42 protein-coding genes (1 of these 42 running past the window's edge) are annotated in these 47,006 nt (G+C 57.3%); 19 read left to right on the top strand and 23 right to left on the bottom strand.

The genetic code is table 11. From position 1 onward, the window contains the following. From CWM57_RS24040 to CWM57_RS24015, 5 genes are all read right to left on the bottom strand, one after another. Nucleotides 1–1,404 (bottom strand): ATP-binding cassette domain-containing protein (locus tag CWM57_RS24040; protein ID WP_227520645.1); only part of this gene is annotated, 1,404 nt, incomplete at its 3' end. 301 nt (nucleotides 1,405–1,705) lie between these two features. Next, a complete protein-coding gene (gene hokA / locus CWM57_RS24035; RefSeq protein ID WP_012967075.1) occupies nucleotides 1,706–1,858 on the bottom strand; it encodes a type I toxin-antitoxin system toxin HokA in 153 nt (50 codons plus the stop codon). A gap of 326 nt (nucleotides 1,859–2,184) precedes the next feature. Continuing rightward, entirely contained in the window at nucleotides 2,185–4,254 is a 2,070-nt protein-coding gene (gene glyS, locus CWM57_RS24030; protein ID WP_074386978.1) for a glycine--tRNA ligase subunit beta, read from the bottom strand. Nucleotides 4,255–4,263: 9 nt separating this feature from the next. Next, nucleotides 4,264–5,175: a glycine--tRNA ligase subunit alpha gene (glyQ, locus tag CWM57_RS24025; RefSeq protein ID WP_004205014.1), complete on the bottom strand. Its 912-nt coding sequence runs from the start codon at nucleotides 5,173–5,175 to the stop codon at nucleotides 4,264–4,266. 127 nt (nucleotides 5,176–5,302) lie between these two features. Beyond that, complete coding sequence (locus CWM57_RS24015) at nucleotides 5,303–5,602, bottom strand: YsaB family lipoprotein (RefSeq protein WP_165784251.1); 300 nt, start codon at nucleotides 5,600–5,602, stop codon at nucleotides 5,303–5,305. Between the two features lie 179 nt (nucleotides 5,603–5,781). Here CWM57_RS24015 and CWM57_RS24010 point away from each other — a divergent pair, with 179 nt between their 5' ends. Continuing rightward, complete coding sequence (locus CWM57_RS24010) at nucleotides 5,782–6,777, top strand: acyltransferase (protein WP_100630987.1); 996 nt, start codon at nucleotides 5,782–5,784, stop codon at nucleotides 6,775–6,777. Nucleotides 6,778–6,803: 26 nt separating this feature from the next. Here the strand turns inward: CWM57_RS24010 and yiaA are convergent, their stop codons facing one another. The 4 genes from yiaA to xylA all read right to left on the bottom strand — a co-directional run bounded on the left by yiaA (nucleotide 6,804) and on the right by xylA (nucleotide 10,691). Continuing rightward, nucleotides 6,804–7,247: an inner membrane protein YiaA gene (gene yiaA / locus CWM57_RS24005; protein WP_012540331.1), complete on the bottom strand. Its 444-nt coding sequence runs from the start codon at nucleotides 7,245–7,247 to the stop codon at nucleotides 6,804–6,806. A gap of 34 nt (nucleotides 7,248–7,281) precedes the next feature. Further along, a complete protein-coding gene (gene yiaB, locus CWM57_RS24000; RefSeq protein WP_008806878.1) occupies nucleotides 7,282–7,653 on the bottom strand; it encodes an inner membrane protein YiaB in 372 nt (123 codons plus the stop codon). Nucleotides 7,654–7,821: 168 nt separating this feature from the next. After that, nucleotides 7,822–9,276, bottom strand: coding sequence for a xylulokinase (gene xylB, locus CWM57_RS23995; RefSeq protein ID WP_100676493.1), 1,455 nt, complete (start codon nucleotides 9,274–9,276; stop codon nucleotides 7,822–7,824). Between the two features lie 92 nt (nucleotides 9,277–9,368). Beyond that, nucleotides 9,369–10,691, bottom strand: a complete 1,323-nt coding sequence (gene xylA / locus CWM57_RS23990; RefSeq protein ID WP_100676492.1) for a xylose isomerase — start codon at nucleotides 10,689–10,691, stop codon at nucleotides 9,369–9,371. A gap of 506 nt (nucleotides 10,692–11,197) precedes the next feature. On the opposite strand from xylA, the gene xylF reads away from it, so the two are divergent. The 4 genes from xylF (at nucleotide 11,198) to xylR (ending at nucleotide 16,358) form a co-directional block, all read left to right on the top strand. After that, nucleotides 11,198–12,193, top strand: a complete 996-nt coding sequence (xylF, locus tag CWM57_RS23980) for a D-xylose ABC transporter substrate-binding protein (protein ID WP_004210164.1) — start codon at nucleotides 11,198–11,200, stop codon at nucleotides 12,191–12,193. A 64-nt stretch (nucleotides 12,194–12,257) separates the two neighbouring features. Then, complete coding sequence (locus CWM57_RS23975; protein WP_100676491.1) at nucleotides 12,258–13,799, top strand: xylose ABC transporter ATP-binding protein; 1,542 nt, start codon at nucleotides 12,258–12,260, stop codon at nucleotides 13,797–13,799. After that, nucleotides 13,777–14,958 (top strand): xylose ABC transporter permease XylH, encoded by a 1,182-nt coding sequence (xylH, locus tag CWM57_RS23970; RefSeq protein WP_008806873.1) that lies wholly within the window; start codon nucleotides 13,777–13,779, stop codon nucleotides 14,956–14,958. Before CWM57_RS23975 ends, xylH begins: the two co-directional genes overlap by 23 nt. A gap of 221 nt (nucleotides 14,959–15,179) precedes the next feature. Continuing rightward, nucleotides 15,180–16,358, top strand: a complete 1,179-nt coding sequence (gene xylR, locus CWM57_RS23965) for a D-xylose utilization transcriptional activator XylR (protein ID WP_100630986.1) — start codon at nucleotides 15,180–15,182, stop codon at nucleotides 16,356–16,358. A gap of 38 nt (nucleotides 16,359–16,396) precedes the next feature. Here xylR and CWM57_RS23960 read toward each other — a convergent pair whose 3' ends face one another. Next, complete coding sequence (locus tag CWM57_RS23960; RefSeq protein ID WP_008806871.1) at nucleotides 16,397–17,215, bottom strand: protein bax; 819 nt, start codon at nucleotides 17,213–17,215, stop codon at nucleotides 16,397–16,399. 314 nt (nucleotides 17,216–17,529) lie between these two features. On the opposite strand from CWM57_RS23960, the gene CWM57_RS23950 reads away from it, so the two are divergent. Together CWM57_RS23950 and avtA are read left to right on the top strand one after the other, a co-directional pair. Beyond that, nucleotides 17,530–19,563 (top strand): alpha-amylase, encoded by a 2,034-nt coding sequence (locus tag CWM57_RS23950; protein ID WP_100676490.1) that lies wholly within the window; start codon nucleotides 17,530–17,532, stop codon nucleotides 19,561–19,563. A gap of 168 nt (nucleotides 19,564–19,731) precedes the next feature. After that, nucleotides 19,732–20,988, top strand: coding sequence for a valine--pyruvate transaminase (avtA, locus tag CWM57_RS23945; protein WP_008806869.1), 1,257 nt, complete (start codon nucleotides 19,732–19,734; stop codon nucleotides 20,986–20,988). A gap of 42 nt (nucleotides 20,989–21,030) precedes the next feature. Here the strand turns inward: avtA and CWM57_RS23940 are convergent, their stop codons facing one another. Continuing rightward, nucleotides 21,031–21,516, bottom strand: coding sequence for a 4Fe-4S dicluster domain-containing protein (locus CWM57_RS23940; RefSeq protein WP_100676489.1), 486 nt, complete (start codon nucleotides 21,514–21,516; stop codon nucleotides 21,031–21,033). A 110-nt stretch (nucleotides 21,517–21,626) separates the two neighbouring features. After that, nucleotides 21,627–22,442, bottom strand: coding sequence for a helix-turn-helix domain-containing protein (locus CWM57_RS23935; protein WP_100676488.1), 816 nt, complete (start codon nucleotides 22,440–22,442; stop codon nucleotides 21,627–21,629). 251 nt (nucleotides 22,443–22,693) lie between these two features. On the opposite strand from CWM57_RS23935, the gene CWM57_RS23930 reads away from it, so the two are divergent. Both CWM57_RS23930 and CWM57_RS23925 read left to right on the top strand, forming a co-directional pair. Next, nucleotides 22,694–24,094, top strand: a complete 1,401-nt coding sequence (locus CWM57_RS23930; RefSeq protein ID WP_100676487.1) for an MFS transporter — start codon at nucleotides 22,694–22,696, stop codon at nucleotides 24,092–24,094. Between the two features lie 9 nt (nucleotides 24,095–24,103). Further along, nucleotides 24,104–26,053 carry a glycoside hydrolase family 127 protein gene (locus CWM57_RS23925; protein ID WP_100676486.1) on the top strand — a complete coding sequence of 650 codons (1,950 nt, stop codon included), beginning with the start codon at nucleotides 24,104–24,106 and terminating at the stop codon, nucleotides 26,051–26,053. A 74-nt stretch (nucleotides 26,054–26,127) separates the two neighbouring features. Here CWM57_RS23925 and selB read toward each other — a convergent pair whose 3' ends face one another. From selB to CWM57_RS23900, 5 genes are all read right to left on the bottom strand, one after another. Further along, nucleotides 26,128–27,969 (bottom strand): selenocysteine-specific translation elongation factor, encoded by a 1,842-nt coding sequence (gene selB / locus CWM57_RS23920; RefSeq protein WP_074386965.1) that lies wholly within the window; start codon nucleotides 27,967–27,969, stop codon nucleotides 26,128–26,130. After that, complete coding sequence (gene selA, locus CWM57_RS23915; protein WP_100676485.1) at nucleotides 27,966–29,354, bottom strand: L-seryl-tRNA(Sec) selenium transferase; 1,389 nt, start codon at nucleotides 29,352–29,354, stop codon at nucleotides 27,966–27,968. The genes selB and selA overlap by 4 nt, the downstream gene beginning before the upstream one ends. A 105-nt stretch (nucleotides 29,355–29,459) precedes the next feature. Continuing rightward, nucleotides 29,460–30,068 (bottom strand): glutathione S-transferase, encoded by a 609-nt coding sequence (locus CWM57_RS23910; protein ID WP_004145238.1) that lies wholly within the window; start codon nucleotides 30,066–30,068, stop codon nucleotides 29,460–29,462. A gap of 134 nt (nucleotides 30,069–30,202) precedes the next feature. Next, the gene (locus tag CWM57_RS23905) at nucleotides 30,203–31,339 is read right to left on the bottom strand and encodes an HlyD family secretion protein (protein ID WP_100676484.1); all 1,137 of its coding nucleotides are present in this window, start codon (nucleotides 31,337–31,339) and stop codon (nucleotides 30,203–30,205) included. Nucleotides 31,340–31,342: 3 nt separating this feature from the next. Continuing rightward, nucleotides 31,343–31,711 (bottom strand): DUF3302 domain-containing protein, encoded by a 369-nt coding sequence (locus CWM57_RS23900; RefSeq protein WP_100630976.1) that lies wholly within the window; start codon nucleotides 31,709–31,711, stop codon nucleotides 31,343–31,345. Nucleotides 31,712–32,249: 538 nt separating this feature from the next. On the opposite strand from CWM57_RS23900, the gene mtlA reads away from it, so the two are divergent. The 3 genes from mtlA to mtlR all read left to right on the top strand — a co-directional run bounded on the left by mtlA (nucleotide 32,250) and on the right by mtlR (nucleotide 36,004). Beyond that, nucleotides 32,250–34,157 carry a PTS mannitol transporter subunit IICBA gene (mtlA, locus tag CWM57_RS23895; protein WP_061152975.1) on the top strand — a complete coding sequence of 636 codons (1,908 nt, stop codon included), beginning with the start codon at nucleotides 32,250–32,252 and terminating at the stop codon, nucleotides 34,155–34,157. Nucleotides 34,158–34,259: 102 nt separating this feature from the next. Then, complete coding sequence (mtlD, locus tag CWM57_RS23890) at nucleotides 34,260–35,408, top strand: mannitol-1-phosphate 5-dehydrogenase (RefSeq protein WP_074386962.1); 1,149 nt, start codon at nucleotides 34,260–34,262, stop codon at nucleotides 35,406–35,408. Further along, on the top strand, nucleotides 35,408–36,004 hold the full coding sequence (gene mtlR / locus CWM57_RS23885; RefSeq protein WP_002922401.1) for a mannitol operon repressor MtlR: 597 nt from the start codon (nucleotides 35,408–35,410) through the stop codon (nucleotides 36,002–36,004). The genes mtlD and mtlR overlap by 1 nt, the downstream gene beginning before the upstream one ends. On the opposite strand, the gene CWM57_RS23880 is transcribed toward mtlR, so the two are convergent. Beyond that, nucleotides 35,993–36,217, bottom strand: coding sequence for a hypothetical protein (locus CWM57_RS23880; protein ID WP_012540317.1), 225 nt, complete (start codon nucleotides 36,215–36,217; stop codon nucleotides 35,993–35,995). The two genes, mtlR and CWM57_RS23880, sit on opposite strands and share 12 nt — an antisense overlap. A gap of 272 nt (nucleotides 36,218–36,489) precedes the next feature. Here CWM57_RS23880 and CWM57_RS23875 point away from each other — a divergent pair, with 272 nt between their 5' ends. From CWM57_RS23875 to trmL, 5 genes are all read left to right on the top strand, one after another. After that, a complete protein-coding gene (locus tag CWM57_RS23875) occupies nucleotides 36,490–36,852 on the top strand; it encodes a YibL family ribosome-associated protein (RefSeq protein ID WP_061152973.1) in 363 nt (120 codons plus the stop codon). A 284-nt stretch (nucleotides 36,853–37,136) separates the two neighbouring features. After that, nucleotides 37,137–38,792, top strand: coding sequence for an L-lactate permease (gene lldP, locus CWM57_RS23870; RefSeq protein ID WP_100630973.1), 1,656 nt, complete (start codon nucleotides 37,137–37,139; stop codon nucleotides 38,790–38,792). After that, the gene (gene lldR, locus CWM57_RS23865) at nucleotides 38,789–39,562 is read left to right on the top strand and encodes a transcriptional regulator LldR (RefSeq protein ID WP_008806859.1); all 774 of its coding nucleotides are present in this window, start codon (nucleotides 38,789–38,791) and stop codon (nucleotides 39,560–39,562) included. Before lldP ends, lldR begins: the two co-directional genes overlap by 4 nt. Then, nucleotides 39,562–40,746: an FMN-dependent L-lactate dehydrogenase LldD gene (gene lldD, locus CWM57_RS23860; RefSeq protein ID WP_008806858.1), complete on the top strand. Its 1,185-nt coding sequence runs from the start codon at nucleotides 39,562–39,564 to the stop codon at nucleotides 40,744–40,746. The genes lldR and lldD overlap by 1 nt, the downstream gene beginning before the upstream one ends. 92 nt (nucleotides 40,747–40,838) lie before the next feature. Next, a complete protein-coding gene (gene trmL, locus CWM57_RS23855) occupies nucleotides 40,839–41,312 on the top strand; it encodes a tRNA (uridine(34)/cytosine(34)/5-carboxymethylaminomethyluridine(34)-2'-O)-methyltransferase TrmL (RefSeq protein ID WP_074386960.1) in 474 nt (157 codons plus the stop codon). Nucleotides 41,313–41,393: 81 nt separating this feature from the next. On the opposite strand, the gene cysE is transcribed toward trmL, so the two are convergent. The 5 genes from cysE to CWM57_RS23830 form a co-directional block, all read right to left on the bottom strand. Continuing rightward, complete coding sequence (gene cysE, locus CWM57_RS23850) at nucleotides 41,394–42,215, bottom strand: serine O-acetyltransferase (RefSeq protein ID WP_061152969.1); 822 nt, start codon at nucleotides 42,213–42,215, stop codon at nucleotides 41,394–41,396. A gap of 73 nt (nucleotides 42,216–42,288) precedes the next feature. Continuing rightward, a complete protein-coding gene (gene gpsA / locus CWM57_RS23845) occupies nucleotides 42,289–43,308 on the bottom strand; it encodes an NAD(P)H-dependent glycerol-3-phosphate dehydrogenase (protein WP_008806857.1) in 1,020 nt (339 codons plus the stop codon). Next, nucleotides 43,308–43,775 carry a protein-export chaperone SecB gene (gene secB, locus CWM57_RS23840; RefSeq protein ID WP_002922428.1) on the bottom strand — a complete coding sequence of 156 codons (468 nt, stop codon included), beginning with the start codon at nucleotides 43,773–43,775 and terminating at the stop codon, nucleotides 43,308–43,310. Before secB ends, gpsA begins: the two co-directional genes overlap by 1 nt. Nucleotides 43,776–43,835: 60 nt before the next feature. Next, entirely contained in the window at nucleotides 43,836–44,087 is a 252-nt protein-coding gene (gene grxC, locus CWM57_RS23835; protein WP_008806856.1) for a glutaredoxin 3, read from the bottom strand. 104 nt (nucleotides 44,088–44,191) lie between these two features. Then, the gene (locus tag CWM57_RS23830) at nucleotides 44,192–44,623 is read right to left on the bottom strand and encodes a rhodanese-like domain-containing protein (RefSeq protein WP_008806855.1); all 432 of its coding nucleotides are present in this window, start codon (nucleotides 44,621–44,623) and stop codon (nucleotides 44,192–44,194) included. Nucleotides 44,624–44,867: 244 nt separating this feature from the next. Between CWM57_RS23830 and gpmM the strand changes: the two genes are divergently transcribed. Together gpmM and envC are read left to right on the top strand one after the other, a co-directional pair. Further along, complete coding sequence (gene gpmM, locus CWM57_RS23825) at nucleotides 44,868–46,412, top strand: 2,3-bisphosphoglycerate-independent phosphoglycerate mutase (RefSeq protein WP_074386959.1); 1,545 nt, start codon at nucleotides 44,868–44,870, stop codon at nucleotides 46,410–46,412. 9 nt (nucleotides 46,413–46,421) lie between these two features. Then, on the top strand, nucleotides 46,422–47,006 hold the 5' end (the start) of the coding sequence (gene envC / locus CWM57_RS23820; RefSeq protein ID WP_061152967.1) for a murein hydrolase activator EnvC. It continues 687 nt past the right edge of the window; 585 of the gene's 1,272 nt are visible here — the first part of the coding sequence; the start codon lies at nucleotides 46,422–46,424; its stop codon lies off the right edge, out of view.

Raw genomic sequence — 47,006 nt, 5'->3', positions numbered from 1 at the left:
TTCTTTGCCAGGTCGATACCAAGAGTTGATACTTTCATGTGGACGCTCCTCATTTTTTAGGACGTATTGCAACGATCCAGTCTGGTACTTTGATACCGTAAAATCTGGAGCGTCCATCTCATTATCCAGGCTCAGGTGCGCCATGACCGATAACGACAGATCCAGCTGCGTCAGATGTTGATCCAGATAAGCCGCGCTCACCGACAACCGGACATCGCCGGAGAAGGCCTGCTCCAGCCCCAGCAGCGTTTTTAGCAAGGTGGTTTTACCACAGCCGTTCGGCCCCTTTAGCGCGACGCGCATGGGACCATCCATGCGCCAGTTCAGCGGCGCAGCCGGTGAATGGGCGAGCTGTAATGACTCCACCACCAGAACCTGCTTGCCGGCGGCCACTTCGCTACCCGGCAGCGTGAACATCACCGGATTGTCGTCTTCTACCCGCTCCCGTGCCTGCTGCACGGCGGCATTCAGAGTGCTGTTCTGTTCACGATGCTGACGGCGCAGCGTTCCCGGGCGCTCTTTTGCCGCGCCTTTGTACTTCACGCGTTCGAAAGAGGCGATATTCAGTGTATCAACGGTCCGCAGCGTCTGAGCCGATCGCCGCTGGGCGGCGTCATGCTCCTTTTGCATCCGTGCACGGGTCCGCCGTCGCTCGGTCGCCGCATGTTCCAGCGCCGCGCGCGCAGCCTGCTGCGCCGCCTCGCGCTGTTGCTCATATTCATCATAGTTGCCGCCGTAGATGCGCAGCGCCGTCGGTGTCAGCTCAATAATCTCAGGCATCAGGGTCAGCAACTCGCGATCGTGGCTGGCGATCAGGGCTCCGCCTTGCCAGCTTTCCAGCTGGTGATAGAGCCACTCCCGCCCCTGGCGGTCCAGATGGTTAGTGGGCTCATCCAGCAGCAGGTAATCGGCACCCGAGACAAAGGCGCCGCACAGCAGGGCCTTCATCCGCTCGCCGCCGCTGAGTGAAAAAGCGGGGCGATCGGCAGAGAACGGCGGGAGATGGGCTTCACGGAAAGCTAAACTCAGGCGATCGGATAGATCCCAGTGGCCATCCAACAGCTCGAAATCATCCGCCAGTCCGTTACCTCGCTCAAGGCGAGACAAGGCATCAAATATTGGCGCATAGCCCAGCAGCGCCGCGAGGGTCATCTCTGGCGTGACGTTCGGCTGCTGCGCCACCCAGGCAATAGAAACCGCGCGCTCGATATAGCCGTCGGCGGGGGAATCCAGACCGGCCAACAGACGTAGCAGACGCGTCTTACCAACGCCGTTACGGCCGACCAGGCCGCAAAGCGACGATTCCAGCGATAAATTCAGCGGACCAAAAAGCGTATCTCCCGTCGCAAACTGACAGGTGACCTGATGTAAAACAAAAGCGGGGATGTGGGCGCAATGAGCCATAAGCACTCCTGAATGAAATCAATACTCCCCTACCCGCAACGTCTGCGAGGTAAGGCGTGAAATTCATCAGTCGTGTTTGTTCATTTGTGGGGCGCGCTCCAGTGAGACGAGGAATTCGTCGGGGCATAGGATAGCCACACTCCGGTATGCGTTGCAAGCCTGTTTTATTCAACGATCGTGTAAAAATAAAAAGGCCTCCTGATATCAGGAGGCAAATGATTTATTTGGTGAACAATGAAAGGGTGCATTGAGAATGCCAGACACCGCAAGCATGGTGGGGATAGTTCCCCACCAGATGCTCTTACTGTTTAATATCACAGGCTAAGAATGCCACCAGCTCAATATTTCCCTGCCTGAGCTGTAATTCACATAGCGAATCACGAACCATCCAGGTCAATAATAAAATAGTGAAGCAAATCACTACTAAGCCAAACAACAGATACTTTTGCGGCATTCCTCGCCTCCAGTGTTGATTTTCAACAAGTAAGAGGCTACTCTTATGGTGTTGATGCATAGGGGAGCCTCACTTTGATTACTATCAGGTGGGGCTTTTCTCTGTCTGTCTCCCGCTGAATACCTGAGACACACAGTCTCAAGCACCCGCCGCCATTCTAGCGTAAATACCTCTCGGAATTATGTTTATATATTCCTAAAACATTTCTTCTCGATGAATGCAAATAATGAAGATATCAATGGCAGAATTATTAACGGTTCGCCTATTTATATTTCACGTATAAAAAAACCTGCCCTGAGACAGGTCTTTTATTATTTCCGATACGCTTACTGCAGCAGAGAAATATCCGCTACCTGCAGGAACAGTTCACGTAGTTTGGACAGCAGCGTCAGACGGTTGATGCGAACATCTTTGTCTTCAGCGTTAACCATCACGTTCTCGAAGAACTCATCCACCGGCTCGCGCAGCGCAGCCAGCTCGATCAGCGCATCCTGATAACGGCCTGCGGCGAAGTACGGCTGCAGCTTATCGCGCAGCACCACCAGATTGCCGGCCAGCTTGATTTCCGCGGCTTCTTTCAGCACCGAGGCATGAACGATGTCGTTCAGCGTCTCGTCGGATTTCGCCAGGATGTTGGAGACACGTTTGTTCGCCGCCGCCAGCGCGGAGGACTCTTCCAGGGTACGGAAGTGCGATACGGCTTTCATGCGCGCATCGAAATCCGCCGGGCGGGTTGGACGACGCGCCAGTACGGCCTGGATGGTGTCCACGCTATAGCCTTCATCCTGATACCAGGCGCGGAAGCGGCCCAGCATGAAGTCAATCACCTCATCAACCACGTTGGCGTTGGTCAGCTTCTCACCGTACAGACGCACCGCTTCTTCGGTCAGCGTTTGCAGATCGAGATTCAGGTTCTTCTCAACGATGATACGCAGCACGCCCAGCGCGGCACGACGCAGCGCAAACGGGTCTTTATCGCCTTTCGGATGCTGCCCGATACCAAAGATACCCGCCAGGGTGTCCATCTTATCGGCAATCGCCACCGCGCAGGCCACCGGGTTAGACGGCAGCGCGTCGCCGGCAAAGCGCGGCTGATACTGCTCGTTCAGCGCCACGGCCACATCTTCCGCTTCGCCGTCATGGCGCGCGTAGTGCATCCCCATCACGCCCTGGGTGTCGGTGAACTCGAAGACCATGTTGGTCATCAGGTCGCACTTGGACAGCAGGCCCGCGCGGGTCGCGTGGTTTACGTCAGCGCCAATCTGCTCGGCAATCCAACCCGCCAGGGCCTGGATGCGATCGGTCTTGTCGCGCAGGGTCCCAAGTTGCTGTTGGAACAGCACGGTTTCCAGACGCGGCAGGTTATCTTCCAGACGTTTTTTACGGTCGGTGTTGAAGAAGAATTCAGCATCGGCCAGACGCGGACGAACCACCTTCTCGTTACCGGAGATGATCTGCTGCGGATCTTTGGACTCGATGTTGGCTACGAAGATAAAGTTCGGCAGCAGTTTGCCGGCGTTGTCGTAGACCGGGAAGTACTTCTGGTCGCCCTTCATGGTGTAAACCAGCGCTTCGGACGGCACCGCGAGGAATTTTTCTTCGAACTTCGCCGTCAGCACCACCGGCCATTCCACCAGCGAGGTGACTTCTTCCAGCAGGCTTTCGCTCAGATCGGCTTGACCGCCAATCTTACGTGCCGCCTCTTCCGCATCGGCTTTGATTTTGGCTTTACGCTGTTCGTAATCGGCAATGACTTTACCGCGTTCCAGCAGGATCTGCGGATACTGGTCGGCATGGTCGATAGTGAACTCCGGCTCACCCATAAAGCGATGGCCGCGGATAATACGGTCAGAAGCGATACCCAAAATGGTCGCCGGAATAACCCGATCGCCCAACAGCAGGGTGACGGTGTGAACCGGACGCACGAAGTGGACGTCAGACGCGCCCCAGCGCATCAGTTTCGGGATCGGCAGCTTCGCCAGCGAGCTGGCAATCATGTTCGGCAGCAGCGCTTCAGTGCTTTCGCCCTTCACATGGGCGCGATACAGCAGCCACTCGCCTTTATCGGTGGTCAGACGTTCGGCCTGATCAACGGTGATGCCGCAGCCGCGCGCCCAGCCTTCGGCCGCTTTGCTTGGCTTGCCTTCGGCATCGAACGCCTGGGCAATAGCCGGGCCGCGTTTTTCTACTTCGCGATCGGCTTGCGCCGCCGCCAGGTTGGCTACCTTCAACGCCAGACGACGCGGGGCGGCAAACCATTCCACTTTACCGTGCGCGAGGCCGGCGTTATCCAGCTCCGCGGTCACGTTCGCAGCAAAAGATTCCGCCAGGCTGCGCAGCGCTTTTGGTGGCAGCTCTTCAGTGCCGATTTCCACCAGAAAAGTATTCTCAGACATGGCCGCCTCTTATTTATTCTTGTTGCACATCGGGAAGCCGAGCGCTTCACGGGAAGCGTAGTACGCTTCCGCCACTGCTTTAGTCAGGGTGCGAATGCGCAGAATATAGCGCTGACGCTCGGTGACGGAGATGGCTTTACGCGCATCCAGCAGGTTAAAGCTGTGAGCCGCTTTCAGAATACGTTCATAGGCCGGCAGCGGCAGCGGGGTCTCCAGCGCCAGCAGCTGCTGGGCCTCTTTCTCATACTGCTCGAAGCAGGAGAACAGGAAGTCGACGTCGGCGTATTCGAAGTTGTAGGTGGACTGCTCCACTTCATTCTGGTGGAACACGTCGCCGTAAGTGGTTTTACCCAGCGGGCCATCACTCCAGACCAGGTCATAAACGCTGTCCACGCCCTGGATATACATCGCCAGACGCTCCAGACCGTAGGTGATCTCGCCAGTCACCGGCTTACACTCAAGGCCGCCCACCTGCTGGAAGTAGGTGAACTGCGTCACTTCCATGCCGTTGAGCCACACTTCCCAGCCCAGACCCCAGGCACCCAGCGTCGGGTTTTCCCAGTTGTCTTCGACAAAACGAATATCGTGAATGGTCGGGTCCATACCCAGCTCTTTCAGCGATCCGAGGTACAGCTCCTGAATGTTATCCGGAGAGGGCTTAATCACCACCTGGAACTGATAGTAGTGCTGTAAACGGTTCGGGTTTTCGCCATAGCGGCCATCGGTTGGACGACGGGAAGGCTGCACGTAGGCGGTCGCCATTGGCTCCGGCCCTAACGCGCGCAGGCAGGTCATCGGGTGAGAGGTGCCGGCGCCGACTTCCATGTCCAGTGGTTGAACAATGGTGCAGCCCTGACGAGCCCAGTAATCCTGTAAGGTCAGGATCAGGCCCTGGAAGGTCCTGGTATCAAACTTTTGCATATGATTTCGTGCTGGATACGTGTGGATTTAAAGGAAGGAGTCAGTATACCCGCTGGCTGCGAGATATACAGTACGAAACGGCGTTGTTTCAGGAAAACGGACGAAATTTACGCCAGCCGGGGTCGATTCAGCGCATCGAAAGATGCATAAACTGGCCGTCCGGGTCAAAGGAACAGATGAAACGCTCATTCTTGCCGGTCCGGCCCGAAAGCTCGTAGCTCGCCTGGAATTGTTCAAAATGGTTCACGTCAACGAGCTGCGTTTGCGTGTTGTAGCGGATAGCGGCCTGATCCTTGCAAAGCTGCGCCATATTGAGCGTGGTTTGCGGCGTAATGCGCGCACGCTGCGCTTTTTGCGCCGGCGGAGATATGGTCTCGCTACAACCCGCGAGGAGTAGCGCCAGCATAACGGAAACAACACCTTTCACCACGTACTCCTCCACCGCCTTGTTAGCAAGTTGTTATCGTAAAGATTCAGTATTACAGGTATTTTGCGAATATCATGAAACCACGACAAGTCTGTGATCGAAAACTCAGACTAATCTATTGCGACACCGGGGCATAAGGCGGGTCAGACCTTATTTCGCCAGCAGACTTTGAGGGACTGATGCAAGAAAAGATACACTGGATCACCAACCTGCGCGGTATCGCCTGCATGATGGTGGTGATGATCCACAGTACCAGCTGGTATATCACTCATCCGCATGCAATTACCCTTATGGAATGGGACATCGCCAATCTGCTCAATTCCGCCTCCCGCGTCAGCGTGCCGCTGTTTTTTATGATCTCGGGATACCTGTTTTTCGGGGAACGTAGCGCCCAGCCGCGCCATTTCTGGCGGATTGGCCTGTGCATTGCGTTCTATAGCGCGCTGTCTCTGCTGTATATCGCGCTGTTTACCCATATCAACGTCGAGCTATCGTTAAAGAATTTGCTGCAGAAGCCCGTCTTCTACCACCTGTGGTTTTTCTTTGCTATCACCGTCATCTACCTGCTCTCGCCGCTGATTCAGGTTAAGTCCGTCAGCGGTAAAATGCTGCTGGCGCTGATGGCAATCCTCGGTATTCTGGCCAACCCCAATATGGTCAGCGTCAAAGCCGCCGGGATTGAGTGGCTGCCAGTCAATCTCTATATCAACGGCGACACCTTCTACTACGTGCTCTATGGCGTGCTGGGCAGAGCCATTGGCACCCTGGACACCGATAAAAAATGGCTGACCCCGCTCTGCGCCGCGCTGTTCATCGCCGCCGTGTGGGCCATTTCACGCGGAACGTTGCATGAGCTGCGCTGGCGTGGAGACTTCGGCGACACCTGGTATCTCTACTGCGGACCGGCGGTGTTCGTTTGCGCGGTCACCCTGCTGACGCTCGCTAAAAACTGGCTTAACGCGCGTCCCCTGCCCGGTATCGCCTGCATTGCGCGACATTCGCTGGGGATCTACGGGTTCCATGCCCTGATAGTGCATGCGCTGCGCGCCAGCCATCTGGAACTGACCCGCTGGCCGCTGCTGGACATTGTGTGGATTTTTAGCGCCGCTCTGCTTGGCAGCCTGATGCTGTCAGGCCTGGTGCAGCGGGTTGATAGCCGCCGGCTGGTCAGCTAACGGTCCGCCACCCGGAGGGGCCCGACTTACGACTCAGGCCCCTCTTCCGTCACGCTGAGAGGTTCCCGTAAGCGCGTCGGGTCCCAGGCATCACGCACGTTTTTCTGCACCGCAACAGCGCCAAACAGGCTCAAAAAGTACGCCAGCCCATAGAACCCTTTCTCGCTGAGCAGCAGAGTGGCATTCCACAGTCCGATAACCAGCAGACCTACAGCGATAACGAAGACCACCAGGCAGGTGGTGTAGTACAGCGCGGTGGTCGGAATGGCTTCATACTTATCGCGCACCGTCTTTTGATAAGATGCCGCGGCAAACAGCCCCAGAACCAGGACGGCAAAATAATAGCCTTTCTCATTCAACTGCATATCGGCATTCCACAGTCCCACCAGATAGGTGACGATGCCGCCGATCAGGGCAATCCAGGAGATCAAATGAAACGCAGGAGAATACGTCGCGTGCTTGTTTTCCATTACTTTTTACCTTTTACGCGCCTCGGGGCGGCGCTTATTCCGTTTTTTGCATCGCGCGGGCGACGCGGGTCCGTTCGGGGGTTGCCGATGCGCCATATAAGCAGACAAACCACGCCGCGATATAGACGGCTTTTTCATGCCAGTCTGCCGGTACATACCAGGCGCCGACCAGCAGCAGGCCGACCGATAGCAGCAGCACCAGCCGACATAAGGCAATAAAGCCGTCGTCCTGTTCCTGCCACTGGCTGGCGCGCTGATGGGCGAGCACGGCAAACATCCCCATCACCAGTACGCCGAGAAAATAACCTTTACCGCTAAACAACGGGCAGGTTCGCCAGATACCGAGCAGATAAACCAGCGATCCTGCGGCCATCATCACTCTGGCAATGTTGCGTTTTGTGTTCATCTCACCTCCCTGGTCGACACGGGCTGATTATGACCGAGTCACCCGACGATGCCGCAGGTTATGCACGGCAAAGCGGAGATTTCGGAATAAACAAATACGCTTTTTGGGATGGATGTAGTCGAGACATTCAGGGAGGGAATCCGTCCGGCGCTGCCGGACGGACTGAGGCTAAGACATCAGCGGTTTCAGTTGCTGATAAATCTGACGGAAGGTTTCCCGCTGTGGCGCATAGTGGGCCACACGGCGATCGTCCGGGCGATGGGCTTGTTCAAGCGGTAGCGGCTTCAGCAGCCCGGCGCGGTCGGCCTCGCCGTGCACCGCCAGCTGCGCCAGCCTGGCCGCCCCCAGCGCCGGGCCGACATCGCCCCCGGTACGGTAATCGAGCTGCAGGCCGCTAATATCCGCCAGCATTTGCCGCCAGTAAGCGCTGCGCGCCCCGCCGCCGATAAGCGTGATGCTCTGCGGCTTGATGCCGCAGGCGTGTACCACGTCCATGCCATCCGCCAGCGCATAGCCCACCCCTTCCAGCACCGCCCGCGCCAGCTCTGCCGGCCCATGCTGATGCGTCAGGCCAAAAAAGACGCCCTTGGCCTGCGGGTTGTTGTGCGGCGTGCGTTCGCCCGACAGATAGGGCAGGAACCACACCGGACCGGCGCTTTCATCCGCCGTCTGCGCCGCCGCGATCAGCGCCGGCACGCTGGCCAGGCCGGTTAATTTCGCCGCCCAGTCCAGGCAGGAGGCCGCGCTGAGCATCACCGACATCAGATGCCAGCGGCCCGGCAGCGCATGGCAGAAGCTGTGCACCGCGCTTTCGGGTTTGCTGAGGAACCCTTCGCTGACGGCGAAGTAGACGCCTGAGGTGCCCAGCGACAGCATTGCCTGCCCGGCGTCGGCCATTCCGACCCCGACCGCGCCTGCGGCGTTGTCGCCGCCGCCGCCCACCACCAGCGCCTGCGGCATATTCCACGCCTGCGCCACCTCAGGTCGCAGTTGTCCGGTGACGTCGCTGCCTTCAAACAGCGCCGGCATCGCATCCCGACTGAGATCGCAGGCGGCGAGCATCTCATCGCTCCAGTCACGCCGGGCGACGTCCAGCCACATCGTACCGGCGGCGTCAGACATGTCGCTGGCAAGCTCGCCGGTCATGCGCAGGCGCAGATAGTCCTTCGGCAGCAGCACTTTATCGACCTGGTTGAACACCGCCGCCTCGTGGCGCTGCACCCAGAGTAACTTCGGCGCCGTAAAGCCCGGCATCATCAGGTTGCCGGTGATCTGCCGGGAAGCACTGACTTTTTCCTCCAGCAGCTGGCACTCTTCGGCGCAGCGGCCGTCATTCCATAAAATGACCGGACGCAGCACCTGTAACGATTTATCCAGCAACGTGGCGCCGTGCATCTGCCCGGCGATCCCCAGCACCTTCACGTCGCGCAGGCTATGCTGCGCGCCCAGGGCTTTCATCGCCGTGTCTGTCGCCAGCCACCACTGTTCGGGATCTTGCTCCGACCACAGCGGATGCGGACGCGAGACGGTGAGTTTTTCGGTATGCGATGCCACTACCTCACCCTGCTCATTGAGCAGAATGGCTTTGACGCCCGATGTTCCCAGATCGATGCCGATATACATACTACCTCTCCTTAAACGCGCGCCACGGCTGAGCGTGGCGCGAACAGAGCATCCTGGTTGCGACGCCGGTCACGCCGGGCGCCGCCGCATGATTACTTATCAAACAGATAATGGTTGACCAGGTTTTCCAGTTGTTCCTGCTGGCCGCTGCGATGCCGCGGCGCCAGCTGATGCTGAGTGGCATACTGGGCAATGTCGCTGAGGGTCATCTGCCCGTTAAGGATCTGCTGCCCCAGCTCACCGTTCCAGCCGGCGTAGCGTCTGGCCACGCGTTTATCTAGCTCACCGTCCTCAATCATCCGCGCCGCAACTTTCAGCGACAGCGCCATGGTATCCATCGCGCCGATATGGCCATAGAACAGGTCGTATTTGTCGGTGCTCTGCCGGCGCACTTTCGCATCAAAGTTGAGGCCGCCGGTAGTGAAGCCGCCCGCTTTAAGAATTTCATACATCACCAGCGCATTCTCTTCGACGCTGTTCGGGAACTGGTCGGTATCCCAGCCCAGCTGCGGATCGCCGCGGTTGGCGTCGACGGAGCCGAACAGCCCCAGCGCAATGGCCGTCGCGATTTCATGATGGAACGAATGGCCGGCGAGCGTGGCATGGTTAGCTTCAATATTCAGTTTAATCTCTTTTTCCAGACCAAACTGTTTGAGGAAGCCGTAAACGGTAGAGGCATCATAGTCATACTGATGCTTGGTCGGTTCCTGCGGTTTGGGCTCAATCAGCAGCGTGCCTTTAAAACCAATTTTATGCTTATGCTCCACCACCAGTTGCATGAAGCGGCCAATCTGTTCACGCTCCTGACGCAGGTCGGTATTCAGCAGGGTTTCATAGCCCTCGCGACCGCCCCACAGCACATAGTTTTCGCCTCCCAGCTGATGAGTGGCATTCATGGCGGTGACCACCTGGGTGGCCGCCCAGCTAAACACTTCCGGATCCGGGTTGGTGGCCGCGCCGGCGCCGTAGCGCGGGTTGGTAAAGCAGTTTGCGGTCCCCCACAGAAGCTTCACGCCGCTCTGCTGCTGTTTCTCTGCCAGCACCTCGACCATGCGGGCGAAGTTATTGCTGTACTCCTGCAGCGAGGCGCCTTCCGGCGAGACATCGACATCGTGGAAGCAGTAGTAAGGCACATTGAGTTTGTGGAAGAATTCAAACGCCACATCGGCTTTACGTTTGGCCATCTCCAGGGCGTCGCCAGGCTGCTGCCATGGACGGTCAAAGGAGCCCACGCCAAACATATCGGCGCCATTCCAGCAGAAGGTATGCCAGTAACAGGCCGCAAAACGCAGATGATCTTCCATCCGTTTGCCCAGCACCAGTTCATCCGGGTTGTAGTGACGGAAAGCCAACGGGTTAGTGGATTTCGGGCCTTCGTAACGAACGCGATCGAGTTGATCGAAATAGGTCTGCATAGAGAACTCCATATTCAGAGATGCGGCGAATAACCAATCAGATACCCTAAATAATTCGAGTTGCAGGAAGGCGGCAAGAGCGTGAACCTCCAGGCGCTGGCACCAGCAAGAGGTCGGAGCAACGAATGTCACCAACCCACCTACAACTTGAAGTATGACGGGTTTAAGCCAATATAGAATTTCACTTTCCATCTCCTCAATTACGTTATTTCACACCGCCATTGAGAGAATCCACAAACGTGCGCCAGCTCGCAAAAAATAATATACTTCCGCCTTCTCCGCGCCTTATCGGACAAGTCCAGTGCAATAATAAGAGTGTGCATGAATAAAATACGATCGCCGTCATAATTTGCACATTAAACGAAATTTCATAACGGCAAAATAAGAACCGGTAATTGCCAGCCCTGCTTTCCGCGTTAAGAATCTGTAACGTATCCGCAACCTCATGTATCAAACATTATTTTTCCGTTCGTCTTACCTACCCTTACAAAAAAGGTATCGTTATTATGAAGATAAAGAACCTTTGCCTTACACTTTGCGCCAGCTCCCTCCTCCTCGCCAGCATGGCGGGGATGGCGAAAGAAGTGAAGATTGGCATGGCCATCGACGATCTGCGTCTGGAGCGCTGGCAGAAAGACCGTGATATTTTCGTCAATAAAGCAGAATCCTTAGGCGCCAAAGTTTTTGTCCAGTCCGCCAATGGCAATGAAGAAACGCAGATGTCGCAAATTGAAAATATGATCAACCGCGGCGTCGATGTGTTAGTCATTATTCCTTATAACGGTCAGGTGCTCAGCAACGTCATTAAAGAAGCCAAGCAGGAAGGTATTAAAGTCCTGGCCTATGACCGTATGATTAATAATGCTGACATTGATTTTTATATTTCTTTCGACAATGAAAAAGTTGGTGAAATGCAGGCGCAAAGTCTGGTCGACAAAGTGCCGCAGGGTAATTATTTCCTGATGGGCGGCTCGCCGGTGGATAATAACGCCAAACTTTTCCGCGCCGGGCAAATGAAAGTCCTCAAGCCGTATGTGGATGAAGGAAAAATTAAGATTGTCGGCGATCAGTGGGTTGACGGCTGGCTGCCGGAGAACGCGCTGAAAATAATGGAAAACGCGCTGACGGCGAATAATAACAAGATCGATGCCGTGGTCGCCTCCAATGACGCTACGGCCGGCGGCGCTATCCAGGCCTTAACCGCCCAGGGGCTGGCCGGCAAAGTGGCGATCTCCGGTCAGGATGCTGATCTGGCGGGCGTGAAGCGCATTATTTCCGGTACCCAGACAATGACCGTCTATAAACCGATTACCACCCTGGCCACCAACGCCGCCGAAATCGCCGTTGAGCTGGGCAATGATAAGCAGCCGAAGGCCGATACCACGCTGAATAACGGCTTAAAAGATGTCCCTTCGCGCCTGTTAACGCCCATTGAGGTGAATAAAGAGAATATCGACGCCACGGTTATTAAAGACGGTTTCCATAAAAAGAGTGAACTGTAATGGCTGACGCCCCGCTGCGGGGCGTCATTTTCATCCCGCCGGATATCACTTTTGCGGAGTCTTTATGGCCTGGCTACTCGAAATGAAGAACATAACCAAAACCTTCGGCGCCGTTAAAGCCGTGGATAACGTCAGCCTGCGTCTTAACGCTGGCGAAGTGGTCTCGTTATGCGGTGAAAATGGGTCGGGGAAATCGACGCTGATGAAGGTGCTGTGCGGTATCTATCCGCACGGAAGCTATGAGGGCGAGATTATTTTTGCCGGCGAAACGCTGCAGGCAAACCATATTCGCGATACCGAACGCAAAGGCATCGCCATTATTCACCAAGAGCTGGCGCTGGTGAAACATCTCACCGTGCTGGAGAATATTTTCCTCGGCGCCGAGATCTCCCGCCACGGTCTGCTGGATTATGAAACCATGACGCTGCGCTGTCAGAAGCTGTTGGCGCAGGTCAATCTGCCCATTTCGCCCGACACCCGCGTCGGCGACCTCGGCCTTGGTCAGCAGCAGCTGGTGGAGATCGCCAAGGCGCTGAACAAACAGGTTCGTCTGCTGATCCTCGACGAACCGACCGCTTCCTTAACCGAACAAGAGACCGCGACGCTGCTGACGATCATTCGCGATCTGCAAAACCACGGTATCGCCTGCATTTATATTTCTCACAAGCTCAATGAGGTCAAAGCGATCTCCGACACGATCTGCGTGATCCGCGATGGCCAGCACATCGGCACCCGCGACGCCAGCGGCATGAGCGAAGACGATATCATCACCATGATGGTCGGCCGCGAGCTTACCGCACTCTATCCCAGCGAGCCGCACGCCCACGGCGAGGAGATCCTGCGGGTCGAACATTTAACCGCCTGGCACCCGGTTAACCGTCATATTAAACGCGTCAATGACGTCTCGTTTTCCCTGCGTCGCGGGGAAATCCTCGGCATCGCCGGGCTGGTCGGCGCCGGACGTACCGAGGCGGTACAGTGCCTGTTCGGCGTCTGGCCGGGGCGCTGGCAAGGGGAGATCTTTATTGATGGCCAGCCGGTGAGCATCACTCACTGCCAGCAGGCCATTGCCCACGGCATCGCCATGGTGCCGGAAGACCGCAAAAAAGACGGCATCGTGCCGGTGATGGCGGTGGGCAAAAATATTACCCTGGCGGCGCTCAACCAGTTCACCGGCGCGATGAGCAGCCTGGACGACGCCGCCGAGCAACACTGCATTCAGCAGTCCATTCAGCGTTTGAAAATTAAAACCTCCTCGCCGGAGCTGGCGATTGGCCGCCTGAGCGGCGGCAACCAGCAAAAGGCGATTCTGGCGCGCTGTCTGCTGCTCAATCCGCGCATTCTGATCCTCGACGAACCCACCCGTGGTATCGATATCGGGGCGAAGTATGAAATTTATAAACTGATTAACCAGCTGGTGCAGCAGGGCATCGCGGTCATTGTCATTTCATCAGAACTGCCCGAGGTGCTCGGTCTCAGCGATCGGGTGCTGGTCATGCACGAAGGCAGACTAAAAGCCAATTTGGTTAATCAACATCTGACCCAGGAACAGGTGATGGAAGCCGCGCTGAGGAGCGAACGCCATGTCGAAGAACACGTCGTCTGAAATCAAACTCACCCCAACTGCCCCCGCCGCCTTGCCGGCGCTGAAGGGGCTGAATCTCCAGGTCTTTGTGATGATCGCCGCCATCGTCGTCATTATGCTGTTTTTCACCTGGGTTACCGATGGCGCCTACCTGAGCGCACGCAATATCTCCAACCTGCTGCGCCAGACGGCCATCACCGGCATCCTCGCCGTTGGCATGGTGTTTGTGATTATTTCGGCAGAAATCGACCTGTCCGTCGGCTCGATGATGGGGCTGCTGGGCGGCGCCGCGGCAATCTTTGACGTCTGGCTCGGCTGGCCGCTGCCGCTCACCATCCTGGTAACGCTGGTGATGGGCCTGCTGCTCGGTGCGTGGAACGGATGGTGGGTGGCCTATCGCAAGGTTCCCTCGTTTATCGTCACCCTCGCCGGGATGCTGGCGTTTCGCGGCATTCTGATCGGCATCACCAACGGAACCACCGTCTCGCCCACCAGCCCGGCGATGGCGCAGATCGGCCAAAGCTATCTGCCAGACGGTATTGGATTTGGCATCGGCGTGGTCGGCATGGCGGCGTTTATCGTCTGGCAGTGGCGCGGGCGGATGCGCCGTCAGGCGTTAGGTCTGGCGACCTCGTCCTCCACCGCCGCTGTTGGCCGTCAGGCCATTACCGCGGTGATTGTGCTGGGCGCAATCTGGCTGCTCAATGACTATCGTGGCGTGCCGACCCCGGTGCTGATCCTCGCAGCCCTGCTGCTGGCAGGCCTGTTTATGGCCACCCGCACCGCCTTTGGTCGTCGCATCTATGCCATCGGCGGCAACCTGGAGGCGGCCCGCCTCTCAGGGATCAACGTCGAGCGTACCAAGCTGGCGGTGTTTGCCATTAACGGCCTGATGGTCGCCATTGCCGGGCTGATCCTCAGCTCGCGCCTCGGCGCCGGGTCGCCCTCGGCGGGTAACATCGCCGAACTGGACGCCATCGCCGCCTGCGTCATCGGCGGCACCAGCCTGGCGGGCGGCATCGGCAGCGTCGCCGGAGCGGTAATGGGGGCGTTTATTATGTCAGCCCTGGATAACGGCATGAGCATGATGGACGTCGCCACTTTCTGGCAATATATCGTCAAAGGCGCCATTTTACTGCTGGCGGTGTGGATGGATTCCGCCACCAAGCGGCGCGCGTAAGGAGAGACTCTTTTAAGAATGTCTGAATTCTTTGCGCTACCGCCAAACTTCGCCACAAGGCGCTTGAAATATCTCGGGCATTAGCCGGTAGTGTATACCCAACATCATTCTGGTTGCAGACGGCGCATCCGGGCCGCGTACCGGCGTACGTGGCCGGGGTGAGTGCGCAGCAACATCAAGAATGAAGGGGTATGACCGGGGTTAGAGCAGGAACATTATCTATGTTTGAAAAGCGTCACCGTATTACGCTGTTATTCAATGCCAACAAAGCTTATGACCGCCAGGTGGTTGAGGGCGTCGGCGAGTATCTGCAGGCCTCCCAGCTGGAGTGGGATATCTTTATTGAAGAGGATTTTCGGGCACGAATCGAAAACATCAAAGAGTGGTTGGGCGATGGCGTTATCGCCGACTATGACGATCCCGAAATTGAAAAGCTGCTGGCCGATGTCCACGTGCCCATCGTCGGCGTCGGCGGCTCTTATCATCAGCCAGAGCAGTACCCGCCGGTCCACTATATTGCCACGGACAACGCTGCGCTGGTGGAAAGCGCCTTTCTCCATTTGAAGGAAAAAGGGGTGCACCGCTTCGCGTTTTACGGACTCCCCACCTCCAGCGGTAAACGCTGGGCGGTAGAGCGCGAGTATGCCTTCTGCCAGCTGGTCGCGAAGGAGAAGTATCGCGGCGTGGTCTACCAGGGGCTGGAGACGGCGCCGGAAAACTGGCAGCACGCGCAAAACCGGCTCGCCGACTGGCTGCAAACCCTGCCGCCGCAAACCGGCATTATCGCCGTCACCGACGCCCGCGCCCGCCACGTCCTGCAGGCCTGCGAGCTGCTGCATATCCCGGTGCCAGAAAAACTGTGCGTTATTGGCATCGATAACGAGGAGCTGACCCGCTACCTCTCTCGCGTCGCCCTCTCCTCCGTCGCCCAGGGCACCCGCCAGATGGGTTATCAGGCGGCAAAATTACTCCACCGGCTGCTGAATAACGAGGCGCTCCCGCTGCAGCGCCAGCTGATCCCGCCGATGCGCGTCGTTGAGCGACGCTCTACCGACTACCGGTCCTTAAACGATCCTTCCGTGATTCAGGCGATGCATTACATTCGCAACAACGCCTGCAAAGGCATTAAAGTGGAACAGGTGCTCGACGCCGTGGGCATCTCTCGCTCCAATCTGGAGAAACGCTTCAAAGATGAGGTCGGAGAGACCATCCACACGGTGATCCACAGCGAGAAACTGGAAAAGGCGCGCAGCCTGCTGGTGTCCACCAGCCTGTCGATCAATGAGATTTCACAAATGTGCGGCTACCCATCGCTGCAATATTTTTATTCGGTGTTTAAGAAGGAGTACGACGTGACGCCGAAGGAGTACCGTGACCGGCACAGCGAGGTCATGCTGTAGGGCAAAAAAATGCCCGGCGACAAGGCCGGGCATCCGGATTACAGATGGGCGGCGATGAGCCGCTGATTGTCCTGATACATCGCGAAGAGATAGTTGTTGTAGCTCGACCCTTTGGTCGAATAACCCTTCAGCTTATGAATCATGGTGCTGGCCGTCACTTCCTGATCCGCCTTGCGCAGCTGCAGGCGCGATTTGCGGAATGAAGAATAGGCCGGGTGGGTGTTCAGGTTTGTGACGTAAGCCTGCACCGACTGCTCCACCGATTCGAACTGCGAGTAGCCTTTCATCGCTCCGCGGCAGCGACCGGCGCCGCATTTCATGCCAAACAGGTTGTTGTTCTCACGCGCCAGCTTGGAGGTACCCCAGCCACTTTCCGCCGCCGCCATGGTTGCCACCATGCTGTTCGGAATAATGTCGACACGCTCAAGCAGCGCGTTCCAGGGCACATGACGCGTATTGCCTGACCACTTCACCTTATAACGGGCAGCGATATCTTTCAGGCGCGCCTTTTCAGTCGGCGACCAGCGAGCATCGTACTGCTTGGAAACAAGCCAGTTACGATCCGCAGTAATCGCCTGATTCTGCTTGGTAATATAAGGCATGACCGTCCGGAGAAACGCTTTTTTCCTTGGTGTTCCGGAAGGGTATTTTCGCAAGTCAGGAAGTGAACTGCTCTTTACACTATTGCGAGAATACTCTTGTTTACTGCTTACCTTAGTACTACTGATCTTCTTAACCGTTGGGGCTTTATGACTCTTTGTTGCTGTGTGCGTTGTTGCCAACACACTACCTGAAAATACACAGGTTAGTAACATAAGTATGGCGGCCCCATATCGTCGTATGGGATTCGATATCATCAGGTCTCCTGGTCGGATATATGCATTCCAACACCTTGTTTTTCACAAAAAAACGATAGCTGAATCGCTAATAGTATCAAAAATACGCAATGAGAGCATCAACAGAAATAGTCCAATTCCGAATTGGTGTCATCTGAAATCGGTTTCTGCGCCGCATCGCCAGTGCGAAAATGCTAGCTTCGTCTCATTTTTAGCCTATTTTTTGAGCGGTGTCACTCACCCCTTTTCATCCTCCTGGTAAAACGCCCGCCAGGAGGAGTTCACCCGTGCGGCAACAAGGCACACTAGATAAAAACCGCTCACAGGATCCCGCAATGAAACTCGCTGCGCTTGCCACGTTATTCGTGCCTGGGATGGCCTTTGCCGCCTGGACTACCACCGACTTCCCTGCCTTTACCGAAGAAGGGACGGGCCGATTCATCAGCCAGAAAGTGGTTGAGAAGGGTACACGTCCTCTGCAGCTAAATTTTGACCAGCAGTGCTGGCAGCCTTCCGGCGGCATTAAGCTCAACCAGATGCTGTCCATGGAGCCCTGCCGTGGCACCCCGCCGCAATGGCGCATCTTCCGCCAGGGGTTGTATACCCTGGAGGTGGATACCCGCTCCGGCACACCGACAATGATGATTTCGCTGGAGGAAAAAGAGGCCAGCGCCGCGGCGCCGCAGATCCGTCAGTGTCCGAAGTGGGATGGAAAACCGCTGTCCATCGACGTCAGCAAAACCTTCGCCGAGGGCAGCAAGGTCCGCGATTTCTACAGCGGCAATGTCGCGACCGTCAGCGGCGGCAAAATCACCCTGCAGCCCGCCTTCGGCAGCAATGGCCTGCTGCTGCTCGAGCGTGCCGAGACCGCCGCCCCGGCGCCGTTTGACTGGCACAACGCCACTGTCTACTTCGTCCTGACCGATCGCTTTGTAAACGGTAACCCGGCCAACGACAACAGCTATGGCCGTCATAAAGATGGCATGCAGGAGATCGGCACCTTCCACGGCGGCGACCTGCAGGGATTAACCAGCAAGCTGGATTATCTGCAGCAGATGGGGGTTAACGCCCTGTGGATCAGCTCCCCGCTTGAGCAAATCCACGGCTGGGTCGGCGGCGGCACGAAGGGCGATTTCCCTCACTACGCCTACCACGGCTATTACACCCAGGACTGGTCGAAACTGGACGCCAACATGGGGACCGAAGCGGATCTCCGCCGGCTGGTGGATGAAGCGCATAAGCGCGGCATTCGCATCCTGTTTGACGTGGTGATGAACCATACCGGTTACGCCACCCTGGCCGACATGCAGGAGTTCCAGTTCGGCGCCCTGTATCTGCAAGGCGATGAGCTGAAAAAAACCCTCGGCGAGCGCTGGACGGACTGGAAACCGGGCGCGGGCCAGACCTGGCACAGCTTTAACGACTACATCAACTTCAGCGACAAAGCCGGCTGGGAGAAATGGTGGGGCAAGAAGTGGATCCGCACCGATATCGGCGATTATGACAACCCAGGCTATGACGATCTCACCATGTCGCTGGCCTTCCTGCCGGACCTGAAAACCGAATCGAAGGAAGCCTCAGGTCTGCCGAACTTCTATAGCCATAAACCAGACACCGCAGCGAAAGCGATCCCGGGCTATACGCCGCGCGACTACCTGACGCACTGGCTGAGCCAGTGGGTACGCGACTACGGCATCGATGGCTTCCGCGTCGATACCGCCAAACATGTGGAGATGGACGCCTGGCAGCAGTTAAAAACCCAGGCCACCGCCGCGCTGGCGGAGTGGAAGAAAGCCAATCCGGATAAAGCTCTGGATGCTTCGCCGTTCTGGATGACCGGCGAAGCCTGGGGACATGGAGTGATGCAGAGCGATTATTATCGCCACGGTTTTGATGCGATGATCAATTTCGACTACCAGGACCAGGCGGCGAAAGCGGCTACCTGTATGGCCAATATTGACCTCACCTGGCAGCAAATGGCCGACAAACTGCAGAGCTTTAACGTCCTGAGTTACCTCTCCTCGCACGATACGCGCCTGTTCCGCGAAGGCGGCACCACTGCGGCGGAGCTGTTGCTACTGGCCCCTGGCGCCGTGCAGATTTTCTATGGTGACGAATCATCACGTCCGTTCGGCCCCACCGGCTCGGACCCGCTGCAGGGCACCCGTTCGGAGATGAACTGGCAGGATGTTAATGGCAAGGCGGCCCGCAGCGTCACTCACTGGCAGAAGATCGGTCAGTTCCGCGCTCGCCATCCGGCAATCGGCATGGGCAAACAGACAACGCTGTCGATGCCACGTGGTTACGGGTTCGTGCGTGAGAGCGGTGAAGACAAAGTGATGGTCATCTGGGCCGGACAGCAGCAGTAATCCACAGGTGGCTCTCCGCCCTGGCGGGGAGCCACTCAGAACAAAACGCTAACAAAATAGCAATTCACAGGATAAAGATAAAAAGCCGCCTCCTCCCGCCGATTTGCACCACGCTAGCGCTGGCGTTATGGTTAGCCACTTTCCAGAACCACCGATAGACTATTCGCGATGACATTTTCCCTTTTCGGCGACAAATTCACCCGTCATTCAGGCATCACCCGCTTGATGGAAGACCTTAATGACGGTCTGCGCACGCCGGGCGCTATTATGCTGGGCGGCGGCAACCCCGCTCAGATACCGGAAATGAATGACTACTTCCAGCAGCTGCTGTCCGACATGCTGGATAATGGCAAAGCCCTTGATGCGCTTTGTAATTATGATGGGCCGCAGGGCAAAAGCGAGCTGCTGAGCCTGCTGGCGAACATGCTGCGCGACGAGCTGGGCTGGGAGATCGAACCACAGAATATTGCGCTAACAAACGGCAGCCAGAGCGCATTTTTCTACTTATTTAATCTGTTTGCAGGCCGTCGGGCAGATGGCACCACGCGTAAGGTACTGTTCCCACTGACGCCGGAATATATCGGTTACGCCGATGCCGGTCTGGAAGAGGATCTGTTCGTTGCCACCCGGCCGAACATCGAACTGCTGCCGGAAGGCCAGTTTAAGTACCATGTTGATTTTGAACATCTGCAGGTGACGGAAGAGACCGGGATGATTTGCGTCTCGCGCCCCACCAACCCGACTGGCAACGTCATCACTGATGAAGAGCTGATCAAACTGGATGCGCTGGCGAATCAGCACGGGGTCCCGCTGGTGATTGATAACGCCTACGGCGTGCCGTTCCCGGGCATTATCTTTAGCGACGCCCGACCGCTGTGGAATCCAAACATCGTGCTGTGTATGAGCCTGTCCAAACTGGGCCTGCCGGGCAGCCGCTGCGGGATTATCATCGCCAACGAGAAAATCATCACCGCCATCAGCAACATGAACGGCATTATCAGCCTCGCCCCTGGCGGCATCGGGCCGGCAATGATGTGCGAAATGATTAAACGACAGGATCTGCTGCGCCTGTCAGAGACGGTGATCAAGCCGTTCTATTACCAGCGGGTGCAGGAAACCATCGCCATTATTCGCCGATATCTGCCGGAGGAGCGCTGCCTGATCCACAAACCGGAGGGGGCCATTTTCCTCTGGCTGTGGTTTAAGGACCTGCCGGTCTCCACCGAGCTGCTGTATCAGCGGCTGAAAAAGCGCGGCGTGCTGATGGTTCCAGGGGATTACTTCTTCCCGGGTCTGGATAAGCCGTGGCCGCACACCCACCAGTGCATGCGCATGAACTATGTGCCAGACCCGCAAAAAATTGAGGCCGGGGTGAAAATTCTCGCCGAAGAGATTGAATTCGCCTGGCGCGAACAGGAAGCATAGCCTCTGACGCCGCGGGCGGGTAACGCCCGTCAGCGCCCCCACTCACGCCAGCGCCAGCCGCTGGCGTTTTTGCGCGCATAGCGCTTCCAGCTCCGCGGGAGCCATCACCCGCAGCGCCTGCGTCGGGCAGGCGGCCACGCAGGCCGGTCCTTCGGCGCGATGATGGCATAAATCGCATTTCAGCGCCTGCGCTTGCTGATTTACAACCGTAACGGTCATCGCGCCGTACGGGCAGGCCACCATGCAACTTTTGCAGCCGATGCAGCGCCGCTGGTCGACCCACCAGACGTCATTGTCGCGCTGAATCGCCCCTTGCGGGCAAACGCTGGCGCAGGGCGCATCCTCGCATTGCCGGCAGGCCGTCGCCGTCGATATGTCACCGCTTTTCACCACCTGGATACGCGGCGCGAAATGGTTCGTCGACAGGGCGGCGACATCCTGCGCCTGCTGGTGCGTCACCGCACAAGCCACTTCACAGGTACGACAGCCAATACACCGCTGGGCATTGGCAATAAGAAACTGGTTCATCCTCTGCTCCCTGGGGATAAAACCGCAGGGTGCCAGAATAGTCCCTGCCCGCGCTTTGATCCTGAATGGAATCAGCGCTGTTTTTAGTCACTAGCACAACTGATTTTTCATTACGCTGAATTAATGTGCTCCTTACAGTAGCGGCGCTTCCAGGCTGCAGGCGTAAGGCTGGTGTGCTTACGAAATATCTTGCGAAAATAACCGACGTCATTAAAGCCGCACTGGCTCGCGACTTCGGTCAACGACAGTGAATCACTGATCAATAGCTTTTCCGCCGCTCTGACCCGCTGACGATGCAGCGCTTCGGTCAACGTCACGCGAAAAACGTGACGATACACACGTCCTAAATAGTCCGCATTACAGTGCAGCTCTTTCGCCAGCGTCGATGCTGAAACAGGCAAGTGGTAACGGGTATGGATGATCTGCTGCGCTTTCCAGGCCAGCGCAGCGCCGGGACTGTCGTCCGATTTTTCGCTAGCCGCCGCGGCAATCTGCTGCAGTATCAGCAATAACAGGAGCTCCAGCGCCAGGCTGCGGTGAATATTCTCCTGTTCACGAAGAAACTGGCGAAACAGCGAAATAATGTATTGTGGATCGCTGACGCGGGTATGTTGCGGAACGTTAAGCAGCGCTGGCGGCAGAGACCGGACTCTGTCCGTCAGTACTTCAAAATGCAGCCAATAAAATTTCAGGTCGGCGGGAAATTCCCCCACCCCAACATGAGAACGTTCTGGCCACAGCAGTAAACTATCCCCTGCATTAACGTTAAATATTTTACCCTCCTCGCAAATCGTTAACGTCCCCTTTTCGACAAAAATAATTTCCCAGGATTGCAGTTTACGAGCCGGATGGCTGCCGACGCCACGGGAAATAAATAAGCCGCCATTTTGTACGCAAATCGGAAGAGACATGGATAATTCAAGCATATATATTTAATTTTCCGCTAACGAAACGATAAAACTTCTCTTTCCAACTGATTATTAATCATAAATTAACGTCATTCCGGATCGGAATCACACTTTTATGACTAAGTCGGAATCGTTCTCTTTTTATACCTTTCCCTTCCCTTGTTGCCTCGTTTATTCGGTGCAAAATAATTAATGTATTTGCAAAACACCAAAAATGTCCGCCGGTCAGACAGCGGAATAATTCTGAACATCATCTTCGGGAGTTATTTATGACTACGGCTCCGATTACGACAAGCGACCTCACGAAGCACGTGCAGGACGACAAATTATCTCTCCGTGAAAAAATAGGCTATGGTCTGGGCGACGCCGGTGGAACGGTCATCACCTGCCTGATCATGAACTTTCTCACTTTTTTCTATACTGACGTCTTTGGGCTCACCCCGGCGCTGGTCGGTACTCTGTTCCTTGCGCTACGCGTGTTTGATGCTATTTCCGATCCAATCATGGGCGTTCTCGCCGATCGGACCCAAAGCCGATGGGGGCGTTTTCGCCCCTGGCAGCTATGGATTGCGGTTCCTATAGCAGCGATCGGGGTGCTGACTTTTACCGTGCCTGATGCCGGCATGGGGGTAAAAATCGCCTGGGCCTTCGGCACTTACCTGCTGCTTTCCGTCAGCTATACCGCGATTAACGTCCCTTACTGCGCACTCATTAATACGATGACCTCTCGCCATAGCGAGGTGATATCCTGCCAGGCATGGCGCTTTGTACTGTGCGGCGTGGCAGGATTCCTGGTCTCCGTGGGCCTGCCGTGGCTGGTAAAAGCGCTCGGTCAGGGCAATACCGCCCAAGGTTATCAGTATGGTGTCGGCGTACTGTGCGCCATCGCGGCGGTGATGTTTTTGTGCTGCTTTTTCTGGGTACGTGAGCGTGTTTCCCTGGAGATGCTCGGCAAATTCACCCTGCGCGAACATATCGCCGGTCTGCGTAAAAACGATCAGCTGTTACTCATGCTGGCGATGTCATTCCTGTTGATCAACGTGTTTAACATTCGCGGTGGCGGCTACATGTACTTCATTACCTATGTACTGGGCGGCTCTACTGGCTATACATCACTGTTTTTCACCATGGTCACCTTTTCCTCGATTCTGGGCGCCGCGATCGTCAATTGGCTGTCGCGCCACGTTGATACCGTCAAGCTCTATTACTACACCAATGTGGTATTGGCCTTACTGGCGGTCGGGATGTGGTTCCTGCCAACCGGTCCGTCCTGGCAAACGCTGTGGCTGGCGATCATTCTCGGCAATGGCATCATCCTGGGCTTTACCCTGCCGCTGCATTTTTCGTTGATGGCCTTCTCTGATGATTATGGCGAATGGAAGACGGGTGTCCGTTCGTCGGGGATGAACTTTGCTTTCAACCTGTTCTTTATCAAGCTGGCATGGGCCTCCAGTGCGGGCATTATCAGCCTGGTATTTATCTATGTCGCTTATCAACCCGGCGCCAGCAACCAAACTCCATCCTCACTATTGGGGATCACGGCGATGGAAACCCTGCTGCCCGCGCTGTTCCATCTGTTGCTGGCCTTCGCTATCCGCGCCTGCAAGCTCAACAATCCCATGATGTCGCGCATTGCAGCCGATCTGCGCGCACGTCACGTTCAGTCTTAAGGAGAAATCATGGAAGTCGATCTGCACAAACTGAAAGTTAACGATCCGTTTCTGGGTCAGTATCAGCAACTGGTGCGTGATGTCGTTATTCCCTACCAGTGGGATGCCCTCAATGACCGGATCGCCGAGGCTGAGCCCAGCCATGCGATAGAAAACTTCCGTATCGCCGCAGGTCAGCAGGCAGGGGAATTCTACGGAATGGTGTTCCAGGATAGCGATGTGGCGAAATGGCTGGAGGCAGTCGCCTGGTCATTGTGCCAGAAGCCAGATGCGGAACTGGAAAAAACCGCCGACGAGGTGATTGAGCTGATTGCCGCCGCGCAATGTGAAGATGGTTATCTGAATACCTATTTTACGGTGAAAGCGCCCGGGGAACGCTGGACCAATCTCGCCGAATGCCATGAATTGTACTGTGCCGGTCACCTGATTGAGGCTGGGGTGGCATTCTTCCAGGCAACCAGTAAACGCCGCCTGCTGGAGGTGGTATGTCGCCTCGCCGATCATATCGACAGCGTGTTTGGTCCCGACGACAATCAGCTGCACGGCTACCCGGGACACCCTGAAATAGAGCTGGCGTTAATGCGTTTGTACGATGTGACTCAGGAACCACGCTATATGGCGCTGGCTAGTTACTTCGTTGAACAGCGTGGGACACAGCCGCATTTCTATGACATCGAGTATGAAAAACGCGGTGAAACCTCCTTCTGGAATACCTATGGGCCAGCGTGGATGGTGATGGATAAACCCTACAGCCAGGCGCATTTGCCGCTTGCCGAACAGACCACCGCTGTGGGTCACGCGGTTCGCTTTGTTTATTTAATGGCCGGCGTAGCGCACCTTGCGCGCCTGAGCAAGAATGAAGGCAAACGCCAGGATTGCCTGCGGTTATGGAAAAACATGGTCCAGCGTCAGTTGTATATTACGGGCGGCATTGGCTCACAGAGCAGCGGGGAAGCCTTCAGCAGCGATTACGACCTGCCGAATGATACCGTTTATGCGGAAAGCTGCGCCTCTATCGGATTGATGATGTTCGCGCGCCGCATGCTGGAACTGGAAGCCGACAGCCAATATGCTGATGTGATGGAGCGCGCACTTTACAATACCGTTCTGGGCGGTATGGCGCTGGACGGTAAACATTTCTTTTACGTCAACCCATTGGAAGTGCAGCCTAAGGCTTTAAAATTCAATCATATTTATGACCATGTTAAGCCTGTTCGTCAGCGTTGGTTCGGCTGTGCCTGTTGCCCACCGAATATCGCTCGTCTCCTGACCTCGTTGGGGCATTATATCTACACGCCACGCGAGGAGGCGTTGTATATCAATCTCTATGTCGGCAATCAGGTCGAGATCCCGGTTGGGGAAAAGACCTTACGCCTGCGTATCAGCGGTGACTATCCCTGGCAGGAACAGGTCAAAATTGTCATCGAATCACCGTCAACAGTGAACCATACGCTGGCGCTGCGTCTACCTGACTGGTGCGAGGGTCCGCACATCACCCTGAACGGCGCGCCGGTCACGCAGGATATTCGCCAGGGCTATCTGCATATCCATCATCTCTGGCAGGAAGGCGACACCCTGATGCTTACCTTGCCGATGCCGGTTCGCCGGGTATATGGCAATCCGCTTGTTCGTCACCAGGCAGGCCAGGTCGCGCTGCAGCGCGGTCCACTGGTCTATTGTCTCGAACAAGCTGATAACGGCGAAGCGCTGCATAACCTGCTGCTGCCACGCGATGCCAGGTTCACGGTGTTTGAAGGAAAGGGGCTGTTTGCTCGCAAAATGTTGATTCAGGCCCCAGGCTACAGAAAAAATGCGGAAAACGCCGACACGCAGCGGCTCTGGAGCTACGATCACCCTCTGGCCACCCCCCATTCACAGACGCTGACCTTTATTCCCTGGTTTAGCTGGGCAAACCGCGGAGAAGGCGAAATGCGTATCTGGGTGCGGGAAGCCGAATAAGGCCAGGCACAGCGCGACCTCCTCTTCCCCGGCAACACAGCGTTCGCTGTCCGCCGGGGAGCTGGCGTTAATGATTATAGAAACAACGCCTTATCGCGCAGGATATGATCGTTACCGCGACGGCGGGTGAAGCCAATCCGATCGAAATACTCCAGGATCTGGATCGCCAGCTTCCGCCCGACGTTTAAGGTATCGCGGAAATCCGCGGCGCAGGTTGATCCGCGCAGCTGATCCAGCTCGCGCACCCGCTGGGCGAACTGCACAATGCGATCGTTGCGGTAGTAACGATCCTTGACGATCGCGGTAATCATCCCCTGCTGCGCCGCCTGGCGCAGCACCGCGCGCATCAGGGACTCTTCAACATGGACTTCGCGCGCGAGATCGCGCACCCACCAGGGGTCATCGCCGAACAGGGTTTCCACCTTCTGCCAGACCGCCTGCTGCTCGTCGGTAAACCCGGCTTTATGCTCCGGCAAATGCAGCCAGCCGTGATGGCTGTGGACTATGCCGCTCTCGCGCATCTGCTCAATCAGCAGCAGCACCAGCGCTTCATCTTCCATCGGCAGCGCGATGCGACGCAGGCGCTCCCGGCCCGGACCAGGCTCGTCGCGATGCTGCTCATGGTAGCGCGCCAGGGCATCCAGCAATTTTCGCTGCCAGCGGGCGGCAAGCGGGGCACTGAGCAGGCGCTGTCCGGCCTGCAGATAGTCTGGTCGCTGAATCATGGCGGCCATTCCGGCTTCGCTGAGCTGCCGTGCCCAGGCGAAGCGCTCAAGCCGGACGGCATCCCGCTGCAGATGCAGCTCAAGCGCCTGCGCATCGTCAGCGCCGACCGCCGCCAGAGCGTGCAGCCACTGCAGATATTCCGGTTTACGTTTGCCGCGGCGCGGAGGATCCAGCGTCACCACCCGTGCGCCGGCCAGCGTCATACGCGCAGAGATATCGCGGAGCACCAGCCGGTCGTTATCCGCCAGCCACAGCGGGGTATCCAGCACCAGCTCCGCCAGATTGCCCTCGAGGAGCGACACCCGGCCGGTAATGTGGCTGGCAGCGTGGTGAATATGCAGCGGCTGCCACTGGCTGAGCGGCGTATGGCACTGCAGCTCGACAATCACCCGTTCTGCAGGCTCCGGCGGCGGTGAGGACAACAGCCAGTCGCCGCGGTGCACTGCCTCTTTCTGCGCATCGCCGACAATATTCAGCGCAATGCGCTGCCCGGCGTGCGCCTGCTCAACCGCTTGATTCTGGGCATGCAGACCACGCACGCGCATCGGCGTGTTCACGCCGGTGAGCCACAGGGTATCCCCGACCCGTACTTCGCCGGAGAGCGCCGTCCCGGTGACCACCAGCCCCGCGCCTTTGACGGTAAAAGCGCGGTCCAGCGCCAGGCGAAACCGCTGCTGCTGCGGGTGGGGGCGCTCCGCAAGCTGCAGCAGATGGCTGCGCAGTTCGGCAATACCGATGTTTTCCGCCGCCGCGGTGGGAAAGAAAGCGACGGCGTCAAAGCCCAGCTCGCGCAGGGTCTGCTCGACCTCCGCCTGCACCTCCGCCACCCTGTCGGCCGCCACGCGGTCCGTTTTGGTCAGCGCCACGGTCAGCGTCGGCTTTCCGGTCAGCTGCAGGATCGCCAGGTGTTCGCGGGTTTGCGCCATCACCCCGTCATCGCAGGCCACCACCAGCAGCGCATGGTCAATACCCCCCACCCCCGCCAGCATGTTGGACAAAAACTTTTCGTGCCCGGGAACGTCAATAAATCCCAGCACCCGCCCGTCCGGCTGCGGCCAGTAGGCATAGCCGAGATCGATCGTCATTCCCCGCGCTTTCTCTTCCGGCAGACGATCGGCATTCACGCCGGTTATCGCCTGCAGCAGCGTCGTTTTGCCGTGGTCAACATGTCCAGCGGTGGCAATAATCATCGTAACAACATCTCCATAAACCGGGTTTCATCTTCCAGACAGCGCAGGTCCAGCCAGAGCCGACCGTCATCAATGCGGCCAATCACCGGGCACGGCAGTGCGCGCCAGCGGGCCGCCAGTGCCGCCAGCCGGCTGCCGCGGCCGTCATGCGGGGTAAAAGTCAATGCCGCGCTGGGCAGGCGGTCGACGGGTAACGAGCCGCTGCCAATCTGCGACTGGCAGGCTGCCACGCTGACGGCAAAATCAGCATAGTGTGCCGCCAGGTCAGGCTGCAGGCGTTCAGCCAGCCGACGGATCTCTTCCGCCGGACGGGTGAGCAAGCGCAGCGTCGGTAATCTCTCCGTCAGCACCTCCGGGTGCTGATAGAGGCGCAGCGTGGCTTCCAGCGCCGCGAGGGTCATTTTATCCGCGCGCAGGGCCCGCTTCAGCGGATGGCTTTGCAGCCGGGCAATCAGCGCGCGTTTGCCGACGATAATTCCGGCCTGCGGGCCGCCGAGCAGCTTGTCGCCAGAGAAACTGACCAGGCTCACCCCGGCGGCGATCATCTCCTGCGGCATCGGCTCCTTCGGCAGGCCATACTGGCTGAGATCCACCAGCGACCCGCTGCCCAGGTCAGCCACCACCGGGACGTCCAGTTCGCGGCCAATGGCCGCCAGCTCCGCTTCGTCGACGGCTTTGGTAAAGCCCTCAATACTGTAGTTGCTGGTGTGAACCTTCATCAGCAGCGCGGTATTGTCATTCACCGCCTGGCGATAGTCTTTGGCATGGGTGCGGTTGGTGGTACCCACTTCGTGCAGCTGACAACCCGCCTGGCGCATCACGTCGGGAATGCGAAATGCCCCGCCGATCTCCACCAGTTCGCCGCGGGAGACCACCACTTCGTGGCCGCTGGCGGTGGCCGCCAGCATCAACAGAACGGCCGCCGCGTTGTTGTTCACAATGCAGGCATCTTCCGCGCCGGTGATCTGGCACAGCAGATCGGCAATGGCGCGATCGCGATGGCCGCGCCCGGCGTCGTCGAGATCATATTCGAGCGTCACCGGCGCGCGCATCGCGCTGGCGACCGCCTCCACGGCCGACTCCGCCTGAATGGCGCGCCCGAGATTGGTATGCAACACCGTACCAGTGAGATTAAACACCGGACGCAGAGCGCTCTGCTGGCCGGCGGTGAGCCGCTGCGCGCAGGCGTGCAGCCAGTCATGGCTCCAGTCAGGAAGCGTCTGCCGTTGGCTAATCTGTTCCCGCGCCTCATCCAGCATCTGGCGCAGCTGCGCCACCACCTGCGAATGGCCGTGCTGCGCCAGCAGGGGAGAAAAAGCGGGGTCGCGTAGTAAGCGGTCAATGGCCGGAAGCCGGGTATAAAGCGCACGAATATCGGTAGTCATGAATGGGCCTGGCGGTAAGTTATTTTCCCCCCTCCCGACGGGAGAGGGAGTCAACAATCAGTGGCGATTGTAACGCCTCCCTGCGCAAACTGTTACCTGCCTGGGTCAAGTCCGCGGCGGTTCGGTACGCGCAAAGCTGGCGCGCTGGAACAACGCATCCACCAGCTTCACCAGCTGCGGCCGGGTGGCGCACCAGCCGGGCGCTACCCGGCGAAAGTTCAGATAAGCAATGGCGCAGGCCGTGGAAATGGTCGCCAGATTGACCTCGTCGCCGCGCAGCGTTCCGTCTGCCGCGCAGGCTTCCAGCCGGTCGAGGCCACGAGCCACTTTCTCCCGCTGGCGGAGCAGCTCTTGTTCTGACTGCTGCGCGCCAGGGCGGGCTTTTTCGCGTACCAGCGCCTGGGCGGCCTCCATGACCCCATCCGCCAGCGCTTCAAGCTGACGCATCCTGAGAGCGGCTCTGGGGTCGGCGGGGATCATCGGCGGCGCCACGCCCAGCAGCTCCAGATACTGGGCGATGACCGGGGAGTCAAACCAGCACTCACCGTCGTCCGTCACCAGCGCCGGCACTTTACCCAGCGGGTTATAGCGCGCCACACCGTTGCTTTCGCTGTAGGGGGATTCGTTGACAAACTCAAAAGGGATGCGCTTTTCCAGCAGGATCACGGAGATTTTGCGCACAAAGGGACTGGTGTAGCTGCCGATCAGTTTCATAGCCTGCTCCTTATCGCCAACAAATTATCGCCAACAAATTATCGCCAACAAATTATCGCCAACAAAGATATGAGTATGGCTCAGGGCGGGGCAAAAGGCAGGTGAGCATCCCGCTCAACCTGCCGCCGATCGCATTAATGATCGAGATAGAGGTAGTGCATCCAGCTGGTCATGCGCAGCAGCACTTTACGCATTACCGAGACGTGGGTGAAATGGTCGGAGTAGACTGCCACCTGCGCGTAGATGCCATCGGGTAACGCATCAATTTCGGCATTGGGGTCGAGCTCAATGGTCGCCAGCACGCCATCGCTGCCCGGCGTCACGGTCAGCGACTGTAACGCCCCTTGCGCCTGATAACTTCCCCCCGGCACCACCGGTAAAATGCTCACCAGTTTGCCGTGAAACACCTGCCCGGGCAGAGCATTAAACACCGCTTCCGCATCGTCTCCTTTCTCCAGCCTTAACAGGGAGTTTTGCCTAAACTGGGCGACGATCAGCCGTTTTTGCTCCGGGATAAATACCATTACCGGGCGCAGCGGCAGCGAGGCGGCATAGGTCCCCGGGCGGATCAGCACCTGGGTGATATACCCATCGCTGGGCGCCCGCACAGTGGTCTGGTCGAGATTGTATTTCGCCTCCGCCAGTTGGGCGCGCAGGCTGGCCACTTGCGACTGCTCGCCATTGATCATGCTGTCCAGCTGGCTCTGGATCTGCGCCTGCTCCGCTACCGACGCCTTGACCAGCGCATCCTGGGCAAGATAATTCTGCCTGGCGTTATCAATGTCGCTTTCCGAGAACGGGTTCACCCGCGCCTGGCTCCCTTTCAGGTAGCGCTGATAGTCCTTGTATAAGCGATCGCGTTCCGCCGACACGCGGGTGGTGTTGGCCTGGGCTTCAGAGAGCTGCGCCTTGAGGGTGTTAATACTGTGCAGCGCCGTCACCAGGTCGGCCTGCAGACGGTCGACCCGCGCCTGATAGCGCGCCGGGTCAATAGTAAAAAGCACCTCGCCCTTTTTGACGCGCTGATTCGCTTTGTCAGTGACGCTGTCAACCACTCCGGTAACCTGCGGCGTAATAGGAATAGATATCACCGCCTTTTGCGCCAGAAAGGTGTACGGGTGGTTATAGTTCATTAATAAAATAAGCGCGCTAACAATAAATACCCCCCCCAGCGCCGCGGTAGGTACCGTCCATTTATTTACCGGTATTTTGAAGATTTTAAATATCGACCAGGCGATGGCCACGTAGGTCAAAATTATCAACAGATCCATAGATTATTTCTCCGCCGCAGAGGTGGACTGTGGCCGCTGGATGGCCGCCACCTGGTGTTCAAGGTCGCTCAGTCGTTGGCGAAGCTGTTGTATATCGGTCTCTTTTTCAGGTTCGTCAGGGTCCGTATTCACCTTATGCTGCATGCCCCAGCCGCGCTCAGGCTGGTACAACGTGGCCCAAATCCATAAAAACGGCCAGATGACGTGGAGAGTAAAAAGACTGACCCATCCGGCGACATGAATAGCATCGGAATGAGGGTGGTTGCGTTTTTTGGCGATCAAATAAGGAATATCGTGAATAATGATAATTCCATAAAAAATGACCAGAAAAACGAAGATCAGAACGCCCAGCGCAAAATAATTGAGAAACATAATTCCCTCGGCTTTACGCTAATAATTTATATGAATTTTATTCACGACCCACTGACATTCGGGCCGCTATTTTGAGCATAATTCACGCCTTTCATTTTTGCCATCCGGCGTAAAAAAGTTATTCAGCAGTTAAGGTTGCTTAGTTACAGAGTCATCCCGACGTGGAAGCAAAACCGGGCCGAGATCACAGCGGCGAAAATCCCCCGCGAAATTCTTTGTGATCAAAATCACAAACAAACAACAAAACCACGAAACAAAATTGTGACAAATATCACACAAAAAGGCAGATCAGCGGCTAAAAAGGCGCTGTGTTGTTTTTTTACACAGGCGTTATGTGATCAACATCACTACAAAAACCGCTTTGCCCCCTATATTCATGTGATCCGTATCACACAAAAGGGCGCTGGCTGGACAGCTTAACGATTCAGTGCCAGATTTCGCACTATCAATCAGGGTCCGGCTACCTCTGCCGCCACATTAACAACAAACCTCGGGCTTTTAGCCTGCGCGATACGCAAAACAGAAGAAGGGGTGTTTTATGTCATCCGATATCAAGATCAAGGTGCAAAGCTTTGGTCGTTTCCTCAGCAATATGGTGATGCCGAATATCGGCGCGTTTATCGCGTGGGGTATCATCACCGCGCTTTTCATTCCGACAGGGTGGTTGCCAAACGAAACGCTGGCGAAGCTGGTCGGTCCGATGATCACCTACCTGCTGCCCCTGCTGATCGGTTACACCGGCGGTAAATTAGTCGGCGGCGAACGTGGTGGCGTGGTCGGGGCGATCACCACCATGGGCGTTATCGTCGGCGCGGATATGCCGATGTTCCTCGGCTCAATGATTGCCGGCCCGCTGGGCGGCTACTGCATCAAGAAGTTCGATAACTGGGTAGACGGTAAGATCAAATCCGGTTTTGAAATGCTGGTGAATAACTTCTCCGCTGGCATCATCGGGATGATCCTTGCCATCCTGGCCTTCCTCGGCATCGGCCCGGCGGTTGAAGTTCTGTCGAAAATTCTGGCGGCTGGCGTTAACTTTATGGTGGCGCACGACATGCTGCCGCTGGCGTCTATCTTCGTGGAACCGGCAAAAATCCTGTTCCTCAATAACGCCATTAACCACGGTATCTTCTCGCCGCTGGGTATTCAGCAGTCCCACGAGCTGGGTAAATCCATCTTCTTCCTGATTGAAGCTAACCCGGGTCCGGGGATGGGCGTTCTGCTGGCGTACATGTTCTTTGGCCGCGGCAGCGCAAAACAGTCTGCAGGCGGGGCGGCGATCATCCACTTCCTGGGGGGTATCCATGAAATCTACTTCCCGTACGTGCTGATGAACCCGCGTCTGATCCTGGCCGTTATCCTCGGCGGGATGACCGGTGTCTTCACCCTGACCATCCTCAACGGCGGTCTGGTCTCTCCGGCTTCCCCGGGCTCTATCCTGGCAGTGCTGGCGATGACGCCGAAAGGGGCCTACTTCGCTAACATCGCCGCGATTATCGCAGCGATGGCAGTCTCCTTCGTGGTCTCTGCGGTTCTGCTGAAGACCAGCAAGGTAAAAGAAGAAGACGATATCGAAGCCGCGACGCGTCGTATGCACGACATGAAAGCGGAATCCAAAGGCGGTAGCCCGCTGGCGGCCGGTAATGTGACCAACGACTTGAGCCATGTGCGTAAAATCATCGTCGCTTGCGACGCCGGGATGGGCTCCAGCGCCATGGGTGCCGGGGTACTGCGCAAGAAAGTGCAGGATGCCGGACTGAGCAACATCTCGGTCACCAACAGCGCAATCAATAACCTGCCGCCGGATGTTGACCTGGTCATCACCCACCGCGACCTGACCGAGCGCGCCATGCGCCAGGTACCGCAGGCGCAGCATATTTCGCTGACCAACTTCCTCGACAGCGGTCTGTACACCAGCCTGACCGAGCGTCTGGTCGCGGCCCAGCGTCACATCGACAACGAAGTCAAAGTCACCGATAGCCTGAAAGACAGCTTTGATGATGGCGACAAAAACCTGTTCCAGCTGGGCGCGGATAACATCTTCCTCGGTCGCAAAGCGGCCACCAAAGAAGAAGCCATTCGCTTCGCCGGCGAGCAGTTGGTGAAAGGCGGCTACGTCGAGCCGGAATATGTGCAGGCGATGCTGGACCGCGAAAAACTGACCTCAACCTATCTCGGCGAGTCCATCGCGGTACCGCACGGCACCATCGAAGCGAAAGACCGTGTGCTGAAAACCGGCGTCGTCTTCTGCCAGTACCCGGAAGGCGTGCGCTTTGGGGAAGATGAAGACGATGTCGCCCGTCTGGTCATCGGCATCGCGGCCCGTAACAACGAGCATATTCAGGTTATCACCAGCCTGACTAACGCCCTGGATGACGAAACCGTGATTGAGCGCCTGGCGAAAACCACCAGCGTCGACGAAGTTCTGGCGCTGTTGAATAAATAACCAAAGCGGTCCATTCCCTCTCCCTTTGGGAGAGGGTTTGGGTGAGGGGAAAAGCCTCACCCCAGCCCTCTCAGGTAAAAACATTAATTGAAGGTTAATACTATGAAAGCATTACATTTTGGCGCAGGTAATATCGGACGTGGCTTTATCGGTAAATTGCTGGCCGACGCGGGCATCGAACTGACGTTCGCCGATGTCAATCAGACCGTACTTGATGCCCTGAATGCCCGTCATAGCTATCAGGTTCACGTCGTCGGTGAGAATGAGCAGGTGGATACTGTCTCCGGCGTCAATGCCGTCAGCAGCATCGGCGATGAGGTTGTAGACCTGATCGCTGAGGTGGATCTGGTCACCACCGCCGTCGGTCCCGTCGTACTCGAGCGCATCGCCCCGGCCATCGCCAAAGGGCTGGCGAAGCGCAAAGCGCAGGGCACCGAACGCCCGCTGAACATTATCGCCTGCGAAAATATGGTGCGCGGCACCACGCAGTTAAAAGGCCACGTATTTAACGCGCTGGCCGAAGAAGATAAAGCGTGGGTTGAAGCCCATATCGGCTTTGTCGACTCTGCCGTTGACCGTATTGTGCCGCCATCGGCTTCCGCCACCCATGATCCGCTGGAAGTCACCGTGGAAACCTTCAGCGAGTGGATTGTCGATGAGACTCAGTTCAAGGGCGCGCTGCCGACTATCCCGGGAATGGAATTAACTGATAACCTGATGGCATTTGTCGAACGCAAGCTCTTCACCTTGAACACCGGGCATGCTATAACCGCCTACCTCGGAAAACTGGCGGGCCACCAGACGATTCGCGACGCGATCCTCGACGAGAAAATTCGTGCCGTCGTGCAGGGCGCGATGGAAGAGAGCGGCGCGGTGCTGATCAAACGTTACGCCTTTGACCCGCAGAAACACGCGGCTTATATCCAGAAAATTCTTGGACGTTTCGAGAACCCGTACCTGAAAGACGATGTCGAGCGCGTTGGCCGTCAGCCGCTGCGCAAACTGAGCGCCGGCGACCGTTTAATTAAGCCGCTGCTGGGTACACTGGAATACGGTCTGCCGCACCGCAACCTGGTGAAAGGGATTGCGGCGGCGATGCATTTCCGTAGCGAAGACGATCCGCAGGCGCAGGAGCTGGCGGCATTGATCGCCGACAAGGGGCCGCAGGCCGCGCTGGCGCTCATTTCCGGCCTGGATGCCGCAAGTGATGTCGTCGCGGAGGCCGTTAACGACTACAACGCGGAAAAATGATGCACAACCTGGCGCGACCAACGTCGCGCCCATTACGACTCCTGTCAGATATGCAGGCAATGATGGAAGAAACACAAGCATTTGAAAACCGTGTGCTTGAGCGTCTGAATGCTGGCAAAACCGTACGAAGCTTCCTGATTGCCACCGTCGAGCTGTTAACGGAAGCGGTCAATATTCTGGTGCTTCAGGTGTTCCGTAAAGACGACTACGCGGTGAAATACGCCGTCGAGCCCTTGCTGGAGGGCAGCGGGCCGCTCGGCGATCTCTCTGTACGCCTGAAGCTGATTTATGGCCTTGGGGTGATAAGTCGTGCCGAATATGAAGACGCCGAACTGCTGATGGCCCTGCGCGAAGAGCTCAACCACGACGGCAATGAGTACAGCTTTACCGACGACGAAATTATCGGTCCGTTCGGCGAGCTGCACTGCGTCGCCGCCCTGCCGCCAACGCCGCAGTTTGATGACAGCGATGCCGAACTGCTGGCAATGCAGAAGCTGCGTTACCAGCAGATGGTGCGCTCAACAATGGTGTTGTCCCTGACTGAGCTGATTTCGCGAATCAGCTTAAAAAAAGCCTTCCAGAAATCAACGCTCTGATTCCGGCTCCGTCTGGTCGCAGGTCGGCCGGTAAAGCTGACGATAATATTCCAGACGCTGCAGAAACAACGCTTCCTTATCCTGGGGAATATCTCGCGGTATATGCTGCAGACGCGGAGATTTTTTCAAATACTCCATAAACGCCTGACTGGAAGCCATAAAATCAACCGCTTTATCGATTAAACGTGGTACGCCGTCGCCGATCTTTGCCATCACGTCCTCCTTTTGGGAATAATCTTAATAAGCATTAGTCAAATCACCGGCGCGGGTTAAGGAAAACGTGCTTATCTGCCGACAGGCTTCACAGAAATGAAATTAGACCAGGTGTTAGGCAGAATATTAATAAAATTCAAATTATTAGCTAGTATGAGTATCCCATTCTGACGGCGATAAACGGCGAATTTTTGATAAATAACTATCAACAATGGCGGTCACGGCACATACTATAGGCGAATGAAGCCCCTTTATTAACAGATTAAGTCACCATGAAAGAAGTCGAAAAGAATGAAATCAAGCGTCTGAGCGACCGTCTCGACGCCATCCGCCATCAGCAGGCCGAGCTGTCGCTGGTGGAAGCCGCCGACAAATACGCCGAGCTGGAAAAAGAAAAAGCCACCCTGGAAGCCGAGATTGAACGTCTGCGTTCCGTCCAGAGCCAGAAGCTGAGCAAAGAGGCGCAGAAGCTGATGAGTCTGCCGTTCCGCCGCGCGATTACCAAAAAAGAGCAGGCCGATATGGGCAAGCTGAAGAAAAGCGTTCGCGGTTTGGTGGTCGTCCATCCGATGACCGCCCTGGGCCGGGAAATGGGTCTGCAAGAGATGACCGGTTTCGCCCGCAGCGAATTCTGATCCCCTGCCCTCTCCGCCCGGAGAGGGTCATTCTGTCTCCACTCCCCCTGTTTTTATCCCCAGCCAGGCCGATTGGTCCAACCAATAATTTCATCTACCCCCCAGCAGTTCACAAATCCATCAAAATACATCACAAACACGTTGCTTAAGAGCAACATCTGATTAACCATTCGTTGTCATCAACCCTGATACCCTTAATTGGCCGGGCCAATTTTACCTACGATGGGATCGGCAATGAGCGCAGACTCAGCCCTCCTCTCCTGGCGGCCCGATGGAGACCCTGCATGAATCTCTGGCAACAAAACTACGATCCCGCCGGTAATATCTGGTTATCCAGTCTTATCGCATCGCTACCGATTCTGTTTTTCTTTTTTGCGCTGATTAAGCTCAAACTGAAAGGCTATATCGCTGCCACCTGGACCGTCGCTATCGCGCTGGCCGTCGCCTTGCTGTTCTATAAAATGCCGGTGGACCGCGCCTTAGCCTCGGTGGTCTACGGCTTCTTCTATGGCCTGTGGCCTATCGCGTGGATTATTATCGCCGCGGTCTTCGTCTATAAAATCTCGGTGAAGACCGGGCAGTTCGACATCATCCGCTCATCGATTCTGTCGATTACACCGGACCAGCGCCTGCAGATGCTGATCGTCGGCTTCTCGTTCGGCGCCTTTCTCGAAGGGGCGGCGGGTTTCGGCGCCCCGGTCGCGATTACCGCCGCGCTGCTGGTCGGCCTTGGGTTTAACCCGCTGTATGCGGCTGGCCTGTGCCTGATCGTCAACACCGCGCCGGTGGCCTTCGGCGCGATGGGCATCCCGATCCTGGTCGCCGGCCAGGTGACCGGTATCGACAGCTTTGCTATCGGCCAGATGGTGGGCCGCCAGCTGCCGTTCCTGACCATTATCGTCCTGTTCTGGATCATGGCCATCATGGATGGCTGGCGGGGCATCAAAGAGACCTGGCCGGCGGTGATGGTGGCAGGTGGTTCGTTCGCCATCGCCCAGTACCTCAGCTCTAACTTCCTTGGCCCGGAGCTGCCGGACATCATCTCGTCGCTGGTCTCCCTGGTCTGTCTGACCCTGTTCCTCAAACGCTGGCAGCCGGTGCGCATCTTCCGCTTCGGCGACATCGGCGCCTCGCAGGTTGATATGACGCTGGCTCGTACCCGCTACACCGCGGGACAAGTGATCCGCGCCTGGTCGCCGTTCCTGTTCCTGACCGCCACCGTAACCCTGTGGAGCGTACCGCCGTTTAAAGCGCTGTTCGCACCGGGCGGCGCAATGTATGACTTCGTCATCAATATTTCGGTGCCGTTCCTCGACAAAATGGTTGCCCGTATGCCGCCGGTGGTTAGCGCCGCGACGCCATACGCCGCGGTGTATAAATTCGACTGGCTGTCGGCAACTGGCACCGCCATTCTGTTCGCCGCCCTGCTGTCCATCGTTTGGCTGCGCATGAAGCCGAAAGACGCGCTGACCACCTTCGCCGGGACGCTGAAGGATCTGGCGCTGCCAATCTACTCTATCGGTATGGTGCTGGCGTTCGCCTTTATCTCTAACTACTCCGGGCTGTCGTCGACCCTGGCTCTGGCGCTGGCCCATACTGGCCACGCGTTTACCTTCTTCTCGCCGTTCCTTGGCTGGCTGGGGGTATTCCTGACCGGTTCGGACACCTCGTCTAACGCCCTGTTTGCCGCGCTGCAGGCGACGGCGGCGCAGCAGATTGGCGTCTCCGATATTCTGCTGGTCGCGGCCAACACCACCGGCGGCGTCACTGGCAAGATGATTTCTCCGCAGTCGATCGCCATCGCCTGCGCCGCGGTAGGCCTGGTGGGTAAAGAGTCGGATCTGTTCCGCTTTACCGTCAAACACAGCCTGATCTTCACCTGCATGGTGGGCCTGATCACCACGCTGCAGGCCTACGTTTTAACCTGGATGATCCCGTGATAGTGATGCCTAAACGCCTGGCCGACGACGTGGCGCGTCGCGTCCGGGCGCTGATTGAAGAACAACAGCTGGAGGCGGGCATGCGACTGCCCGCCGAACGCCAGCTCGCCGCCCAGCTCGGTGTTTCGCGCAATTCCCTGCGCGAAGCGCTGGCGATGCTGGTCAATGAAGGGGTGCTGCTGAGCCGTCGCGGCGGCGGCACCTTCGTCCGCTGGCAGCATGAGCCGTGGTCGGAGCAAAACATCGTCCAGCCGCTGAAGACGCTGCTGGCCGATGACCCGGACTACAGCTTCGACATCCTCGAAGCCCGCCACGCCATTGAGGCCAGCACCGCGTGGCACGCAGCGATGCGAGCGACCGACGCCGATAAAGAAAAAATACGCCTGTGCTTTGAAGCGACCCAGAGTGAAGACCCGGATATCGCCTCCCAGGCGGACGTCCGCTTCCATCTGGCGATCGCCGAAGCCTCGCATAACGTGGTACTTCTGCAAACCATGCGCGGCTTTTTCGACCTGCTGCACTCCTCCGTTAAGCAGAGCCGCCAGCGGATGTATCTGGTGCCGCCGGTGTTTGCCCGCCTGACTGAGCAGCACCAGGCCGTGATGGAGGCTATTGTTGCCGGTGACGCCGAGGCGGCGCGCCAGGCGATGATGGGCCACTTAGGTTTTGTCCACGCCACGATTAAACGTTTTGATGAAGACCAGGCCCGCCAGGCGCGAATTACCCGCCTGCCCGGTGACCACAATGAAAATTCCAGGGAGAACTCGTGATGATTATTTCCGCCGCCAGCGACTATCGCGCCGCCGCACAGCGTATCCTGCCGCCGTTTCTGTTCCACTATATCGACGGCGGCGCCTACGCCGAACATACCCTGCGCCGCAACGTCGAGGACCTTTCCGATGTGGCCTTGCGCCAGCGTATTTTGCGCAATATGTCGGACCTGAGTCTCGAGACCACTCTGTTCAATGAGAAGCTGGCGATGCCGACGGCGCTGGCGCCGGTCGGGCTGTGCGGCATGTACGCCCGCCGCGGCGAAGTGCAAGCGGCGGGTGCAGCAGACGACAAAGGCATTCCGTTCACCCTCTCTACCGTTTCCGTTTGCCCGATTGAAGAGGTCGCCCCGACCATCAAGCGCCCGATGTGGTTCCAGCTGTACGTTCTGCGCGACCGCGGCTTTATGCGCAATGCGCTGGAGCGCGCTAAAGCCGCAGGCTGCTCGACGCTGGTCTTTACCGTCGATATGCCGACCCCTGGCGCCCGCTACCGCGACGCCCATTCCGGCATGAGCGGCCCGAACGCCGCCCTGCGCCGCTACTGGCAGGCCGTGACTCATCCGCAGTGGGCGTGGGACGTCGGCCTTAACGGTCGCCCGCACGATCTGGGCAATATCTCCGCCTATCTCGGCCAACCAACCGGTCTGGAGGATTACATCGGCTGGCTGGCGAATAACTTCGATCCATCGATTTCATGGAAAGACCTCGAGTGGATCCGCGATTTCTGGGACGGCCCGATGGTGATCAAAGGGATCCTCGATCCGGAAGACGCCCGCGACGCGGTGCGCTTCGGCGCTGACGGCATTGTGGTCTCCAACCACGGCGGCCGCCAGCTCGATGGCGTGCTCTCCTCGGCCCGCGCCCTGCCGGCGATTGCCGACGCGGTGAAAGGCGACATTACTATTCTCGCCGACAGCGGCATCCGCAACGGTCTCGACGTGGTGCGGATGATCGCCCTGGGCGCCGACAGCGTACTGCTGGGCCGCGCGTATCTGTACGCCCTGGCGACCCACGGTAAGCAGGGGGTGGCGAATCTGCTGAACCTGATCGAGAAAGAGATGAAAGTGGCGATGACCCTGACCGGGGCGAAAACCATCCGTGAAATCAGCCGTGATTCGCTGGTGCAGAATGCCGAAGCGCTGCAGACCTTCGATGCGCTCAAGCAGAATAACGCCGCGTAATTCTCCACGTTTTCCCTTACGCCGCCCCTCTCCCTCAGGGTGAGGGTTCGCCAAATATCTGCTATTCTGCCCCCCGCAATTAAGGGGGCAGTATGCTGAACATCGTGTTATTCGAACCAGAGATCCCGCCGAACACCGGGAATATTATCCGCCTGTGCGCCAACACGGGCTTCAGTCTGCATATCATTGAGCCAATGGGCTTCACCTGGGACGATAAGCGCCTGAGACGCGCCGGGCTGGACTATCACGAGTTCACTGCCGTGCAGCGCCATGCGGATTACGCGGCGTTTACCGCCAGCGCGCAGCCGCAGCGTCTGTTCGCTCTGACCACCAAAGGCACGCCGGCGCACAGCGCAGTGAGCTATCAGGATGGCGATTTCTTGATGTTTGGCCCGGAAACCCGCGGTCTGCCGGCCAGCATCCTTGATGCCCTGCCGCCAGAGCAGAAAATCCGTATTCCGATGATGCCGGACAGCCGCAGCATGAACCTGTCCAACGCGGTGTCGGTGGTGGTGTATGAAGCCTGGCGCCAGCTGGGGTATCCGGGCGCCGTGTTGCGCAGCTAACCTGAGCCATTCCCGGATGGCGGCGCACCGCGCCTTATCCGGGTTACATCTCTGAGCTTAACGCCGGCAAATGGCAATACATCAAATCCCGTCGCCGTACTCGAAGGTGTGGTGGATGCCGTTGAAATGCTGATCCATATCCATCGCCGGCTTGTCGCTCTCCGGCTTGCCGACGATGCGCGCCGGTACGCCCGCCGCGGTGGTGTGCGGCGGAACCGGCTGCAATACCACCGAACCGGCGCCAATCTTCGCCCCACGTCCCACTTCGATATTACCGAGGATCTTCGCCCCGGCGCCAATCATCACGCCTTCGCGAATTTTCGGGTGACGGTCGCCGCTGGTTTTACCGGTACCGCCGAGGGTGACCGACTGCAGAATAGAGACGTCATCTTCAATCACCGCCGTTTCGCCGACCACAATGCCGGTGGCGTGGTCGAGCATGATCCCGCGGCCGATTTTCGCCGCCGGGTGAATATCCACCTGGAAGGAGACAGAGACCTGATTTTGCAGGAAAATCGCCAGCGCGCGTCGGCCCTGAGTCCACAGCCAGTGGCCGATACGATAGGCCTGCAGCGCATGGAAACCCTTCAGGTAGAGCAGCGGCGTGGAGTATTTATCCACCGCCGGGTCGCGCGTGCGCACCGCCTGAATATCGCAGGCGGCGGCGGCGATCATTTCCGGATCGGCGGCATAGGCTTCTTCCACCACTTCGCGAATGGCGATCGCCGGCATAATCGGCGAGGCCAGCTTGTTGGCCAGCATATAGCTCAGCGCACTGCCCAGATTTTCATGCTTGAGTAGCGTAGCGTGGTAAAAACTGGCGAGCATCGGCTCACAGTCAGCCAGAGCCCGGGCTTCGGCTTTAATATTATTCCAGACGATATCCAGTTCTTCACACGGCATTGCATACTCCAGACGATATGATAATGACCTGCCAGTTCTGCGCTGGCAGGGTCATTCAGGTGACAAAGGAAAGCTAATTACTGCTGCGCTCGTCCTTGCGGGCGCGACCCAATAAGGTCAATGCTGCCTCGCGCGCAATTTTTCCGCAATACAATACCTGATAAATTTCCTCGGTTATTGGCATTTCGACACCTAAACGCTGTGCCAGAACGCGAACTTCCTTGGTATTGCGGTAGCCTTCGACCACCTGGCCAATCTTGTCCTGGGCGCTCTGCACGTCCATACCCTGGCCGAGCATCATGCCGAAGCGACGGTTACGGGACTGGTTGTCGGTGCAGGTGAGCACCAGGTCACCCAGGCCGGCCATGCCCATAAAGGTTTCCGGATCGGCGCCCAGCGCCGCCCCAAGACGGGACATTTCCACCAGCCCACGGGTAATCAGCGCCGTACGCGCATTGGCGCCGAAGCCGATGCCGTCCGACATACCTGCCCCGATGGCGATGACGTTTTTCACCGCACCGCCGAGCTGCACGCCGATAAAGTCCGGGTTGATGTAGACGCGGAAGCTCTTGCCGCAGTGCAGCAGGTGCTGCAGATCCTCGGCAAACTGCGGATCCGTCGCTGCCAGAGAAATCGCCGTCGGCAGGCCGGCGGCCAGCTCTTTGGCGAAGGTTGGCCCCGAGATCACCGCCAGCGGGATATCATCGCCCAGCGCTTCACGCGCCACGTCCTGCAGCAGGCGGCCGGTTTCAGCCTCCAGGCCTTTAGTCGCCCACACCAGACGTGCGTCGGGACGCATCAGCGGTTTAATCTGACGTAATACCTGGCCGAACACATGGCTTGGCACCACGACCAGGATGTCGCGGCTGGCAGCCAGCGCCGTAGCCAGGTCGCTCTCAAGATGCAGCGTATCCGGGAAAGGAACATCGGGAAGGAACGCGGCGTTGCAGCGATCGTGTTGCAGCGTCGCGATATGTTTCGGGTCATGGCCCCAGAGCACAACGTGGTGGCCATTTCTCGCCAGGGTGATGGCAAGAGCGGTGCCGTAAGAGCCGGCACCGATCACAGTCATTGCAGCATTAAGTGCGTTCATCAGGCATCCTGATGTTGTTCAGCACCTTCGCCAGCCTGCTGCTGCAGATAGTTCATAAACAGCGCGTCGAAGTTCACTGGCGCAAGGTTAAGTTGCGGGAAGGTACCGCGGGAAACCAGGCTGGTGATGCACTCGCGCGCGTACGGGAACAGAATGTTCGGGCAGTATGCGCCGAGGCAGTGCGCCATCTGGGTGCCTTCGATGCCGTCGATGGAGAAAATACCGCCCTGCTGTACTTCACAGAGGAACGCGGTTTCTTCGCCCAGCGCGGCGGTCACGGTCACACGCAGCACCACTTCATAAACGCCTTCAGCCAGCTGGGTGGAGGCGGTATCCAGATCAAGTTTAACTTCCGGCTGCCAGTCTTTCTGGAAAACTTGCGGCGCGTTCGGCGCTTCAAAAGAGATATCTTTGGTATAGATACGCTGGATCTGGAAGGTCATTTCGGTGCTGTTTTGTTCTGACATAGTAAAACCCTTTCGTGTTGTCCTTAAATACGCGCTTCCGCCAGGGAAAGCGCGCAAAAATTAGCGCAAGAGGGGATCAAGTCCACCACGTGAATCAAGCGCATACAAGTCGTCACAGCCGCCAATGTGCTGCGCATCAATAAAAATCTGCGGAACCGTCGTCCGTCCGCTGCGCTGGATCATCTCCTCACGCTTCGCGGCATCGCCATCGATCGGCAACTCATGGAACGTTACGCCTTTGCTGTTCAACAGCGCTTTCGCACGTACGCAGAACGGGCAGGTCGCTTTGGTGTAGATCTCAATATTGGCCATGACTTTACTCCTGTTTTTACCCTGGGGTTTTACGCCGCAGCCTGAGCTTCCCCTCACGTCAGGCATGAAGGGGAAAGTGCGGCGGCATTACCACGCGAGGTAAGTTATTTGCCGCGTACCAGAGGAAGGTTTTCGCCGCTCCAGCCAGCGATGCCCTCTTTCAGTACAAAGACTTTTTCAAACCCGGCTTTGTTCAGCGCGCTGGCTGGCTCTTGCGCCTGCATGCCGGAACCGTCTACCACAATAATGGGTTGCGATTTGTGTTTTTCCAACTCGCCGACGTTATTGGCTTTGATATCAGCAGGCAGCAGGTTGATGGCGCCGGCAATATGGCCTTTACGGAAATCGTCACGCTGACGCAGGTCGACCACCACCGCATCTTCTTTATTGATAAGACGCGTCGCTTCACCACGGGTGATGACTTTAACTTTCGACATCAACCCTTTAAAGGTGGTGAACAGTACCGCACCCAGCAGCGCGATCCACGCGATGCTCAGGACCGGGTGACGGCCGATGAATTGCATAATTTCTTGCATGGGGGGTTACAACTCCCGACTAAGTGATAAAAAACCAGGGAAGGAGTATACCTGTGCATTGCGGCAAATACAGCCAGTGAGCGCGATGTAATGTATTTTCTGCGGCCGGTCACGAAAAAAAACCGCCTTCGCCATCGCCTCTGGCACCGCCCCTTCCCTTTCTTTGATCTTTCACGGGGATTTAAACGATTCAGCTGTAGTAAAATTACGCAAAATTTCTGTCTTTGAGCATGAGGTTGTCGCAATGTCGGTTTCTAAAAAACCTATGGTACTGGTGATTCTGGATGGCTACGGCTATCGCGAAGACCAACAGGATAACGCCATTTACAGCGCTAAAACGCCGGTAATGGATGCCCTGTGGGCCAAACGTCCGCATACCCTGATCGATGCATCCGGCCTGGAAGTCGGCCTGCCGGACCGTCAGATGGGGAACTCTGAAGTAGGCCACGTCAACCTGGGCGCCGGTCGTATCGTCTACCAAGACCTGACCCGTCTCGATGTTGAAATTAAAGAACGCACCTTCTTCGCCAACCCGGTACTCACCGCCGCGGTCGACAAAGCCGTCGCCGCCGGTAAAGCGGTGCATATCATGGGCCTGATGTCTCCGGGCGGCGTCCACAGCCACGAAGATCACATCATGGCGATGGTGGAGCTGGCAGCAGAGCGCGGCGCTGAGAAAATCTACCTGCACGCCTTCCTTGATGGCCGTGATACGCCGCCGCGCAGTGCGGAAAAAACGCTGGCAAAATTCGAAGCCAAATTTGCCGCGCTGGGCAAAGGCCGCATTGCATCTATCATTGGCCGCTACTACGCCATGGACCGCGACAACCGTTGGGATCGCGTGGAACAAGCTTATGACCTGATGACCCTGGCGAAAGGCGAATTCCAGGCGGATACCGCCGTCGCAGGTCTGCAGGCTGCCTACGCCCGTGATGAAAACGACGAATTCGTCAAAGCCACCGTTATCCGCGCCGCCGGCCAGGCCGATGCCGCGATGGAAGACGGCGATGCGCTGATCTTCATGAACTTCCGTGCTGACCGCGCGCGTGAAATCACCCGCGCCTTCGTCAACGCCGACTTCGACGGCTTTGAACGTAAGAAAGTGGTTAACCTCGACTTCGTGATGCTCACCGAATACGCAGCCGACATCAAAGTCGCCTGCGCTTATCCGCCCGCCTCACTGGCTAACACCTTCGGCGAGTGGATGGCGAAGCACGATAAAACCCAGCTGCGCATCTCCGAAACTGAGAAATACGCTCACGTCACCTTCTTCTTCAACGGCGGCGTAGAAGAGCCGTTTAAAGGCGAAGAGCGTATTCTGATTAACTCGCCAAAAGTGGCGACCTACGATCTGCAGCCGGAAATGAGCTCCGCCGAGCTGACCGAGAAACTGGTCGCCGCCATCACAGGTGGCAAATACGACACCATCATCTGTAACTACCCGAACGGCGATATGGTTGGCCATACCGGGGTGATGGAAGCGGCAGTGAAAGCGGTTGAAGCGCTGGATCACTGCATCGACCAGGTGACTCAGGCAGTGGAATCCGTTGGCGGCCAGTTGCTGATCACCGCCGACCACGGCAACGCCGAGCAGATGCGCGACCCGGCCACTGGTCAGGCGCACACTGCCCATACCAACCTGCCGGTTCCGCTGATCTACGTCGGTAACAAAGCGGTCAAAGCGGTCAATGGCGGTAAACTTTCCGACATCGCCCCGACCATGCTGTCGCTGATGGGAATGGAAATCCCGCAAGAGATGACTGGCAAGCCGCTGTTCATCGTGGAATAATCCTTCCCCATGAGGGGAAAGGCGACGTATTCAACTACATGGATCGCAACGGCAGTTCGATCCGTCCTTTACGCCAGCGCGCTCAGCGCTGGCGTATTGCTGTGCGCGTCATCTGCTCACGCCGACGATCGCGATCAGCTAAAATCTATTCAGGCCGACATCGCCGCCAAACAGCGGGCGATTAAGCAACAGCAGCAGCAGCGCGAAACCCTGCTCGCCCAGCTCAGGGCGCAGGAAGAGGCGATCGCCGCCGCGACCCGCAAACTCCGCGAAACCCAGGACAGCCTGAACCAGCTCAATAAGCAAATTGACGAGATGAATGCTTCTCTCGCGAAGCTGGAGCGCCAGCGCGCGTCTCAGGAGCGGAACCTCGCCGCGCAGCTTGATGCCGCGTTCCGTCAGGGGCCGCATACCGGCATCCAGATGGTGCTGAGCGGTGAAGAGGGTCAGCGCAACCAGCGGATGCAGGTCTATTTCAGCTATTTCAACCAGGCTCGCCAGGAGACTATCGCGGAACTGAAGAAAACGCGCGAAGAGATGGCGGTGCAAAAGTCGATGCTCGAAGAGAAGCAGAGCCAGCAGCAGACGCTGGTC

Source organism: Klebsiella sp. G-Nf4, from assembly GCF_002810615.1.
Classification (GTDB): Bacteria; Pseudomonadota; Gammaproteobacteria; order Enterobacterales; family Enterobacteriaceae; genus Klebsiella; species Klebsiella variicola.
This window is presented reverse-complemented; position numbering and strand designations above follow the sequence as displayed.

What these genes read in the sequence shown, in the direction of transcription:
- hokA (WP_012967075.1), bottom strand. Translation starts at nt 1,858, where the DNA reads ATGCCGCAAAAGTATCTGTTGTTTGGCTTAGTAGTGATTTGCTTCACT.
- glyS (WP_074386978.1), bottom strand. Translation starts at nt 4,254, where the DNA reads ATGTCTGAGAATACTTTTCTGGTGGAAATCGGCACTGAAGAGCTGCCA.
- glyQ (WP_004205014.1), bottom strand. Translation starts at nt 5,175, where the DNA reads ATGCAAAAGTTTGATACCAGGACCTTCCAGGGCCTGATCCTGACCTTA.
- CWM57_RS24010 (WP_100630987.1), top strand. Translation starts at nt 5,782, where the DNA reads ATGCAAGAAAAGATACACTGGATCACCAACCTGCGCGGTATCGCCTGC.
- yiaA (WP_012540331.1), bottom strand. Translation starts at nt 7,247, where the DNA reads ATGGAAAACAAGCACGCGACGTATTCTCCTGCGTTTCATTTGATCTCC.
- yiaB (WP_008806878.1), bottom strand. Translation starts at nt 7,653, where the DNA reads ATGAACACAAAACGCAACATTGCCAGAGTGATGATGGCCGCAGGATCG.
- xylB (WP_100676493.1), bottom strand. Translation starts at nt 9,276, where the DNA reads ATGTATATCGGCATCGATCTGGGAACATCGGGCGTCAAAGCCATTCTG.
- xylA (WP_100676492.1), bottom strand. Translation starts at nt 10,691, where the DNA reads ATGCAGACCTATTTCGATCAACTCGATCGCGTTCGTTACGAAGGCCCG.
- xylF (WP_004210164.1), top strand. Translation starts at nt 11,198, where the DNA reads ATGAAGATAAAGAACCTTTGCCTTACACTTTGCGCCAGCTCCCTCCTC.
- CWM57_RS23975 (WP_100676491.1), top strand. Translation starts at nt 12,258, where the DNA reads ATGGCCTGGCTACTCGAAATGAAGAACATAACCAAAACCTTCGGCGCC.
- xylH (WP_008806873.1), top strand. Translation starts at nt 13,777, where the DNA reads ATGTCGAAGAACACGTCGTCTGAAATCAAACTCACCCCAACTGCCCCC.
- xylR (WP_100630986.1), top strand. Translation starts at nt 15,180, where the DNA reads ATGTTTGAAAAGCGTCACCGTATTACGCTGTTATTCAATGCCAACAAA.
- CWM57_RS23960 (WP_008806871.1), bottom strand. Translation starts at nt 17,215, where the DNA reads ATGATATCGAATCCCATACGACGATATGGGGCCGCCATACTTATGTTA.
- CWM57_RS23950 (WP_100676490.1), top strand. Translation starts at nt 17,530, where the DNA reads ATGAAACTCGCTGCGCTTGCCACGTTATTCGTGCCTGGGATGGCCTTT.
- avtA (WP_008806869.1), top strand. Translation starts at nt 19,732, where the DNA reads ATGACATTTTCCCTTTTCGGCGACAAATTCACCCGTCATTCAGGCATC.
- CWM57_RS23940 (WP_100676489.1), bottom strand. Translation starts at nt 21,516, where the DNA reads ATGAACCAGTTTCTTATTGCCAATGCCCAGCGGTGTATTGGCTGTCGT.
- CWM57_RS23935 (WP_100676488.1), bottom strand. Translation starts at nt 22,442, where the DNA reads ATGCTTGAATTATCCATGTCTCTTCCGATTTGCGTACAAAATGGCGGC.
- CWM57_RS23930 (WP_100676487.1), top strand. Translation starts at nt 22,694, where the DNA reads ATGACTACGGCTCCGATTACGACAAGCGACCTCACGAAGCACGTGCAG.
- CWM57_RS23925 (WP_100676486.1), top strand. Translation starts at nt 24,104, where the DNA reads ATGGAAGTCGATCTGCACAAACTGAAAGTTAACGATCCGTTTCTGGGT.
- selB (WP_074386965.1), bottom strand. Translation starts at nt 27,969, where the DNA reads ATGATTATTGCCACCGCTGGACATGTTGACCACGGCAAAACGACGCTG.
- selA (WP_100676485.1), bottom strand. Translation starts at nt 29,354, where the DNA reads ATGACTACCGATATTCGTGCGCTTTATACCCGGCTTCCGGCCATTGAC.
- CWM57_RS23910 (WP_004145238.1), bottom strand. Translation starts at nt 30,068, where the DNA reads ATGAAACTGATCGGCAGCTACACCAGTCCCTTTGTGCGCAAAATCTCC.
- CWM57_RS23905 (WP_100676484.1), bottom strand. Translation starts at nt 31,339, where the DNA reads ATGGATCTGTTGATAATTTTGACCTACGTGGCCATCGCCTGGTCGATA.
- CWM57_RS23900 (WP_100630976.1), bottom strand. Translation starts at nt 31,711, where the DNA reads ATGTTTCTCAATTATTTTGCGCTGGGCGTTCTGATCTTCGTTTTTCTG.
- mtlA (WP_061152975.1), top strand. Translation starts at nt 32,250, where the DNA reads ATGTCATCCGATATCAAGATCAAGGTGCAAAGCTTTGGTCGTTTCCTC.
- mtlD (WP_074386962.1), top strand. Translation starts at nt 34,260, where the DNA reads ATGAAAGCATTACATTTTGGCGCAGGTAATATCGGACGTGGCTTTATC.
- mtlR (WP_002922401.1), top strand. Translation starts at nt 35,408, where the DNA reads ATGCACAACCTGGCGCGACCAACGTCGCGCCCATTACGACTCCTGTCA.
- CWM57_RS23880 (WP_012540317.1), bottom strand. Translation starts at nt 36,217, where the DNA reads ATGGCAAAGATCGGCGACGGCGTACCACGTTTAATCGATAAAGCGGTT.
- CWM57_RS23875 (WP_061152973.1), top strand. Translation starts at nt 36,490, where the DNA reads ATGAAAGAAGTCGAAAAGAATGAAATCAAGCGTCTGAGCGACCGTCTC.
- lldP (WP_100630973.1), top strand. Translation starts at nt 37,137, where the DNA reads ATGAATCTCTGGCAACAAAACTACGATCCCGCCGGTAATATCTGGTTA.
- lldD (WP_008806858.1), top strand. Translation starts at nt 39,562, where the DNA reads ATGATTATTTCCGCCGCCAGCGACTATCGCGCCGCCGCACAGCGTATC.
- trmL (WP_074386960.1), top strand. Translation starts at nt 40,839, where the DNA reads ATGCTGAACATCGTGTTATTCGAACCAGAGATCCCGCCGAACACCGGG.
- cysE (WP_061152969.1), bottom strand. Translation starts at nt 42,215, where the DNA reads ATGCCGTGTGAAGAACTGGATATCGTCTGGAATAATATTAAAGCCGAA.
- gpsA (WP_008806857.1), bottom strand. Translation starts at nt 43,308, where the DNA reads ATGAACGCACTTAATGCTGCAATGACTGTGATCGGTGCCGGCTCTTAC.
- secB (WP_002922428.1), bottom strand. Translation starts at nt 43,775, where the DNA reads ATGTCAGAACAAAACAGCACCGAAATGACCTTCCAGATCCAGCGTATC.
- grxC (WP_008806856.1), bottom strand. Translation starts at nt 44,087, where the DNA reads ATGGCCAATATTGAGATCTACACCAAAGCGACCTGCCCGTTCTGCGTA.
- CWM57_RS23830 (WP_008806855.1), bottom strand. Translation starts at nt 44,623, where the DNA reads ATGCAAGAAATTATGCAATTCATCGGCCGTCACCCGGTCCTGAGCATC.
- gpmM (WP_074386959.1), top strand. Translation starts at nt 44,868, where the DNA reads ATGTCGGTTTCTAAAAAACCTATGGTACTGGTGATTCTGGATGGCTAC.